The sequence below is a fragment of the Agrobacterium sp. El2ro-1b genome, assembly GCF_048298475.1.
Lineage (GTDB): Bacteria > Pseudomonadota > Alphaproteobacteria > Rhizobiales > Rhizobiaceae > Agrobacterium > Agrobacterium fabrum.
Window position 1 is genome coordinate 2094164 of record NZ_CP103458.1, and the last position, 56642, is coordinate 2150805.

Annotated in this window: 59 protein-coding genes (2 of these 59 running past the window's edge); 24 read left to right on the plus strand and 35 right to left on the minus strand. The window is 60.1% G+C overall.

Annotated elements, in window-relative coordinates; translation table 11 throughout:
- The 7 genes from NYR50_RS10415 to NYR50_RS10445 all read left to right on the plus strand — a co-directional run.
- Positions 1-318: the 3' portion of an ABC transporter ATP-binding protein gene (locus tag NYR50_RS10415; protein WP_174009187.1), read on the plus strand. The gene continues 477 nt to the left of window position 1, outside the view; the window shows 318 of its 795 coding nt (coding positions 478-795); its start codon lies beyond the left edge, outside the window; the stop codon is at positions 316-318.
- 237 nt (positions 319-555) lie between these two features.
- Positions 556-1431, plus strand: a complete 876-nt coding sequence (locus NYR50_RS10420; protein ID WP_418135883.1) for an ABC transporter permease — start codon at positions 556-558, stop codon at positions 1429-1431.
- Positions 1428-2300, plus strand: coding sequence for an ABC transporter permease (locus tag NYR50_RS10425; RefSeq protein ID WP_418135884.1), 873 nt, complete (start codon positions 1428-1430; stop codon positions 2298-2300). The genes NYR50_RS10420 and NYR50_RS10425 overlap by 4 nt, the downstream gene beginning before the upstream one ends.
- 21 nt (positions 2301-2321) lie before the next feature.
- Complete coding sequence (locus NYR50_RS10430) at positions 2322-3314, plus strand: ABC transporter substrate-binding protein (protein WP_418135885.1); 993 nt, start codon at positions 2322-2324, stop codon at positions 3312-3314.
- Positions 3315-3918: 604 nt separating this feature from the next.
- Entirely contained in the window at positions 3919-5112 is a 1194-nt protein-coding gene (locus tag NYR50_RS10435) for an efflux RND transporter periplasmic adaptor subunit (RefSeq protein ID WP_418135886.1), read from the plus strand.
- A 13-nt stretch (positions 5113-5125) separates the two neighbouring features.
- Positions 5126-8446 (plus strand): efflux RND transporter permease subunit, encoded by a 3321-nt coding sequence (locus NYR50_RS10440; RefSeq protein ID WP_418135887.1) that lies wholly within the window; start codon positions 5126-5128, stop codon positions 8444-8446.
- A 454-nt stretch (positions 8447-8900) separates the two neighbouring features.
- Positions 8901-9590 (plus strand): Crp/Fnr family transcriptional regulator, encoded by a 690-nt coding sequence (locus NYR50_RS10445; RefSeq protein WP_174009193.1) that lies wholly within the window; start codon positions 8901-8903, stop codon positions 9588-9590.
- Between the two features lie 72 nt (positions 9591-9662).
- Here NYR50_RS10445 and aidB read toward each other — a convergent pair whose 3' ends face one another.
- From aidB to NYR50_RS10555, 22 genes are all read right to left on the minus strand, one after another.
- A complete protein-coding gene (gene aidB, locus NYR50_RS10450; protein WP_418135888.1) occupies positions 9663-10487 on the minus strand; it encodes an AidB family quorum-quenching N-acyl homoserine lactonase in 825 nt (274 codons plus the stop codon).
- Between the two features lie 3 nt (positions 10488-10490).
- Positions 10491-11102 carry an urease accessory protein UreG gene (gene ureG / locus NYR50_RS10455; protein ID WP_418135889.1) on the minus strand — a complete coding sequence of 204 codons (612 nt, stop codon included), beginning with the start codon at positions 11100-11102 and terminating at the stop codon, positions 10491-10493.
- A gap of 256 nt (positions 11103-11358) precedes the next feature.
- On the minus strand, positions 11359-12030 hold the full coding sequence (locus tag NYR50_RS10460) for an urease accessory protein UreF (protein ID WP_418135890.1): 672 nt from the start codon (positions 12028-12030) through the stop codon (positions 11359-11361).
- Positions 12031-12033: 3 nt separating this feature from the next.
- Positions 12034-12525, minus strand: coding sequence for an urease accessory protein UreE (ureE, locus tag NYR50_RS10465; RefSeq protein WP_173987519.1), 492 nt, complete (start codon positions 12523-12525; stop codon positions 12034-12036).
- A 317-nt stretch (positions 12526-12842) separates the two neighbouring features.
- Positions 12843-13379 (minus strand): peroxiredoxin, encoded by a 537-nt coding sequence (locus NYR50_RS10470; RefSeq protein ID WP_010972294.1) that lies wholly within the window; start codon positions 13377-13379, stop codon positions 12843-12845.
- A gap of 155 nt (positions 13380-13534) precedes the next feature.
- Positions 13535-14200 (minus strand): TIGR02117 family protein, encoded by a 666-nt coding sequence (locus NYR50_RS10475; RefSeq protein ID WP_418135891.1) that lies wholly within the window; start codon positions 14198-14200, stop codon positions 13535-13537.
- An 11-nt stretch (positions 14201-14211) separates the two neighbouring features.
- A complete protein-coding gene (ureC, locus tag NYR50_RS10480; RefSeq protein WP_418135892.1) occupies positions 14212-15921 on the minus strand; it encodes an urease subunit alpha in 1710 nt (569 codons plus the stop codon).
- 4 nt (positions 15922-15925) lie between these two features.
- Complete coding sequence (locus NYR50_RS10485) at positions 15926-16570, minus strand: Urease operon accessory protein (RefSeq protein ID WP_418135893.1); 645 nt, start codon at positions 16568-16570, stop codon at positions 15926-15928.
- A 5-nt stretch (positions 16571-16575) separates the two neighbouring features.
- Positions 16576-16998, minus strand: coding sequence for a lysozyme inhibitor LprI family protein (locus NYR50_RS10490; RefSeq protein ID WP_418135894.1), 423 nt, complete (start codon positions 16996-16998; stop codon positions 16576-16578).
- Positions 16999-17000: 2 nt separating this feature from the next.
- On the minus strand, positions 17001-17357 hold the full coding sequence (locus NYR50_RS10495) for a GFA family protein (RefSeq protein ID WP_418135895.1): 357 nt from the start codon (positions 17355-17357) through the stop codon (positions 17001-17003).
- 1 nt (position 17358) lies between these two features.
- Positions 17359-17664: an urease subunit beta gene (locus tag NYR50_RS10500; RefSeq protein WP_046797816.1), complete on the minus strand. Its 306-nt coding sequence runs from the start codon at positions 17662-17664 to the stop codon at positions 17359-17361.
- Between the two features lie 21 nt (positions 17665-17685).
- A complete protein-coding gene (locus NYR50_RS10505; protein ID WP_418135896.1) occupies positions 17686-17943 on the minus strand; it encodes a DUF1272 domain-containing protein in 258 nt (85 codons plus the stop codon).
- 10 nt (positions 17944-17953) lie between these two features.
- Positions 17954-18256, minus strand: coding sequence for an urease subunit gamma (locus tag NYR50_RS10510; RefSeq protein WP_006315002.1), 303 nt, complete (start codon positions 18254-18256; stop codon positions 17954-17956).
- A 107-nt stretch (positions 18257-18363) separates the two neighbouring features.
- Positions 18364-19218: an urease accessory protein UreD gene (locus NYR50_RS10515; RefSeq protein WP_418135897.1), complete on the minus strand. Its 855-nt coding sequence runs from the start codon at positions 19216-19218 to the stop codon at positions 18364-18366.
- Positions 19122-20378 (minus strand): alpha/beta hydrolase family esterase, encoded by a 1257-nt coding sequence (locus NYR50_RS10520; RefSeq protein WP_418135899.1) that lies wholly within the window; start codon positions 20376-20378, stop codon positions 19122-19124. The genes NYR50_RS10515 and NYR50_RS10520 overlap by 97 nt, the downstream gene beginning before the upstream one ends.
- Before the next feature lie 254 nt (positions 20379-20632).
- Complete coding sequence (urtE, locus tag NYR50_RS10525) at positions 20633-21328, minus strand: urea ABC transporter ATP-binding subunit UrtE (protein WP_418135900.1); 696 nt, start codon at positions 21326-21328, stop codon at positions 20633-20635.
- Between the two features lie 14 nt (positions 21329-21342).
- Positions 21343-21918: a hypothetical protein gene (locus tag NYR50_RS10530; protein WP_418135901.1), complete on the minus strand. Its 576-nt coding sequence runs from the start codon at positions 21916-21918 to the stop codon at positions 21343-21345.
- A gap of 20 nt (positions 21919-21938) precedes the next feature.
- A complete protein-coding gene (gene urtD, locus NYR50_RS10535) occupies positions 21939-22700 on the minus strand; it encodes an urea ABC transporter ATP-binding protein UrtD (RefSeq protein ID WP_418137291.1) in 762 nt (253 codons plus the stop codon).
- A gap of 10 nt (positions 22701-22710) precedes the next feature.
- Positions 22711-23889, minus strand: coding sequence for an urea ABC transporter permease subunit UrtC (gene urtC / locus NYR50_RS10540; protein WP_418135902.1), 1179 nt, complete (start codon positions 23887-23889; stop codon positions 22711-22713).
- The gene (urtB, locus tag NYR50_RS10545; protein ID WP_418135903.1) at positions 23886-25499 is read right to left on the minus strand and encodes an urea ABC transporter permease subunit UrtB; all 1614 of its coding nucleotides are present in this window, start codon (positions 25497-25499) and stop codon (positions 23886-23888) included. Before urtB ends, urtC begins: the two co-directional genes overlap by 4 nt.
- A 297-nt stretch (positions 25500-25796) precedes the next feature.
- A complete protein-coding gene (gene urtA / locus NYR50_RS10550; protein WP_418135904.1) occupies positions 25797-27086 on the minus strand; it encodes an urea ABC transporter substrate-binding protein in 1290 nt (429 codons plus the stop codon).
- Between the two features lie 349 nt (positions 27087-27435).
- On the minus strand, positions 27436-27642 hold the full coding sequence (locus NYR50_RS10555) for a DUF2735 domain-containing protein (RefSeq protein ID WP_006314993.1): 207 nt from the start codon (positions 27640-27642) through the stop codon (positions 27436-27438).
- Positions 27643-28122: 480 nt separating this feature from the next.
- On the opposite strand from NYR50_RS10555, the gene NYR50_RS10560 reads away from it, so the two are divergent.
- The 6 genes from NYR50_RS10560 to NYR50_RS10585 all read left to right on the plus strand — a co-directional run bounded on the left by NYR50_RS10560 (position 28123) and on the right by NYR50_RS10585 (position 35755).
- Positions 28123-29157: a glutamine synthetase beta-grasp domain-containing protein gene (locus NYR50_RS10560; protein WP_010972309.1), complete on the plus strand. Its 1035-nt coding sequence runs from the start codon at positions 28123-28125 to the stop codon at positions 29155-29157.
- A 163-nt stretch (positions 29158-29320) separates the two neighbouring features.
- Positions 29321-30091, plus strand: a complete 771-nt coding sequence (locus NYR50_RS10565; RefSeq protein WP_418135905.1) for an SDR family oxidoreductase — start codon at positions 29321-29323, stop codon at positions 30089-30091.
- A gap of 31 nt (positions 30092-30122) precedes the next feature.
- On the plus strand, positions 30123-33521 hold the full coding sequence (locus tag NYR50_RS10570) for an ATP-binding protein (protein WP_418135906.1): 3399 nt from the start codon (positions 30123-30125) through the stop codon (positions 33519-33521).
- Complete coding sequence (locus tag NYR50_RS10575) at positions 33518-34444, plus strand: response regulator (protein WP_418135907.1); 927 nt, start codon at positions 33518-33520, stop codon at positions 34442-34444. The genes NYR50_RS10570 and NYR50_RS10575 overlap by 4 nt, the downstream gene beginning before the upstream one ends.
- Positions 34445-34711: 267 nt before the next feature.
- Positions 34712-35260, plus strand: a complete 549-nt coding sequence (locus NYR50_RS10580; protein ID WP_418135908.1) for an AAA family ATPase — start codon at positions 34712-34714, stop codon at positions 35258-35260.
- Between the two features lie 84 nt (positions 35261-35344).
- Positions 35345-35755 (plus strand): hypothetical protein, encoded by a 411-nt coding sequence (locus NYR50_RS10585; protein ID WP_418135909.1) that lies wholly within the window; start codon positions 35345-35347, stop codon positions 35753-35755.
- A gap of 164 nt (positions 35756-35919) precedes the next feature.
- Here NYR50_RS10585 and NYR50_RS10590 read toward each other — a convergent pair whose 3' ends face one another.
- From NYR50_RS10590 to NYR50_RS10615, 6 genes are all read right to left on the minus strand, one after another.
- On the minus strand, positions 35920-37038 hold the full coding sequence (locus tag NYR50_RS10590; protein WP_418135910.1) for a branched-chain amino acid ABC transporter substrate-binding protein: 1119 nt from the start codon (positions 37036-37038) through the stop codon (positions 35920-35922).
- A gap of 118 nt (positions 37039-37156) precedes the next feature.
- Positions 37157-37510: a DUF6867 family protein gene (locus NYR50_RS10595; protein WP_006314983.1), complete on the minus strand. Its 354-nt coding sequence runs from the start codon at positions 37508-37510 to the stop codon at positions 37157-37159.
- Between the two features lie 170 nt (positions 37511-37680).
- Positions 37681-38409, minus strand: a complete 729-nt coding sequence (locus NYR50_RS10600; protein WP_418135911.1) for an ABC transporter ATP-binding protein — start codon at positions 38407-38409, stop codon at positions 37681-37683.
- The gene (locus tag NYR50_RS10605; RefSeq protein WP_174009214.1) at positions 38409-39299 is read right to left on the minus strand and encodes an ABC transporter ATP-binding protein; all 891 of its coding nucleotides are present in this window, start codon (positions 39297-39299) and stop codon (positions 38409-38411) included. The genes NYR50_RS10600 and NYR50_RS10605 overlap by 1 nt, the downstream gene beginning before the upstream one ends.
- A complete protein-coding gene (gene livM, locus NYR50_RS10610) occupies positions 39299-40696 on the minus strand; it encodes a high-affinity branched-chain amino acid ABC transporter permease LivM (protein ID WP_006314980.1) in 1398 nt (465 codons plus the stop codon). Before livM ends, NYR50_RS10605 begins: the two co-directional genes overlap by 1 nt.
- 4 nt (positions 40697-40700) lie before the next feature.
- Positions 40701-41603 carry a branched-chain amino acid ABC transporter permease gene (locus tag NYR50_RS10615; protein WP_006314979.1) on the minus strand — a complete coding sequence of 301 codons (903 nt, stop codon included), beginning with the start codon at positions 41601-41603 and terminating at the stop codon, positions 40701-40703.
- 348 nt (positions 41604-41951) lie between these two features.
- Between NYR50_RS10615 and cysQ the strand changes: the two genes are divergently transcribed.
- The 4 genes from cysQ to NYR50_RS10635 all read left to right on the plus strand — a co-directional run bounded on the left by cysQ (position 41952) and on the right by NYR50_RS10635 (position 45100).
- Positions 41952-42746: a 3'(2'),5'-bisphosphate nucleotidase CysQ gene (cysQ, locus tag NYR50_RS10620; protein ID WP_174009225.1), complete on the plus strand. Its 795-nt coding sequence runs from the start codon at positions 41952-41954 to the stop codon at positions 42744-42746.
- A 344-nt stretch (positions 42747-43090) separates the two neighbouring features.
- Complete coding sequence (locus NYR50_RS10625) at positions 43091-44131, plus strand: DUF2793 domain-containing protein (protein WP_418135912.1); 1041 nt, start codon at positions 43091-43093, stop codon at positions 44129-44131.
- Positions 44132-44322: 191 nt separating this feature from the next.
- A complete protein-coding gene (locus NYR50_RS10630; RefSeq protein ID WP_004430042.1) occupies positions 44323-44598 on the plus strand; it encodes a DUF1153 domain-containing protein in 276 nt (91 codons plus the stop codon).
- A gap of 220 nt (positions 44599-44818) precedes the next feature.
- A complete protein-coding gene (locus NYR50_RS10635; protein WP_035216209.1) occupies positions 44819-45100 on the plus strand; it encodes a GNAT family N-acetyltransferase in 282 nt (93 codons plus the stop codon).
- Positions 45101-45340: 240 nt separating this feature from the next.
- On the opposite strand, the gene NYR50_RS10640 is transcribed toward NYR50_RS10635, so the two are convergent.
- Both NYR50_RS10640 and NYR50_RS10645 read right to left on the minus strand, forming a co-directional pair.
- A complete protein-coding gene (locus NYR50_RS10640) occupies positions 45341-45544 on the minus strand; it encodes a DUF1059 domain-containing protein (protein ID WP_418135913.1) in 204 nt (67 codons plus the stop codon).
- Positions 45545-45832: 288 nt separating this feature from the next.
- Positions 45833-46183: a flagellar export protein FliJ gene (locus NYR50_RS10645; RefSeq protein WP_080807312.1), complete on the minus strand. Its 351-nt coding sequence runs from the start codon at positions 46181-46183 to the stop codon at positions 45833-45835.
- Between the two features lie 480 nt (positions 46184-46663).
- On the opposite strand from NYR50_RS10645, the gene ctrA reads away from it, so the two are divergent.
- Together ctrA and NYR50_RS10655 are read left to right on the plus strand one after the other, a co-directional pair.
- Entirely contained in the window at positions 46664-47368 is a 705-nt protein-coding gene (ctrA, locus tag NYR50_RS10650) for a response regulator transcription factor CtrA (RefSeq protein WP_006314973.1), read from the plus strand.
- A gap of 131 nt (positions 47369-47499) precedes the next feature.
- On the plus strand, positions 47500-48015 hold the full coding sequence (locus NYR50_RS10655; RefSeq protein ID WP_418135914.1) for a GNAT family N-acetyltransferase: 516 nt from the start codon (positions 47500-47502) through the stop codon (positions 48013-48015).
- Between the two features lie 49 nt (positions 48016-48064).
- Here the strand turns inward: NYR50_RS10655 and NYR50_RS10660 are convergent, their stop codons facing one another.
- The 3 genes from NYR50_RS10660 to chpT form a co-directional block, all read right to left on the minus strand.
- Positions 48065-49111: an alpha/beta hydrolase family protein gene (locus tag NYR50_RS10660; RefSeq protein ID WP_418135915.1), complete on the minus strand. Its 1047-nt coding sequence runs from the start codon at positions 49109-49111 to the stop codon at positions 48065-48067.
- 123 nt (positions 49112-49234) lie between these two features.
- Positions 49235-49762 carry a GNAT family N-acetyltransferase gene (locus tag NYR50_RS10665; protein ID WP_418135916.1) on the minus strand — a complete coding sequence of 176 codons (528 nt, stop codon included), beginning with the start codon at positions 49760-49762 and terminating at the stop codon, positions 49235-49237.
- 83 nt (positions 49763-49845) lie between these two features.
- Complete coding sequence (gene chpT, locus NYR50_RS10670) at positions 49846-50493, minus strand: histidine phosphotransferase ChpT (RefSeq protein ID WP_111805984.1); 648 nt, start codon at positions 50491-50493, stop codon at positions 49846-49848.
- A gap of 250 nt (positions 50494-50743) precedes the next feature.
- Here chpT and NYR50_RS10675 point away from each other — a divergent pair, with 250 nt between their 5' ends.
- Together NYR50_RS10675 and NYR50_RS10680 are read left to right on the plus strand one after the other, a co-directional pair.
- Positions 50744-51340, plus strand: a complete 597-nt coding sequence (locus NYR50_RS10675; RefSeq protein ID WP_006314968.1) for a DUF1134 domain-containing protein — start codon at positions 50744-50746, stop codon at positions 51338-51340.
- Positions 51341-51619: 279 nt separating this feature from the next.
- The gene (locus NYR50_RS10680; RefSeq protein ID WP_418135917.1) at positions 51620-52855 is read left to right on the plus strand and encodes a hypothetical protein; all 1236 of its coding nucleotides are present in this window, start codon (positions 51620-51622) and stop codon (positions 52853-52855) included.
- Positions 52856-53095: 240 nt separating this feature from the next.
- Here the strand turns inward: NYR50_RS10680 and NYR50_RS10685 are convergent, their stop codons facing one another.
- Positions 53096-53950, minus strand: coding sequence for a TrmH family RNA methyltransferase (locus NYR50_RS10685; protein ID WP_418135918.1), 855 nt, complete (start codon positions 53948-53950; stop codon positions 53096-53098).
- Positions 53940-54332 carry a hypothetical protein gene (locus NYR50_RS10690; RefSeq protein WP_174009232.1) on the minus strand — a complete coding sequence of 131 codons (393 nt, stop codon included), beginning with the start codon at positions 54330-54332 and terminating at the stop codon, positions 53940-53942. Before NYR50_RS10690 ends, NYR50_RS10685 begins: the two co-directional genes overlap by 11 nt.
- 38 nt (positions 54333-54370) lie before the next feature.
- Between NYR50_RS10690 and NYR50_RS10695 the strand changes: the two genes are divergently transcribed.
- From NYR50_RS10695 to rpoH, 3 genes are all read left to right on the plus strand, one after another.
- Positions 54371-55393 (plus strand): RluA family pseudouridine synthase, encoded by a 1023-nt coding sequence (locus tag NYR50_RS10695; RefSeq protein WP_418135919.1) that lies wholly within the window; start codon positions 54371-54373, stop codon positions 55391-55393.
- Between the two features lie 213 nt (positions 55394-55606).
- Positions 55607-56431, plus strand: a complete 825-nt coding sequence (locus tag NYR50_RS10700) for a class I SAM-dependent methyltransferase (RefSeq protein ID WP_418135920.1) — start codon at positions 55607-55609, stop codon at positions 56429-56431.
- Positions 56432-56598: 167 nt separating this feature from the next.
- On the plus strand, positions 56599-56642 hold the beginning of the coding sequence (gene rpoH, locus NYR50_RS10705) for an RNA polymerase sigma factor RpoH (RefSeq protein ID WP_080824422.1). Its footprint extends 859 nt past the window's final position; 44 of the gene's 903 nt are visible here — the first part of the coding sequence; its start codon is at positions 56599-56601; its stop codon lies beyond the right edge, outside the window.

Here is a 56642-nt window from a genome sequence, read left to right on the forward strand (position 1 = left end):
GATGCCGACCTGCTGCTGATGGACGAGCCTTTCGGGGCGCTGGACGAGATCGTCCGCGATCATCTGAACGAGCAGCTGCTGAAACTCTGGGATACGACCGGCAAGACCATCTGCTTTGTCACTCATTCCATACCGGAGGCGGTCTATCTCTCGACCAGGATCGTCGTCATGTCACCGCGACCGGGAAGAGTGACTGACGTGATCGAGTCCACCCTGCCGCGCGAAAGGCCGCTGGAGATCAGGGAGACGCCGGAGTTTCTGGCGATTGCACATCGGGTGCGCGAGGGGTTGAAGGCGGGGCATGGCTATGAGGGGTGAGGTTGGAAAAGACGCCCCTGTGGTAGGCGCTACCCCCCTCTGCCCTGCCGGGCATCTCCCCCACAAGGAGGGAGATCGGCAAGACGCACGACCACCGCTTCAATCTCAAGCGTGGAGATGGGTGAAACCTAACCACGAGTCGATCTCCCCCCTTGTGGGGGAGATGTCCGGCAGGACAGAGGGGGGTAAGCGTCACTCTCAGAGCAAGAGTAAATCCCACCCTCAGAGGGCCAACCCATGACCCTCCTCCGCCACCGCATACTCCCCATCCTCACCGTCCTCCTCGCCATCCTCATCCTTTGGCACCTCGCAGTCATCTATCTCAACATGCCCTTCGCCCGCGACCAGGCCACCCGCGCCGGCCAGACGCCGGGTTTCTTCGAACTCCTGCCGCAGACCTTCGCGCAGGAGCGCCCGGTTCTCCCCGCCCCACACCAGATCGCCGCCGAACTCTGGGACACGACCGTCAACAAGGCCATCACCTCCAAGCGCAGCCTGATCTACCACGCCGGCATCACGCTTTCGGCCACCCTTCTCGGTTTCGCCATCGGCGCTGTTCTCGGCATCCTGCTTGCCGTCGCCATCATCCATAACCGCGCCATGGACCGCTCCGTCATGCCGTGGATCATCGCCAGCCAGACGATCCCCATTCTCGCCATCGCGCCGATGATCATCGTTGTCCTGAACTCCATCGGCATTTCCGGGCTGTTGCCCAAGGCGCTGATTTCCACCTATCTCTCCTTCTTCCCCATCGTCGTCGGCATGGTGAAGGGCCTCAGAAGCCCCGAAACCCTCCAGCTCGATCTGATGCACACCTATAATGCCTCACCGGCGCAGATCTTCTGGAAGCTGCGCTGGCCTGCCGCCCTGCCCTATCTCTTCACCTCGCTGAAGATCGCCATTGCCATCGCTCTGGTCGGCGCCATCGTCGGTGAATTGCCGACAGGCGCCGTCGCGGGTCTCGGTGCGCGGCTTCTCTCCGGCTCCTATTACGGCCAGACGGTGCAGATATGGGCGGCACTGTTCATGGCCGCCGGTGTTGCGGCGCTGCTGGTGTCGATCATCGGCATTGCCCACGCCGCCGTCCTCAAGAGAATGGGAGCACGGCCATGACGAACCCCTCCTGGTTTATCGGCGCGATCCTGTTCTGGCTTGCCGCCTGGGCCTTCAACGAATGGCTGGTGCGTCGCAATTTCACCTCTTCCTCGGCACAGCGCATCGGCCGCATCGCCGTGCCCCTTCTCTTCGGCCTTGCCCTTCTGGCTCTCTGGGAAGGCATCGTGCGTGGTTTTTCCGTTCCGCCCATCCTGCTGCCGGCCCCCAGCGCCATCCTCGCCCGTCTAGTCGGCTCGCTGCCGATCCTCTGGGCGGATTTCCGCCAGACTTTCCTCAAATCGGTGCTGACGGGTTATGTGCTCGGCTGCGGCCTCGGTTTCCTCGTCGCCATCCTCATCGACCGTTCGCCCTTCCTCCAGCGCGGACTTTTGCCCATCGGCAATTTCGTCTCCGCTTTGCCAGTGGTCGGCATCGCGCCGATCATGGTCATGTGGTTCGGTTTCGACTGGCAATCGAAAGTCGCCGTCGTCGTCATCATGACGTTTTTCCCCATGCTGGTGAACACGGTGCAGGGGCTTGCCGCTTCAAGCCACATGGAGCGCGACCTGATGCGCACCTATGCCGCCGGCTGGGGGCAAACATTGCTGAAACTGCGCCTGCCCGCCGCCTGGCCCTTCATCTTCAACGCGCTGAAGATCAATTCAACGCTGGCGCTGATCGGCGCCATCGTCGCGGAGTTTTTCGGCACGCCCATCGTCGGCATGGGTTTCCGCATCTCGGCCGAAATGGGCCGCAGCAATGTCGATATGGTTTGGGCCGAGATCGCCGTGGCGGCGCTCGCAGGCTCCGGCTTTTACGGTCTGGTGGCGCTCATCGAGCGTGCCGTCACCTTCTGGCATCCGTCCGTCCGTGGGGGACGAACGTAAATAACGAAAAAGGGAACAGCGATGAAAATGAAACTTGCATCCATGCTTCTTGCCGGCGCGTCAGTTCTGACCGCATTCGGGGCTCAAGCCGCCGACAAGATCACCCTGCAGCTGAAATGGGTGACCCAGGCGCAATTCGCGGGTTATTACGTCGCCAAGGACAAGGGCTTTTATGAAGCCGAAGGCCTCGATGTCGATATCAAGCCCGGTGGCCCGGATATTGCGCCCGCGCAGGTTCTGGCCGGCGGCGGCGCTGACGTCATCGTCGACTGGATGCCGTCTGCACTGGCGACGCGCGAAAAAGGCGTACCGCTCGTCAACATCGCCCAGCCGTTCAAGTCGTCAGGCATGATGCTGACCTGCCTGAAAGAAACCGGCATTACCAAGCCGGAAGATTTCAAGGGCAAGACACTCGGCGTCTGGTTCTTCGGCAACGAATATCCGTTCCTGTCATGGATGGCGCACCTGAAAATCCCGACCACCGGCGGCGCGGATGGCGTGACCGTTCTGAAACAGGGCTTCAACGTCGATCCGCTGCTGCAGAAGCAGGCCGCCTGCATTTCCACCATGACCTATAATGAATATTGGCAGGTCATCGATGCCGGCATCAAGCCGGAAGAACTCGTCACCTTCAAATATGAAGACGAAGGCGTGGCGACGCTGGAAGACGGACTTTACGTTCTCGAAGACAAGCTGAAAGACGCCAAGTTCAAGGAGGACTTGGTCAAATTCGTCCGCGCTTCCATGAAGGGCTGGAAGTGGGCCGAAGAAAACCCTGATGATGCCGCCGGTATCGTTCTCGAAAACGACGCCTCCGGCGCCCAGACCGAAAAGCACCAGAAGCGCATGATGGGCGAAGTCGCCAAGCTCACCGCCGGTTCGAAGGGCGCACTCGACAAGGCCGATTACGAGCGTACCGTCAAGACGCTGCTGGGCGGCGGCTCCGATCCTGTCATCACCAAGGAACCAACAGGTGCTTATACGACGGAGATTACCGACGCGGCGTTGAAGTAGGTCGAAGTGACGTCCAAGTAATGGAGCGCGCGGGAGGTCCGCGCGTTCTTATTTATGACTCGCATGAAGAGTGCCAATTCTCCCGACGTCATCCTTGGGCCTGTCCCAAGGATCTAACCACGTCAACAAAATCACAACGTTGCAGATCCTCGGGACAAGCCCGAGGATGACGTCGGCGAGGTTGGCTCAACTCGATTTCCCATCTGACGACGCTCTTCTTTTGGGGCTTTGCCAGAATATGCCACTTGTGCAAACTGCGCCGATAGTGCGAAGGCATCAGCACGTCGCCTATTTCATTGGTAACCCATCTGACGAATTGCAACATCTGCGGCTATACAAAAATGTATATCAACCATAGCGGCTATGCGGATTGATTTGTACGACAACAACAATTACAGTCCCGCCCACAAGACTGCCAGATTTGATCTTGTAAAAAAAGCACAAGGCAAAGGTGCTTGAGATTCGCGTTGAGGGGCGTTTGAATCGGGAGGATCGAAAAGGAAGTATTGTGATCCCTTGTTTCACATTCGCCATCGCATGACCTTTTGAGACACGGCCCCGAGCCTAAAGGACATGTGAGCGGATATTGCGCGAGCCAAGACACATGCAGCATAAAGTCACGTTTAACCGCTTTGTTTTCCTTCTTCTTTCCGCAACGGCGCTCCCCTTGTCCGCAGCCGCCGAAGGAGAGGCGCAGGCACCGGTCAAACAGCAGAACCTGCCTTCCATCATCGTTGCGCATGCCGCAAAACGCGATCTCGTGGACCGCATAATCGCGACGGGCACCATCCGCCCGGTCGATGAAATCTATGTCCAGCCGCTGGTCGACGGCCTGTCGATCGATACGCTGAATGTCGATATCGGTGACAGGGTCGAAGCAAATGCGATCCTCGCCGTCCTCTCCTCGGACAGTCTCATCCTTCAGAAAAGCCAGCTTGAGGCCAACAAGGCCAAGGCGCAGGCGGCCGTTGCGCAGGCCAAGGCACAGGTTCTGGAAGCGGAGGCGAGCGCCAATGACGCGAACCGCCAGCGCGACCGCGCCGCAAAGCTCGGCCAGAGCGGCTCCGGCTCCGTCTCGCAGGTGGAGCAGACCCAGGCGCAGGCCGAAGTGGCCGCCGCCAAGCTCAACGCCGCCCGCCAGGCGGTTTCTGCCGGCGAAGCCGACATCAAAGTCGTGGACGCTCAAATTGCCGATATCGATCTGAAGCTGACGCGCACGGGTGTGAAAACCCCGGTTGCCGGCATTGTTTCGGCCAAGAATGCCAAGGTCGGCGCGATTGCCAGCGGCGCCGGCAATCCGCTTTTCACCGTCATCAAGGATGGCGCGATCGAACTCGTCGCCGATCTGTCCGAAACCGATATCCAGAAGGTGAAGATCGGCCAGAAAGCCTATTTGACGGTTGCCGGCGGCGCTGAGAAAATAGAGGGCAAGGTGCGCCTCGTCTCGCCCACCGTCGATCCGACGACGCGCCTCGGTTCCGTGCATGTGGTTCTGCCCGAAAACAGCCCCGCGCGCTCCGGCATGTATGCCAGCGCGGCGATCATCGTTGAAGAGACGAATGCGCTCGCTCTGCCGCTGTCGGCCGTCACCGCCGGACGTGAAGGCTCGACCACCCGGAAAGTGGAAGGCGACGTCGTCAAGCAGGTGAAGATCGAAACCGGCATTGAAGACGGTGGTTATATCGAGATTGTCAGCGGTCTTGCCGCTGGAGACAAGGTTGTCGAGAAGGCTGGGGCATTCGTGCGTGATGGGGACCGGATCAAACCGGTGGAAGCCCAGACAGCTGCGTCCAACTGACTGAGGGATTGAAATGAACTTTTCCGCATGGTCAATCCGTAACCCGATTGCGCCGCTGCTCGGCTTCGCCGTGTTGATGATGCTCGGCCTTCAGGCGTTCAACACGCTGCCGATCACCCGTTTTCCGAACATCGACGTTCCCGTCGTCGCCGTCACCGTGACCCAGAGCGGCGCTTCGCCCTCCGAGCTCGAAATGCAGGTGACGAAGGAGATCGAGGACGCCGTCGCCGCCATCAGCGGCGTTGATGAAATCCAGTCCACCGTGGTCGATGGCCAGTCCACCACCACTGTCGTCTTCCGCATCGAAAAACCGACGGAAGAGGCGGTTCAGGACACCAAGGACGCCATCGACAAGATCCGCAGCGACCTTCCCGCCGATATCGAAGAGCCGATCGTCAGCAAGATCGACGTCGAGGGTCAGGCGATCCAGAGCTTTGCCGTTTCTTCGCCCAACATGACGCTCGAAGAGCTGTCATGGTTCGTGGATGATACGATCAAGCGGGCTTTGCAGGGCAAATCCGGCATCGGCAAGGTCGATCGCTACGGCGGTGCGGACCGGGAAGTGCGTGTGGCGCTCAGCCCCGAAAAGCTCGATGCCTATGGCATCACCGCCAATGAGGTGAACAGCCAGCTGCGCGGCACCAATATCGACCTCGGCTCCGGCCGTGGCCAGGTGGGCGGCAACGAACAGACCATCCGCACCCTCGGCGATACGCGTGATGTCTCGCAGCTTGCCAACACCACCATTTCCCTTTCGAACGGCCGTTTCGTCAAGCTGTCCGAACTCGGCACGATCACGGATACCTATCAGGAGCCGAAGTCCTTCTCGCGCTTCAACGGCAACCCCGCCGTCACCTTCGCCGTGTTCCGCTCCAAGGGCGCAAGCGAGGTTTCCGTGGCGCAGACCGTGTCGGAAAGCCTCGAACAGGTGCGGAAGGATCATCCTGACGTCGACATTCAGAAGGTCGACGATGCCGTCTACTTCACCTACGGCAACTATACGGCCGCACTCGATACGCTGATCGAAGGCGCTGTCCTTGCCGTTATCGTGGTTCTCCTCTTCCTGCGCAACTGGCGCGCAACGCTGATTGCCGCCGTGGCGCTGCCGTTATCCGCGATCCCGACCTTCTGGATCATGGACATCATGGGCTTCTCGCTCAACCTCGTGAGCTTCCTCGCTCTGACGCTCGCCACGGGTATTCTCGTGGATGACGCCATCGTGGAAATCGAGAACATTGCCCGCCACATCAAGATGGGCAAGACGCCCTATCGCGCGGCACTGGAAGCGGCGGATGAAATCGGCCTCGCCGTCATCGCCACCAGCTTCACCATCATCGCGGTCTTCGTGCCCGTCTCGTTCATGCCCGGCATTCCCGGACAATACTTCATCCAGTTTGGCCTCACCGTCGCCTTCTCGGTGTTCTTCTCACTCGCCGTCGCCCGTCTCATCACGCCGTTGATGGCGGCCTATCTGATGCGCGCCGAAGACGCGATGGACGACCACCACGACAATGACGGCCGGTTGATGAAGGCCTATACACGCATGGTCACCGCCACCACCCGCAAATGGTGGGCGCGGTATCTGACGCTGGTCGGCGCGATTGCGTTCCTCGTCGCCTCCGTCATGCTTCTGGCCCAGGTGCCGGGCAGCTTCCTGCCGCCGGATGACGCCTCTCGCGTCACGCTGTCAGTGGAACTGCCGCCCAATGCGACGCTTGACGAAACCGACCGGACGACGACGCAGATTTATCATGCCCTGCGTGACATCAACGGCGTGGAAAGCGTCTTCATCCTCGGCGGTGCCTCGCCGAAGGGCGACCTGGAACTGCGTCGTGCCACCGTCAACGTCATCCTCCAGCATATCGATCACTCGCTGCTGAAAACCCTCGTCAACAAGGGCCTCGGCTCCATTCCGCTCATCGGCCAATATCTTCCGAAGGTGGAGGAAAAGGGCCGCACGCGTCCGCAATGGGATGTGGAGCGGGATATATTCGCACAGGTGCGCGGCATTCCCGATGTCCGCATCATCAAGCTGAATGACCGCGCGGAACGCGAGCTCTCCTTCAACTTCCTCTCGAAGAACGAGAAGGACCTGAGCGACGCCGTCGGTATTCTCGAAAGCCGTCTGCGCGCCTCGCCCATCCTTGCCAATGTCAGCTCGGAAGGTGCTCTGCCCCGTCCCGAACTGCAGATCCGCCCGCGCAAGGATGAAATCGCTCGCCTCGGCATCACGCCGCAGCAGATATCGCAGACCGTGCGTGTCGCCACCATCGGCGATATCGACGCGCAGCTGACGAAAATCTCGCTGGACGACCGGCAGATCCCGATTCGCGTGCAGGCATCGCTCGATACCCGCCGCGATCTCGCCACCATCCGCGCGCTGAAGATCAAGACCGCCTCCGGGTCTCTGGTGCCGCTCTACAGCGTTGCCGATATCGACTATTCCGAAGGTCCAAGCTCGATCAAACGCAACGACCGCAACCGCGTCGTCTCCATCGGCTCGGATGTGCCTTTCGGCACGGCGCTCGATACCTCGACGGCCGAGTTCAAGCGCATCGTGGCAGAGACCAAGCTTCCGGCAAGTGTCCGCCTTGCCGAAAGCGGTGACGCCAAGGTGCAGGGCGAAATGCAGCAGGGCTTCGTCAACGCCATGCTGCTTGGCCTGATGCTGGTGCTGGTGGTGCTCATCCTGCTATTCAAGGATGTCATCCAGCCCTTCACCATCCTGTTCTCGCTGCCGCTTGCCATCGGTGGCGTGGCAGTGGCGCTCATCATCACGCAGAACGCGCTGTCCATGCCCGTCCTCATCGGCATTCTGATGCTGATGGGCATCGTGACAAAAAACGCCATTCTGCTGGTGGATTTCGCCATCGAAATGCGCCGTCACGGCATGGAACGGGTGCATGCCATGGTGGAGGCAGGCCGCAAGCGCGCCCGCCCGATCATCATGACATCCATCGCCATGTCGGCGGGCATGTTGCCTTCCGCACTCGGTGTCGGCGAAGGCGGTTCGTTCCGCGCGCCGATGGCGATTGCTGTCATCGGCGGCATCATCGTCTCGACGGTGCTTTCCCTCATCGTGGTGCCGGCCTTCTTCCTGATCATGGATGACGTGTCACGCCTGCTCGCCCACCTCTTCGGCCGCTTCGTCGGCAAGAAAGAAGTGGAGGAAGAGGCCCTCTCCAACGAGAAACTCTCGGAGATCGCCCACGAAAACAGCCTGGCGCTCTCATCGCTGGAGGCGCGGGTCGCCAGCGTGGAAAAGGGCACCGGCGACAAAGCCAGCGACAAGGGCAGTAATATATTGCGGCTGCCACCGCTTGCTGCGGAGTGAAAGTTGCAAATACGAAGATTGAAACGCCGGAACTTGTACCCGGCGTTTTTTCGTCGCTGTGGTAAAGCACGACATCGCGGCATATTTGTTCTCCCCGCCGGGGAGAAGGTGGCCCGAAGGGTCGGATGAGGGGGCAACTTTGCCGTATCTCACGACCCTCACCCCCTCATCCCGCTGCCGCGGACTTCTCCCCCCTCGGGGAGAAGAAATATGCCGCACCTACTCACTCCATTTTCCCCTGCCGCCCTGATCTTCAACGGCTCGGCCGCATTGCCAATCCTGTTTGATCGAAATCAATTCGCTTTTCAGGTGAACTGCTAGTCTCCCTCGCATCGGGAATTGCCGGTCGAGGAAAAATGCGATGAGTTCTTTGCAGATAGGCGTGAGGGAGAAGGAACTTCCCCGGTTTCGTATCGCTTCGGACAGCCCGGCAAAAGGTTTGAGCGGGAGCCGAATGGACGTGAACAAGACCGTGAAGCTGAGCAACAGAGACAGGAACATTCTGCTTCGTGCACCCCTGATCGGGGTTGCCGACGACGCGGCCGCGCTGAAGATGATGGAGGCGGCGACCATCACCAATGTCAACGCCCGCCACGTCCTCTTCAAGGAAGGCGAAGCGGCGCAGCATTTTTATTGCGTGCTGTCGGGTTATGTCCGCCTCTATCGGCTGGACCGGCATGGGCGCGAGGCGGATGTACGCGTCAGCGGACCCGGCGATACCTTCAACGAATGCCTGATCTTCGGCAGCGATACCTATCGTTACAGCGCGCAGGCGGCTGAAAGCTGCACCGTGGCGCGTTTCGAGCTGGCAAGAATCCGAACCCTGATCGACCAGGAGCCGGCAATCGCCAAGGCCGTCATGCGCTGCCTTTCCAACAGCCTGTTGGCGACCATGGACTGCATTGCCAACGACCGGCTGCAGACGGCACCGCAACGCGTCGCCCATTACCTCATCAACCAGGGCCCGCGCGATGCGACATCCTTTTCGCTGCGGCTGCCTTTCCAGAAAAGCCTGCTTGCCGGCAAGCTCGGCCTTGCGCCGGAAGCTTTGTCGCGCGCCTTCTCGGCATTGAAAAAGTCTGGCGTCACGGTGCGTGGCCGCATCGTGCAGGTCAATGACGTCGCGGCATTGAAGCAAATCTGAAAACACCGGGAGAGGAGGAGGGGCGGGAGGCCAGCCGGCAGCCCGCCCTTCTGCATGTCTGAAAGCGGAAAATCAGCCCGGATGCGGCCCGAAGCGGAAGCCGTCACCCTGCCGCTCGATGTGGAAAAATCCGCCAAGATGACCGCCGGAAACCAGCCAGCCATGATCGGCCGCTTCAGCCAGCGCAGCAAGACGGGTGGCATAGGCAAGCTCGGAATCGATATCGTAAACGAAAGCGATTTCAGGGTCGGCCGCCTGCAATCCGCTGACATGCAGCACATCGCCCCACAATAACAGCCGCGCATCGCCGCTGCCGATCAGATAACCCACGTGTCCCGGCGTATGGCCGGGCATGGCGATCGCCTCGATATCCTCGGCAACCGTTCCCGTGGGGATCGGCCGCAACATGGCACCGCAAATATCGAGCAGCCGCGCGGCAAGATCGAAACCGCCCTGCCGGGCCGGCGGCAATGTCTTGCGGGCATCGGCATTGGTAAAGAAGGCAAGATCGGCCTCGGGCACCCATATTTCCGCATTGGGAAAATAGGGCCGGTCGCCATCGATGAGGCCCAGCGCATGGTCACCGTGAATATGGGTGAGGATGACACGGCTGACATCATCAGGCTGAATACCGGCATCGATCATCGCTGCGCGGGCATGGCCATAGGCGGCGCCCCAGGCCGTGCCACAACCGGCATCGATCAGCCAAACACCATCGGGCCCGGAGAGCGCAAAACAATTGACATCCACATCCACCGTTTCGCCTTCAAGCCCGGCAACAACGGTAGCCAGCGCCTCCGCGCCCTGCCGGTGGATGAGATGGCCGACCGGTGCCTTGTAGACACCATCAACGAACCGGGACACGGCATAGGGGCCGAAACGCAGCGCTGCATTCATGGCTCAGAGACCACCCTGCTCTTTCAGGAAACTGACGATACGATCGACGCCATCGCCCCGTTTCATATCGGTAAAAACGAACGGCATGGCGTTGCGCATCCGCGTCGCATCGCTGTCCATCACGGTCAGATCGGCGCCGACATAAGGCGCAAGGTCCTTCTTGTTGATGACCAGCAGGTCGGAGCGGGTGATGCCCGGCCCGCCCTTGCGCGGAATTTCCTCGCCCTGGCAGACGGAGATCACATAGATGGTGATATCGGCAAGATCAGGCGAAAAGGTCGCGGCAAGATTGTCACCACCGGATTCGATGAAGACAACATCGAGATCGGGAAACCGCGCATTAAGCCCGGCAATCGCCTGCAGATTGATCGTCGCATCTTCGCGGATGGCGGTATGCGGGCAACCGCCTGTCTCGACACCGACGATACGCTCGGATGGCAACGCCTGCATGCGCACCAGCGCCTCGGCATCTTCCTTGGTATAGATATCATTGGTGACGACAGCGACGGAATAATCGGCGCTCATCGCCTTACAGAGCTTTTCCGTCAGCGCCGTCTTGCCGGAACCCACCGGCCCGCCAATGCCGACACGCAGCGGACCATTACCCGATTTCATCACTCTGTTCCCTTCACTCTGCTTTGGTATCTTTCACCGTAAAGCCTTGGACCAACGCTTCAAGAGCAAGCAAGAACCATGCCGCAAGTTTCTTCTCCCCGTCGGGGAGAAGGTGGCCCGAAGGGTCGGATGAGGGGGGCAGCGTCAGCGATAGACCGAGAGCTCGCCCCCTCATCCCGCTGCCGCGGACTTCTCCCCGGCGGGGAGAAGAAACGCGTGGCAGCCGCTCGCTCCATCGATTGTAATGCTGCCTCCCTCAGGAGCGGAAAAGCCGCGTGCCCTGTGTTTCATGACGCATCGCCGCCGTATCAGCGATAACAGTGGCGCTGCCGAGGTCATCGAGCGTGGATAACGCCGCCCGCGCCGCAATCTCCGCGATCACCGCCTCGCTTGCGGCCAGAATGGCGACTCCATCCTTTTGCCCCGCGACGCCAAGACGGATGCCGGCCGAAACGATCTGTGAAACGCCGGCATGCAGAAAGGCGGCAAGCGTCTCGCGCAGCGGAACTCCATGTCCGGCCGCCACAGCGCCTATGGCAACGGGATAGGGAGCCTCCTTCGGCAATAGCTCCAGAACCGCATGCGGCCATGCGCCGGCAGCGGCAATGAAGGCATCGCCGAGAAGCACGGTCTCACGATAACGTTCCGCCGAGCCGGCCAGCGCGCGGCCGAGATCAGCCGTTTCGCTGAGTGCCGTGGCATCCTGCGAGCTTCGCCAGGCGTGCGCCAGAAACACCGCATCGTTCCACAGGCTGCCATGGCGCAGCAGCGTTTCCACCCAGTCACCCAACCCGGCGGCATCGCGCACGCGCCCATCCTCGACCGCCTTTTCCAGCCCGCCGGAATAGGAAAAGCCGCCAACCGGAAAGGCCGGAGACAGCCAGGCCATCAGCAGCAGCAGCGCGGCAACGCCGCTTTCCGCGCTCACGCCTCAGCCGTGGTCATGATGGTGGTGGCCATGCCCGTGATCATGACCATGGGAATGGCCGCCATGGGCGTGATAGGCGCCGCGTGCCGGCTGGAAAGGTTCTTCCACATCCCGCACAGTGGCGCCGAGACCTTCCAGCATGGCGCGAATGACGTGGTCGCGCAGGATGAGAATGCGCTCCTCCTCGATCTGCGCCGAAAGGTGCCGGTTGCCCAGATGCCAGGCAAGCTCGATCAGGTGAAGCCGATCCTTCGCCTTGATTTCGAACAGCTTTTCATCCGCCGCGCGAACCTCGATCAGATCACCGTTTTCCACCACCAGCAGATCGCCATGGGCAAACAGCACGGCTTCCTTCAGGTCCAGCATCACCATCTCGTCGTTCTGCAAATGCAGCAGCTTACGGCGCAGATGCCGCTGGTCATGCGCCAGCGTGACATAACCGGAGGGCTCGTCGCCGGGGGTTCCGGCGGGGTGGTAGGAGGTGACGCGCAGCATGGGATGATCCGTTTCAGAAACAGTCTTGGGAAGACGATTTTTGACGGATAGCGGGGGTGATTTCAAGGCGGATGCGTATTCTCGCTGCATATAAAAATCCGGCAGAGTACCGGAAAGGGTACGTATTATGACGAACGCTCCCTCTAACGCGACGTCATCTTCGGGCTTGTCCCGAGGATCCAACCACCTATCGTAAAATCGGTCCGTCGCAGATGCTCGGGACAGGCCCGAGCATGACGGAGGAGAGGCTTTCGGCCTTAGCGGCCAAAGGTGACCCGGCATCGCTGCCGGGCCTTCAGAAAGTCATGAAACCGAAATCAGGCCGCAGCGCGGCTTTTCAGGTTTTCCAGAATGTTCTGCGGCGAGGAAACGCCGTAAGGGTCGGATTCGCAATTGTCGGAATAACCCTCTTCCTCGAACCACTGCTCGACCAGACCGTCATTGATGACGGCGGCGTAACGCCAGGAGCGCATGCCGAAACCGAGATTGTCCTTGGCGACCAGCATGCCCATCTTGCGGGTGAACTCACCCGAACCATCCGGAATGACCTTGACGTTTTCAAGGTTCTGGCCCTTGGCCCAGGCATTCATGACGAAGGCATCGTTGACCGACAGGCAATAGATTTCATCGACGCCGAGCGCGCGGAATTCGCCCGCTAGCTTTTCGAAATCGGGCAGCTGATAGGTCGAGCAGGTCGGCGTGAACGCGCCGGGCAGCGAAAACAGGACGACCTTTTTGCCCTTGAAATAATCGTCGGAGGTCATGTCCTGCCAACGGAAAGGGTTCGGGCCGCCAACGGCCTCGTCGCGAACGCGCGTGCGGAAAGTTACGGCGGGCACTTTTTTGCCGAGCATGTCTTGTCTCCTGTTCTGGCATTTTACGCGGATCGCTTGGGATCGATCCACGCGGAATTCTTTAGCAGTTTCCTTAACGCAAGATGCGCTGCGGTGCAGCATAAAAAAAGGATTTCAGCCGGCAAATACACGAAATGGCCACACGGAATTGGGGATCAATTGTGCAGGTCTATCGACCAGCGCAACAGCGGCGGCAAGGGCGTCCACCAGCCGGTTTGAATGCCCGCGTTCCGCAACATCGCGGCTGACCATGTATTGCATCCGGCGACCGCATTGAACCAGCCATTCGCCTCGAAAAACGCATCCGTCAGGCCATAACCGGCACCGGGGACCGGCCTGACACCGCCGTCGTCTCCGGCAAAACTCGCCCGGATACCCGCGACGAGGCGCTGATAACCCGCTTCAGAAATGCGAAGCCGTTTCACCCCGGCGAGATCGGCGGGAAAATCCCCTGTCACATCCACATGCATGACGGAGCGGTCGAGCGTGAAAGAACGCAGCACCGGCATCGGTTTCAGATCTGCCCAGGTGGGCGTCTGAATGTAAAACGACCGGCCACCCCAGCCGAACACCAGATTGGCAGCTGCGGGATGGTTGACGGCAATACCGCCTTCTTGCAACTCGGAAAACACCCGCCGTAGATCGTCATCGACCGGCAGGGCGATGTCGGTGTGGATCGGATTGGACAACAGCAGGATTTCGCGATTTTTCACACCATTTGCATCATCGGCGAAAAAGGGGCGCGGTACCACGGTGCCGAGCACGAGAAGCAGGACGATCAACAGCACGCCGCCGCCGATCCATCTGAGGACAGTTTTCAACGCGACGCCCGTTAAAACAGGAAATAGCGCTGCGCCATCGGCAGGACGGTGGCCGGTTCGCAGGTCAGCAACTCGCCATCCGCCCGCACTTCATAGGTCTCGGGATCAACCTCGATATGCGGGGTGAGCGAATTGTGGATCATCGACGCCTTGGAAATGCCGCCGCGCACATTCTTCACCGCCAGCAGCTTCTTGGCAACGCCGAGGCGCTGCGCAAGGCCGCCATCCAGCGACGCCTGCGACACGAAAGTGACCGAGGAATTGGTGCGCAGCTTGCCGTAAGCCGCAAACATCGGCCGGTAATGCATCGGCTGCGGTGTGGGAATGGAGGCATTCGGATCGCCCATCGGGGCTGCCGCAATCGAACCGCCAAGCAGCACCATTTCCGGCTTCACGCCGAAAAAGGCCGGGTTCCACAACACGAGATCCGCACGCTTGCCAACTTCGACGGAGCCGATCTCATGGCTGACACCCTGGGCGATGGCCGGGTTGATCGTATATTTGGCGATGTAGCGGCGGACACGGAAATTATCGTTTTCGCCGGTCTCTTCCTTCAAGCGGCCGCGCTGGCGCTTCATCTTGTCGGCCGTCTGCCAGGTGCGGATCGCGACCTCGCCGACACGGCCCATGGCCTGGCTGTCGGAAGAGATAATCGAAAACGCGCCGATATCGTGGAGAATATCCTCCGCCGCGATGGTTTCCTTGCGGATGCGGCTTTCGGCAAAGGCGATATCCTCAGGAATGGACGGCGACAGGTGGTGGCACACCATCAGCATGTCCAGATGCTCGGCCAGCGTATTGACGGTATAGGGCCGCGTCGGGTTGGTGGAAGAGGGAATGACGTTCGGGTTGCCGCAGACCTTGATGATGTCAGGCGCATGCCCGCCGCCTGCACCTTCAGTGTGGAAGGCATGGATAGTGCGGCCCCGGATGGCGGCGACGGTGTCTTCCACGAAACCGCTTTCATTCAGCGTATCGGTGTGGATCATCACCTGCACATCATATTCGTCGGCCACCGTCAGGCAATTGTCGATGGCGGCAGGTGTCGTGCCCCAGTCCTCATGCAGCTTCAGCGAGGAAGCGCCGGCAAGGATCATCTCTTCCAGAGGTGCCGGCAGCGAGGCATTGCCCTTGCCAGCCAGTGCCAGATTCATCGGGAAGGCGTCGAAACTTTCGATCATGCGCTCGATGTGCCATGCGCCGGTGCAGGTGGTGGCGAGCGTGCCATGCGCCGGACCGGAACCGCCGCCGAGCATGCAGGTCACACCGCTCATCAGCGCTTCCTCGATCTGCTGCGGGCAGATGTAATGGATATGCGCGTCCATGCCGCCAGCCGTCAGAATCTTGCCTTCACCGGCGATTGCCTCCGTCGACGGTCCGACGATGATCGTCACGCCCGGCTGCGTATCCGGGTTGCCGGCCTTGCCGATGGCGTGGATACGGCCATTCTTCAGGCCCACATCCGCCTTGTAGATACCGCTATGGTCGACGATCACGACATTGGTAATGACGGTATCGACAGCCCCTTCCGCCCGCGTCGCCTGGCTCTGGCCCATACCGTCGCGAATGACCTTGCCGCCGCCGAATTTCACTTCCTCGCCATAAGTCGTATGGTCCTTCTCGATCTCGATGAAGAGTTCGGTATCGGCAAGCCGCACCTTGTCGCCCACGGTCGGGCCGAACATGCCGGCATAGGCGGCGCGGGAAATCTTGTAAGGCATGGGTTCAGGCTCCTTGGGATGCGGAGAAAATCGATGTGGGAGAAATTCGTGCCAGCCGGCCCTCGTTTGAGAGGGTATCGACCAGTTGTTGTTCGGCAGCAAAGGGATGGCCGCTCCAGCCCTGGTGGCTGAAACCGGCAATCGCCACCTCATCACCATCACCGCTCACACTCTCGAGAACATGGGCAATGGCAACAAGGCCGGTGCTGGGGCAGACATAGGGCGCTGGCGCATGAGCCGCGAGTGCCTTATCGAGGCGTTCATGCACGTCGCGTGGAATGACGATATGGCTTTTGCTGGTTTCTGCGGCGATTGCCGCAAAACCGGCGGTATAATCGACGCAGAAATCGGTCAGCTCCGGCCAGCGCGCGCGGATGCCCGGCTCCATTTCTGAAAACTTGGCGGGATCGCGCACCGACCATAGGGCGGAGGCCTGCCGCACACCGTCGTTTTCGCGCCAGTCACGGCCTTGCGTCATCTCGTGGCCCGGCCGCCCGGTATTGCAGACGGCCACCACATCCGTGCGGCTGCCGCCAGCACCCAGCGACCGGCAATCATTGAAACGGATGACGATGTCGGAAAGATCGATGAAACCAGCCATACCCGGCGGCAGTTCCCCGTTTCCGACAATCATGATCCGCCGCCCCATGCCGTTCAGAAACCTTCCGAGAGTTGGCGCAGTTCGTCCGCCCGCTTGCCGCTCATCTCGGCGAGGCAGGACGAAATCAGCATCGGTTCCATCGAGCCGCCGCGGGCCTGAAAGCCGGCAAACGCGCAATTGGCATCCCGAAACGCCACCCATGCGCGCTGGGCAGTCACCAGAGCGTCAGTCGCACCCTTGCCGTCTGCATCCGCCGCCTTGTCGCGCTCGGTGAGCAGCTTGCGCAGCTTCTGATATTCGACGTTGAGCTGTTTGTCGGCCTTTTCATAATCCTTGCCGGCGCAGATGGTCATATCCGCCTGCGTCTGCGGCGCCTTGCAATCCGGCTCAGTCTGCGCTGCCGCCGGCATCGACAAGCCGGTGGTGAGGATAAGCAGCACCGCTGCTACGAAAAGGCTTTTTCGGTTCTTCGTCATATTCAGGCCGCCGCGCCGTCAAAAGCCTGCGGCTTCAGCGCCCGCGGATCGACGCCATCAAGACAATTGGCGTTCACCGCCACCATCGGCGTCCCGTCAGGCCCATCGGCATAAGCAAAGCTTTCGATGCCGCAGGTGGAGCAGAAAAAATGATGGATCTTGTGTTTGTTGAAGAGATATTCGCTCAGCTTGTCCTCGCCGGAACGCAGGGTAAACTTCTCACGCGGCGCAAAGGCGAGCGTGGAGCCCAGACGCTTGCAGCGCGAACAATTGCAGATGACGGTATGGTCGAGATCGACATCGACCTCGAAGCTGACGTCGCCGCATTGGCAGCTTCCATGATAATGCGCACTGGCCATCTCATAACCTCCCCATGACCTGTTGACGAAAACCATAAACCTCGCGCTTGCCGGACAGCGGCACCAGCGTTACTTCCCGCTTCTGGCCGGGTTCGAAACGAACCGCCGTGCCTGCTGGGATATCGAGACGCATGCCGCGCGCCTTGTCGCGCTCGAAAATAAGCCCGGCATTGGTCTCGAAGAAATGATAATGACTGCCCACCTGCACCGGCCGGTCGCCCGAATTGGCCACCTCGATCGTCACCGTCGGCTGGCCGGCATTGAGTTCGATGGTGCCTTCTGCGGCAATAATTTCGCCTGGCTTCATGGTGCTCCCCTTATTTCTGTATCAGGCGGCGGTCGCGGCCGCGCAGCCTTCGGCCTTCAGCACACGCTTCGTTGACGCCGGATTGTTGACGAGTTTTGCCGCCGGGCGGACCGGCCTGCGAACCAGCTCTCCGCCGCAATTCGGGCAGGCGCCTTGAAGCACATCGGTCGAACAATCAACGCAGAAGGTGCATTCAAACGAGCAGATCATCGCATCCCGGCTATCGGGCGCAAGATCCCGGTCGCAACATTCGCAATTGGGCCGAAGCTCCAGCGCCATGCCTTCCCCCTCAACGGATCGGTTCGTGAACGGTCACCAGCTTGGTGCCATCAGGAAACGTCGCTTCCACCTGCACATCATGGATCATTTCGGCAATGCCTTCCATCACCTGATCGCGTGAAATCACATGCGCGCCGGCTTCCATCAGGTCGGCAACGGCGCGGCCATCGCGGGCGCCCTCGACGACGAAATCGCTAATCAGCGCAATCGCTTCGGGATAGTTGAGCTTCACGCCGCGCTCCAGCCGGCGGCGCGCCACCATGGCGGCCATGGAAATCAGCAGCTTGTCTTTTTCTCTTGGGCTAAGGTTCATCGTCGTCCCACAGCTTGGCATCTGCTCCGCAAAGCAGGTTTGCAGGAGATCAGATCCGACATTTGACAGACCCCGATGGATGCCTGTCACAAGGCAACCGTGGGGGTTTACAGATTCCAGACTTTCGGCACTGGCGCGCCGTTTCGCAAGAGCGAAATGATCGGAAAAAGCAATTTTCTCAGCGAGAAGCCGTCCGCCGCCGACACCCGCACGACAAGCTTGCCCTGCCATTCGCTGGCCCCGCCGCTTTCACCGGCAATAGCCCGGATTTTAGGCAGAAGCGCCTCCGAGAGAGGCCCGATGTAAAGCAGCGTGGCGAAGGCCACCTGCCCGGCAAGCACCGCCGGTCTCGCGGTCAGCTCCGCCACCTCGCCCTCAAGCAGCAATTCTTCCGCATGCACCAGCTTGCCCCCGTGGCGAATGCGCCAGCGGTCACGGAAAAGCCCATGCACCATCGCCTCGTCCATGGCCTTTCGGCCAAGCAGCACGGCTTCGACGGCGATGAATTCGGAGGATTGGTCGAGATCGGCTTCCAGCCGGCGGGTGAGCGATGCCCGATCGAAGAGGATGGTTTCCTGTGGCAACCAGTGCAGCTTCGCGCCCGGCCCGGCGGAAACGCGGGCGGTGACCGTGGCTGTGCCTGATGATGCCTTATAGACCTTTTCGCAGGCCTGCGTTGTCACGACAAGCGAGGTGCCGGCACCGGCTGTGGCCTGCCATTCGATCTCGTCTCCGCCGGTCAACCCGCCGGAGGAATTGATGAGAATGGCCTCGGCTTCGTTTGAAAACGTATCCGGCAGCCGAATTTTGGCGCAGCCTTCCTGAAATAGCTCGTCCAGCCGGCTGCGCCCTTCAACCGCCTTGGTTACAATGCGTCCTCTGCCACGGGCGCGCTGCTGCCGGACAGGTTGTTGAGCGTCTTCACAACCGGAAGCGCCGATGGCTTGCTGTTCTGGCTGCACGCAGTCTCCGAAGCGGTTGCGGAAGCGGAATTGGCCTTGGTGCCGCAATCCTTCTTGACGACGGCGTCCACCACCATCTGTCCTTCCGTGTTGCGGAAGAAATCCCACATTCTTTCGGCCGCATCAACCGTGCGCGTCACTTCGCCTGTGGGCATCTTGCGCTCCACGGCCGGTTCGGCCTTCGGCGTCTGCTCGCCGCCCGGCTTGCGGGTGACGACGGCGCTCGCGGCCAGCACTTCGGCCTTCATGGTGGCGCGCGGCCAGGCATGGTCCCAGTTCTCGATGACATAGGACTGAATGCGCGCGCCAGCCTTGCAGACGTCATAGGAATTGACAGTAAAACTCTCACCCGGCTTGGTTTTTGCGCCGCCCTTGCAGCCGTCCATCTCAGCCCAGCGCTTCAGCGCCGTCTCGCCGCTATATTGCCAATAGGACTTGCCGCCACCCTGATAGGGATTAGCTGGGTCTTTCAGACCGGCAAATGCAATGATCGACATCGGCCGCGCCGGTTTGCAGCTTGCCGCATCGGGACCCCACTTGCCTTCGGTCTCCAGCGGATAACCGGCGCGGAGCGAAGCGACGAAACCGGCAGCATTAAAATCCGGGTTGCCGCTGCAGATGAATTGCGACAGCATGCGCCCGCCGCCGGAATAACCGGAACCGTAAAAGCGCTCCTCATCCACGCAGAACTTGCCCTTCACCATGGTGATGGCATCGTGGATGAAACCGACCTCATCCAGCCCGCCCGGACGTTTGGTGACACCGGGAACGTTCCAGGCATGGGTGCCGGGCAATTCGCCATTGAGGCTGCCGGCCAGCGCCACGACCACAAGGCCATCACGCTCGGCCAGCTTGTCCCAGCCGCTGCGGTTCAGCTGCCCATGCGGGTTGCTGTTGGAGCCATGGAAATCGAAGACGACAGGCAGCGGCTTTTTTCCATCATAGGCCGATGGAACAAAATAGACGCCGTCGCGTTTCTGGCCGTTAGAGAGAATGGAAAAATCATGCCGGCCCGGCTCCATGCCAGGCCCGGGAAGCTGACCGCAGGTCGATGCCGACGCTGCGACTCCGGCGCTCGCGCACATCGCAAGGCCGAGAACCAGGGTGCGGGCGGAGCGGAAGAACCGGGCAGCCCGGCCAGTTGCAAAGTCTTGATGCATTGACACGCCTTTATTGGCATTATGTCTCCGACAATACGTCGGAGGTGCATGGAATGTAAGGGATCAACTGTCGCGGCGTGCGAATAGACTTTTCCTGTGTCTCGCATGCAGCATATGCGCTGCCAATATCACAGGCTTTTATTCAACGAAATGCTAAAATTGCGCATAAAAGCCATGCAGAGGCGCATAGGCTTTCAAAATATTAATCGGCCGTTTGCACGCCGTGATCGGCGCGCAGCGCTTTTACTCTCCGATTATACTGTCAGATGACGCCGCGCCTCGGGCGTATCCAGCGTCTCGGCCAGCCCTTCATGCACGATTTCACCGCGGTCCATGATGTAAACATAGTCAGCAAGCTCGCGGCAGAAATCCAGATATTGCTCGACCAGCAGGATCGCCATGCCGGTGGAATCGCGCAGATATTTGATCGCGCGTCCGATATCCTTGATGATCGACGGCTGGATGCCCTCGGTCGGCTCATCGAGAACGAGGATCTTCGGCCGCGTCACCAGCGCCCGGCCAATCGCAAGCTGCTGCTGCTGGCCGCCAGAGAGGTCACCACCGCGCCGCGACAGCATGGTTTGCAGCACCGGAAACAGGCTGAAAATATCATCGGGAATGAACCGTTCCTTGCGCGGCAGCGGCGCATAACCGCTTTCGAGGTTCTCCTGCACGCTGAGCAACGGAAATATTTCCCGTCCCTGCGGCACATAACCGACACCGCGTTTGGCCCGGTGATAGGGCGCCAGCCCGTCAAGCGGCGCTCCTTCAAAGTTGATCGCCCCGCCACTGGTGGCATGCTGACCGGTGACGGCACGTAAGAGCGAGCTTTTGCCGACGCCGTTACGGCCGAGGACGCAGGTGATCTTGCCCATCTCCGCTTTCAGCGACACGCCGCGCAGGGCTTGCGCCGCACCGTAGTGGAGGTTGATGTTTTCGACTGTCAGCATTTCATCCACCTGTTCTAATTCAGTAATGTTCGTCGCAAAGCCTGCAGAGCAAGGTCCTGCCCGGAGGTCTTGTCACCCCCCACCCGGCTGACATCTTCGGCGATATCGATCAGTTGACGTCTTTCATCGAAATCGAGCGCATTTGCCCATAAATCGCGAAACCTGCGGATAGGGTCTTCAGGATTAACGACGTTTCTGGACGCCCATTCCCCAAAGACGATCACTTCCTCCATGTCAGCCGGCGGGATGATGCCTTTCATCCTGTCTCGGACGACATTTTTCGCCATCTCGAGATACATCGGCTTTTCGTTCGCAAGGCACATGAAAAATGCCACCGCAGCAATGGCAGGATCACGGATAGAGGCAATCGGAGCAACTTCGGCCTTCTTGCGAAACGATCTGCGCTTATAAGCGCCGCGCATTTTCTCGACGGTATCGATGATCTCGCTACCCGCCTCACGCACCATCTTCAACCGCCAATACCAGACAGCCGCAGCACCGATTGCCATAACCAGAATTCCAATCAACGCCATCAGATCAACTCCAGATTTTAAATTTTTCAACTTAAATCCGGTTATTATTACAGGCACAAGTAGAGGCTCCGCTCTTTCTAGCGCCCCAGATAATTCTCGATCACCTTCGGATCACTCGACACGAAATCGATCGACCCTTCCGCCAGCACCGAGCCTTCTGCAAGACACGTCACCTTCACCCCCAGCTCGCGGATGAAGCCCATGTCGTGCTCCACCACCACCACCGAACGGGTCTTTGCGATTTCCTTAAGCAGCACGGCGGTTTCGGCTGTCTCCGCATCCGTCATGCCCGCCACCGGCTCGTCCACCAAAAGCAGCTTCGGCTCCTGCGCCAGAAGCATGCCGATCTCAAGCCATTGTTTCTGACCGTGCGAGAGGTTGGCGGCGAGATCGCCGCGACGGTGGCCAAGCCGCACGGTGGCGAGGATGTCCTCGATGCGTGCCTTGTCTTCCTCCGTCAGCCGGTAGAACAGCGTGGCGAAGACACCGCGCTTGCGGTTCAGCGCCAGTTCCAGATTGTCCCAGACAGTGTGGCTTTCGAACACCGTCGGCTTCTGGAATTTCCGGCCGATGCCGAGCTGAGCGATGTCAGCCTCGTCCTTCTTCGTGAGATCGATGCTGTCTTCAAACAGCACCGTGCCCGTATCCGGCCGCGTCTTGCCGGTGATGATGTCCATCATCGTCGTCTTGCCCGCGCCATTCGGGCCGATGATGGCGCGAAGCTCGCCCGGCTCGACCACGAAGGAGAGGGAGTTCAGCGCTCTGAATCCATCGAAGGAGACGGAGACGCCATCGAGATAAAGCAGGCTTTTCGTTCTGTTTTCGGAAACCGTGTTCATGGGCATGGGCTTACTCCGCCGCCTGTTGCGCTGCCGTTGCCGCACTGTCGTTGCCCGGCTGCTTGGTCCCCGCCGCCGCCCGCGCGACACGCTTCTCGCGCCGCCCGGCCAGATAATGCTGGATTGTGCCGACGATGCCCTTGGGGAAGAACAGCGTCACCGCGATGAACAGCCCACCCAGCGCAAACAACCAGAATTCAGGGAAAGCGCCGGTGAAATAGCTCTTGCCGCCATTGACCAGCAGCGCGCCGATGATCGGCCCGATCAGCGTGCCGCGCCCTCCGACTGCCGTCCACACCACCACCTCGATGGAGTTGGCGGGAGAAAATTCGCCGGGGTTGATGATGCCCACCTGCGGCACGAACAGCGCACCGGCAATACCCGCCATCATCGCCGAGACAACGAAGGTGAAAAGCTTGATGTTTTCCACCCGGAAACCGAGGAAACGCACCCGGCTTTCGGCGTCCCGCACGCCCACCAGCACCTTGCCGAATTTGGAATTGACGATACCGGATGCAATCAGCAGTGAAAGCGCCAGCATCACCGCCGTCACCGCAAACAGCACGGCGCGGGTGCCATCCGCCTGCACGGAAAAGCCAAGGATATCCTTGAAATCGGTGAGGCCGTTATTGCCGCCGAAACCCATGTCGTTGCGGAAGAAGGCAAGCAGCAGGGCGTAGGTCATGGCCTGGGTGATGATGGAGAGGTAAACGCCGTTGACGCGCGAGCGGAAGGCGAACCAGCCGAACACGAAGGCCAGCAGCCCCGGTACGACAAGCACCATCAGCGCCGCAAACCAGAACATGTCGAAGCCCTGCCAGAACCACGGCAGTTCCTTCCAGTTGAGGAACACCATGAAGTCAGGCAGCACGGGATGGCCATAAACGCCGCGCGTGCCGATCTGCCGCATCAGATACATGCCCATGGCATAACCGCCAAGCGCGAAGAAGGCGGCGTGGCCAAGCGAAAGAATGCCGCAATAACCCCAGACGAGATCAAGCGCCAGCGCCAGCAGCGCATAGGCCAGATATTTGCCCAGCATCGACATGATATAGGTCGGGATGCGGAACGCGCTGCCCTCCGGCAAAAGCAGGTTGGAGGCGGGCACCAGGACGGCGATGGCCAGAATGATGCCGATGGCGATGGAAATGCGGCGATCGAGCGCGCGCAGGAGGAAGCCGGTAATCATGCTTCGATCGCCCTTCCCTTGAGTGCGAAGAGACCACGCGGCCGCTTCTGGATGAACAGGATGATGAGGACGAGCACGAGGATCTTGCCAAGCACCGCGCCCACCGTCGGCTCGAGGAACTTGTTGAGCACGCCGAGCGACAGGGCTCCCACCAGCGTTCCCCAGAGATTGCCGACGCCGCCGAACACCACCACCATGAAACTATCGATGATGTAGCTCTGGCCGAGATTGGGCGAGACATTGTCGATCTGCGACAGCGCAACGCCCGCAAGACCGGCAACGCCCGAACCGAGCGCAAAGGTGAAGGCGTCCACCCAAGGGGTGCGGATACCCATGGACGAGGCCATGCGGCGGTTCTGGGTCACGGCACGCATCTGCAATCCGAAGGCGGAACGCTTCAGAAGCACCAGCAGCGCGAAGAACACCGAAAGCGAGAAGCAGACGATCCACACCCGGTTCCAGGTGAAATTGAGATAACCAACGCTGAAGGAGCCGGACATCCAGCCGGGGCTGCCAACCTCCCGGTTGGTGGGGCCGAAAATGGAGCGCACGCCCTGTTGCAACATCAGCGAGATGCCCCAGGTGGCAAGCAACGTTTCCAGCGGTCGTCCGTAGAGGAAGCGGATGACGCCGCGCTCCATCATAAGGCCGACAAAACCTGTCACCAGAAAGGCGACTGGCAAGGCAATCGCCAACGACCAGTCGAACAGGCCGGGGAAATGGGAACGGATCACTTCCTGCACCATGAAGGTGGAGTAAGCGCCGATCATCACCATCTCGCCATGCGCCATGTTGATGATGCCCATCACGCCGAAGGTGATGGCAAGGCCGATGGCGGCGAGCAGCAGCACGGAACCGAGCGACAGGCCGTACCAGATGTTCTGCGCATAATCCCAGAAGGCCAGCGCGCTTTCGATGCTGGAAATCGCCTCGTCCACATCGGGCTTCAAGCTTGGATCGACGGATGGCGTCGCCGCCATCAGAATGCTGATCGCATCGCGTCCGCCAAGCGCCTTGATGGTGGCGATCGCTTCTTTCTTCACCTCGAGGGGGCGGTCGGAGGAGAGCAGCGAGACAGCCCGCGCCTCCTCCATCCGGGTCCGCACCTCTTTGTCGGTTTCCTTTGATATGGCCGCTTCCAGCAATTCCAGATTTTCGGCGCTCGGGGCTTTCAGAACCGCATCGGCGGCGGAAAGCCGCACCGAGCGTTCCGGGCTGAGCAGCGTCAAGCCGCCCATCGCGGCACGGATGACGCGGCGAAGAGTGTTGTTGACCCGGATCTTCGTGACAGCAGCCTTGGGCGCCTCACCCGCGCTTTCGCCGGTCAGCGGATCGATGAGCGTGAAATTGGAACCCGACGGCTTCGTCATGAAAACCAGATTGTCGGACTTGCGCACGTAAAGATCGCCCGAAGCGAAGGCCTCCAGCGCCGGAACCACCCGTGCGTCGCCCGTTGCGGCGATCTGGCCGATCAGCGTTTCGGCCTGCTTGAAGTCAGCCGTGCCGAGCTGGTCGATCAGCGCCTTCGGATCGCTTTGCGCGACGGCGTGGGCTGCGATCCCCAGGGTGAACCAGAGGAAGATGGCTCCGAGAAAAGATCGGATCGTCATGTCGGGGTCCTTGGAGCGGTTTGCGATGGGGCGTTTATTGTGGCGCTGCTGGAATATGCGGCCCACCCCCCTCTGCCCTGCCGGGCATCTCCCCCACAAGGAGGGAGATCGACCCGTGGAGAGGTCTCGCCATCTCGAAGCTCGAGAGTGAAGTGGCGGCAGTGCGCCTTGCCGATCTCCCCACCTGTGGGGGAGATGCCCGGCAGGGCAGAGGGGGGCATGCTTGTTCAGTTTGGAATGAAAAAAACCAAATAAGTCCTCCGCCCCTCCTGCGAGGGGCGGCACCAACCCCGCTAATCAGCTACCCTTACCGCCGCACTTGCCCGTCGCCACATTGAAGTTCCCGCACGACATCGGCTTCCGCCAATCCGAAATCAGATCCTTCGAGTCCGGCAGGTAATCCGACCATTCGTCGCCCACAACCTGCGGCGTCTGCTGCACGATCTCGAACTGCCCATCGGCCTGGATTTCGCCGATCAGCACCGGCTTGGTGATGTGGTGGTTCGGCATCACGGTGGAGTAACCGCCCGAAAGGTTCGGCACGGAGACGCCGATAATCGAGTCGAGCACCTTGTCCGTATCGGTGGTGCCGGCGGATTCGACAGCCTTTACCCAGGCGTTGAAACCGATATAGGCGGCTTCCATCGGGTCGTTGGTCACGCGCTTGTCGTTCTTGGTGAAGGCATGCCAGGTCTTGATGAATTCGGCATTCACAGGTGCATCGACGGACTGGAAGTAATTCCAGGCCGCAAGGTGGCCGACCAGCGGTGCTGTGTCGAGACCAGCAAGTTCCTCCTCACCCACCGAGAAGGCGACGACCGGGATATCCTCGGCCTTGACGCCCTGGTTGGCCAGTTCCTTGTAGAACGGCACGTTGGCGTCACCATTGATGGTGGACACCACGGCGGTCTTCTTGCCGGCCGAGCCGAATTTCTTGATGTCGGAGACGATCGTCTGCCAGTCGGAGTGACCGAACGGCGTGTAGTTGATCATGATGTCCTCTTCCTTGACGCCCTTCGACATCAGGTAGGCCTTCAGGATCTTGTTTGTGGTCTGCGGATAGACATAGTCCGTGCCGGCCAGAACCCAGCGCTCCACACCTTCGGTGCTGGCGAGATAATCGACAGCCGGAATGGCCTGCTGGTTCGGTGCGGCACCGGTGTAGAAGATGTTGCGCGAGGATTCTTCACCCTCGTACTGAACCGGATAGAACAGGATCGAGTTCAGCTCTTCGAAAACAGGCAGAACGGATTTACGCGAGGACGACGTCCAGCAGCCGAAAACGGCGGCGACCTTGTCCTGCGAAATCAGCTGGCGGGCCTTTTCGGCAAATAGCGGCCAGTCGGAGGCCGGATCGACGACCACGGCTTCGAGCTTCTTGCCGAGAACGCCGCCCTTCTTGTTCTGCTCGTCGATGAGCATCAGCATGGCATCCTTCAGCGTTGTCTCTGAAATCGCCATGGTGCCGGACAGCGAATGCAGCACGCCAACCTTGATGGTGTCGTCTGCGGCAAAAGCGCCATGGAAGGCGGTGGTGGACAGGATAGCGCCAAGCAGCGCAGCACTAAGCGTCTTGCGGAACATCATCGGAAGAACCCCTCTCCTTGTTGGCCTCTCGTGGAGGCTCAGCGGCATCTGCGGCCGCTGCTGGGAGGGACTATCGATCTCGCGGATGCGAAACCGTATACGTCAATTGACGTAGGCGGGGTGGCGAAAGCGGCAGGAGGAGGTGTGGGGTGAGACACGAGAGCATATGTGGAGCGAGACATCTCCACTTGTTTCTCCTCCCCGAGGGGGAGAAGTCCGCGGCAGCGGGATGAGGGGATAACGGTCGAGATATACGGAGAGCTCGCCCCCTCATCCGACCCTTCGGGCCACCTTCTCCCCCGCGGGGAGAAGAAATGCGCGGCACCGCCTCATATAAGGAATACGACCATCAAGAATGCGGCTTGCCGTCCCGCTCTTCGTCACGGATCGCGTCGTCATGATACCAGGAGCCGAAATCCACGTGCGGCTCCTTTGCCTCACGCTCAAGCTCGCTCAGCCCGCTATTGCGGAACTTGGAAACGCCCGCACGCCCGCCAACCGGGAATTGAAAGATCGTTGCCGTCTCGCGATGAAAGCCAGTTGCCATATCGACCATCTCACTTTGTTTGCATCGAAACATTTAGGTCTGGAGCAAACCCGCAAAGACTGGATTCGCTCCGCTTGATTAAAAAAAAATCACGTTGCGAAAAATATAGGCATTAAACGGTCAATCAGCAAGAAAAACCATTCCGAAAGCGCCAGTTTTTGGGGCAAATGCCAATCCGTCGCGCGCAATCGAAATCATTGCATCGCAGCAGGGCATTTCAGCTGAGGATGCCGGCTATCTATCAGGATTCAATGATGAAACATGAGGGGTGAATTTGCCTGCCGCAGTGCAACAGAAGCGGGCATCGCCAATATTGCAGCCCTTGCGCGCCAAGGCCCCTGAAAGATTTTTCGAAAAAATCGGCTGATATCGCCAATCTGGCACGCGGCATGCATCTAAGGGGTCAGCCCTTGAACGCGAATGTGCTTCCGGTGGCAAAAGCCACGGCAAGCCTCAAGGCTTCGCATTGTTACCTATGAGAGGTTCGTAATGACTAAGTTCAAACTCGAGTACATCTGGCTGGACGGATACAAGCCGGTCGCAAATCTGCGCGGCAAGACACAGATCAAGGAATTCGATGAATTCCCCACACTCGAGCAGCTGCCGCTTTGGGGTTTTGATGGCTCCTCCACCCAGCAGGCCGAAGGCCACTCGTCGGATTGCGTGCTGAAGCCCGTTGCGATCTACCCGGATCCGGCCCGCACCAACGGCGCGCTCGTCATGTGCGAAGTCATGATGCCCGATGGCGTCACCCCGCATGCATCGAACAGCCGCGCCACGATCCTCGAAGACGAAGATGCATGGTTCGGTTTCGAACAGGAATATTTCTTCTACCAGGACGGCCGCCCGCTCGGCTTCCCGGAACAGGGTTACCCCGCTCCGCAGGGTCCGTATTACACCGGCGTCGGCTTCAAGAACGTCGGTTCTGTTGCCCGCGAAATCGTTGAAGAGCACCTCGATCTCTGCCTCGAAGCCGGCATCAACCATGAAGGCATCAACGCCGAAGTGGCCAAGGGTCAGTGGGAATTCCAGGTATTCGGCAAGGGCTCCAAGCGCGCCGCCGACCAGATCTGGATCGCCCGTTACCTGCTGCTGCGTCTTTGCGAACAGTACGGCATCGACGTTGAATTCCATTGCAAGCCGCTCGGCGATACCGACTGGAACGGCTCCGGCATGCATTGCAACTTCTCGACCAAGTTCATGCGCGAAGTTGGCGGCAAGGACTATTTCGAAGCCCTCATGGCCGCTTTCGCCAAGAACTGGCAGGAGCACATCGACGTTTACGGTCCGGACAACCATCTGCGCCTGACCGGCAAGCACGAAACCGCTCCGTGGAACAAGTTCTCCTATGGCGTGGCAGACCGTGGCGCCTCGATCCGCGTTCCGCACTCCTTCGTCAACAACGGTTACCGTGGTTACCTCGAAGACCGTCGTCCGAACTCGCAGGGCTGCCCTTACCAGATCGCTTCCGTCGTTCTGAAGACGATCGCTGAAGTGCCGCTCGCAAAGTCGGCTGCTGCCTGATAACTTAAGGCATGGCGTCGCCCGCAACCGGGCGACGCCATTTTTATGTCCACCGAACGGACAGGCCCGACAGGCGACCTTTTCGCCCTCTGCCCCGCCCGTCATATTCTTCCTTAGGCGCAAACTCGACGAAGTTGCAGCACGTCAAGCAAGAAGGTGAGCGATGGGCATTCTCCAGAAATTCTCTCTTCAAAACCGCACCGCCATCATCACCGGCAGCGGTCGTGGCCTCGGTTTCGAAATCGCCAAAGCCTTCGCCGAGGCGGGCGCCCATGTGTGGCTGACCGGCCGCAACGCCGAGACGCTGCAACAGGCGGTCGACACGCTGCGCAAGGCGGGCGGAAAGGCCGATTATGCCGCCTTCGATATTGCCGACACGGCTGCAGGCAGCGCCCTTGTCCGCCGCATCATGGATGAGGCCGGCCATCTCGATATTCTCGTCAACAATGTCGGCGCGCGCGACCGCCGCCCGCTTGCCGAATTTACCGACGACGACGTGCTGGAGCTGATCCGCACCGACCTAACCTCCTCCATCTCGCTGTCGCGCGATGCCGCAGAGGCGATGAACACCAACGGCTACGGCCGCATCATCACCATCACTTCCATTCTCGGCCATATCGTCCGGCCGGGCGATGCGATCTATCCCGTCGCCAAACAGGGGCTAACAGGGCTGATGCGGGCGATTGCCGTGGAATATGGCGCGCGCGGCATCACCAGCAACGCCATCGCGCCCGGCATGTTCGCGACAGAAACCAATGCCGCCCTTGCCGAAAATCCTGACATGCTGGCCTTTGCCAAGCTGCGCGTGCCGCTGGAGCGTTGGGGCAGGCCGGATGAAATCGCCGGAGCTGCCCTGTTTCTCGCCAGCGACGCGGCCTCCTTCGTCAACGGCCACATATTGACGGTGGACGGCGGCATGTCGGTGCGGCTGTGAGAAGCCCGTTGCGGAAAGGCGCTCGATAGCCATGGCCGCACGGCAACGCATCATCCCCGTCAGGCGCGAATATAACCGCTGGGTCGCCAACCAGACGCTGGAAGATTATGCGCTGCGCTTCACCGCCAAAAGCGCCCGGCAATTTTCCTCCAACCGCATTTCCCACACGGCCATCGGCGCGATTTCCTTTCTGGCGCTGGAAGCCATCGGCGGCGCCATCACGCTCTCCTACGGCACCACCAACGCCTTTTACGCCATCATCGTCGCGGCCGTCGCCATGCTCGCCGTCGGCCTGCCGATCAGCCGCTACGCCATCCGCCACGGCGTCGATATCGATCTTTTGACGCGCGGCGCAAGCTTCGGTTATATCGGCTCCACCATCACCTCGCTGATCTATGCCGCCTTCACCTTCATGCTCTTCGCCATCGAGGCGTCCATCATGTCCGGCGCGCTGGAACTGGCGCTCGGCATACCGCTCTGGATCGGCTACATCATCTCCGCCGTCATGGTCATTCCGCTCGTCACCCATGGCGTGCGGCTGATCAGCCGTTTCCAGATCATCACCCAGCCCTTCTGGATCGTGCTGAACATCCTGCCCTTCATCTTCATCGCCTTGATGGACTGGGAAAAATACGATCTGTGGCGGGCCTTCTCCGGCATTCACCATGCCTCCGGTCCACCGGGCACGGTGGCTGACTTCAATCTGGTCGAATTCGGCGCGGCGTCTGCTGTCATCCTGGCGTTGATGTCGCAGATCGGCGAGCAGGTGGATTTCCTGCGCTTTCTGCCCGCCGAAGGCCAGAGCCGGTTGCGCCACCGCATCGCCGTGTTTCTGGCAGGTGCCGGCTGGGTGGTCGTCGGCGTGCCGAAGCTGCTCGCCGGCTCCTTCCTCGTGGTCCTCACCTTCAGCTCCGGCGTCTCTGTGGACCGCGCCGCCGATCCGGCGCAGATGTATCTCACCGCCTTCGGTTACATGATCCCCAACGAGACGGCGGCCATGCTGCTGATGGTCGCCTTCGTGGTCGTCTCGCAGCTGAAGATCAACGTGATGAACGCCTATGCGGGTTCGCTCGCCTGGTCGAATTTCTTCTCGCGCCTCACCCACAGCCACCCCGGGCGCGTCGTCTGGCTGGTCTTCAATGTGGCGATCGCGCTGCTTCTGATGGAGCTCGGCATCTACCGCCTGCTGGAAGAAACGCTCGGCATCTTCTCCATCATCGCCATGGCATGGCTCTGCACCATCTCGGCCGATCTCTTCATCAACAAACCGCTTGGCCTTGCCCCGCCCGGCATCGAATTCAAGCGCGCCCATCTCTACGATATCAACCCCGTCGGCGTCGGCTCCATGGCGCTTTCAGCCACCATTGCGCTCATGGCGCATTTCGGCACCTTCGGCCCGCTCGCTGCCTCGCTGGCACCCTATCTGACGCTCATCGTCGCCTTCATCGCCTCCCCCGCCCTCGCCTTTGCAACCAAGGGCAAGTTCTATCTCGCCCGCAAGCCGCGCCAGAAATGGCGGCAGGAAAGCAGCATCACCTGCTCGATCTGCGAACACCCTTTCGAGCCGGAAGATATGGCGTGGTGCCCGGCCTATGCCGCGCCGATCTGTTCGCTCTGCTGCTCGCTGGACAGCCGTTGTCACGACATGTGCAAGCCCAAGGCGAAGCTGAACTATCAGGTGGCAAGCGTCGCAAAAACCTTCCTGCCCCGGCAACTGGTGGCAAAGCTCGCCACCCGACTCGGACGGTACGGCATGGCGTCAGCCATCGCCGTCACCGCGATCGGCGGCATATTGGCGCTGATCGCCCATCAGGTCGGCACCGCCTCGCCGGCGACGGCTGACGTGGTGAACCGCACCATCCTCATCGTGTTTTTCGTCTTTGCCGTCATTGCCGGCATCGTCTGCTGGTTCCTTGTGCTTGCCCATGACAGCCGGGTGGTGGCGGAAGAGGAATCCTCGCGCCAGAACACGCTGCTGCTGAAAGAAATCGCCGCCCACAAGAAGACCGATGCCGCCCTTCAGGACGCCAAGGAAACGGCTGAGGCTGCCAACCGTGCCAAGAGCCGTTATGTCGTCGGCCTCAGCCATGAACTGCGCACGCCGCTGAACGCCGTTCTTGGTTACGCCCAGATTCTCGAGCGCGACGAGACCATTCCCGCCCCCCGGCAATCGGCCATCAAGGTCATCCGCCGCTCCGCCGATCATCTGTCGGGCCTGATCGACGGGCTTCTCGATATCTCCAAGATCGAGGCCGGCCGTCTGCAGGTCTATTCCAACGAGATCAATATCAAGGACTTCCTCGATCAGGTCGTTGATATGTTCCGCCCGCAGGCGCAGGCCAAGGGGCTGGAATTCCGCCACGAGCGCACCGCCGCTCTGCCGCAATATGTCCGCACCGACGAAAAGCGGCTACGCCAGATCCTCGTCAACCTGCTCTCCAACGCCATAAAGTTCACCGATGAGGGCAGCGTTACCTTCGATGTCGCCTATCGCAGCCAGGTGGCAAGTTTCACCGTGTCCGATACCGGCCGCGGCATTGCCGAAAAAGACCTCGCCCGCATTTACGAACCCTTCCAGCGCGGCGAGGCCGAAAGCGTGCGGCCAATGCCGGGTCTCGGCCTCGGGCTTACCATCACCAGGCTTCTGACCAACACGCTCGGCGGCGAAATTTCCGTCTCCAGCGAAAAAGACGAAGGCTCCACCTTCCGCGTCCGCCTGATGCTTTCCGCCGTCCACCGGCCAAGCACCGCCCCTGCGCCGGAAAAGACCATCCGCTCCTATTCCGGCCCACGCCGCACCATCGTCGTGGTGGACGACAACGAGGACCACCGCGAGCTGATGCGGCAGGTGCTCTCGCCACTGGATTTCGTGGTGCTGACCGCCCAGAGCGGACCGGAATGCCTGACGCTGATCGAAGGCGTGAAACCCGATCTTTTCCTCATCGATATTTCCATGCCCGGCATGACCGGCTGGCAGCTTGTGACAAAACTTCGCGAGGCGGGCCAGACCGCCCCGCTCATCATGCTCTCAGCCAATATCGGCGATGGCGCCGTCGCGGGCGCCGGCGAAGATAACCACAACGACGCCATCGCCAAGCCGGTGGATATCCGCCACCTTTGCGACAGGCTTGCGGTGCATCTCGGCCTGAAATGGATTTACGAGACGGATATGCCGCCACCAGCCGCGCCACAGCCCGCACCGCAGATCATCCATCCCGGCGCTATCCATATCCAGGATTTGCAGCGGCTCGGCGAAATCGGCTACATACGCGGCATAGAGGCGAAACTTGCCGATCTCGCCCGCAACACGGACAATCTGCCCTTCACGCAGGAGCTCGGCACCTATGTGCAGGCCTTCGATCTCACGGGTTATGCCGATTTTCTCAAGCGTTTTGCGGATAACAACAACATAGGGGACGGCAAGGCATGAGCGGTCAGGCAGCGGCTCCAAGAGATATCGTCCTGCTGGTGGATGACAGCCCGGAAGCGCTGGGGTTCCTCACCGATGCGCTGGAACAGTCAGGTTTTTCAGCGCTGATCGCCACCTCGGGACAGGCCGCCCTCAACATTGCCGAACGCATCACCCCCGATATCATCCTGCTCGATGCCGTCATGCCAGCCATGGACGGTTTCGAGACCTGCCGCCGGCTGAAGGCCAATGCGGCGGTGGCGCAGGTACCTGTCATCTTCATGACCGGGCTGACGGAAACCGAACATGTGGTGCGGGCGCTGGAGTCCGGCGGCGTCGACTATCTGACGAAGCCGATCAACATCGATGAGCTGCGCGCCCGCATCCGCGTACATCTCTCCAATGCCCGCTCCGCCCAGAGCGCCCGCGTGGCGCTCGATGCCGCCGGCCGCCACCTGCTCGCCGTGCGCGCCAATGGCGCGATCCATTGGTCCACCCCACAGGCAACGCGGTTGGTCAATGCCGCCACCGGCCGCGATGACGGGCTGGAGATCGTCGTCGCCCATATTTCCGGCTGGCTGAAGGAGCGCGCGACGGTGGATGCCGCCCGCGACACGCCGCTGACGATCACGCAAGCCGGGCGGCCCGCTTTGCAACTCTCCTTCCTCGGCGCCATGGGGCCGGACGAATATCTCTTCCGTCTGACTGCCGCCAATGAGAAATCCGACGACAATCTGCTCAAGGACCACTTCGCCCTGACGACGCGCGAATCCGAAGTGCTGTTATGGATCGCCAAGGGCAAATCCAACCGCGACATCGGCGAAATCCTCGGCCTTTCCGCCAGAACCGTGAACAAACATCTGGAACAGATATATGTGAAGCTCGGCGTGGAAAACCGTGCTTCGGCGGCCGTCAAGGCGGCGCATGTTCTGCATCAGGGGTGAATTCCAACGCCTTATGTACTAGGCTGCTGCTGACATCCTTCCGAGCACTCGCTTTCAGGCGAGCCCGCGCCACTTGTTTCTTCTCCCCGAGGGGGAGAAGTCCGCGGCAGCGGGATAAGGGGGCGACGGTAGATATATCCGGAGAGCTAGCCCCCTCATCCGACCCTTCGGGCCACCTTCTCCCCGGCGGGGAGAAGAAACAAGCGGCCACCTATTCCCCCTCAATTCCCCCGCTCCACCTGATCCCCAACACAGGAATAAACACCCATGAACCGTTTCATCATCCTTTCCGGCTGCTCCGGCGGCGGCAAATCCACCCTGCTTGCCGAACTTGCCCGGCGCGGTTTTGCCACCGTGGAAGAGCCGGGCCGCCGCATCGTCATCGAGGAAACCCGCGATGGCGGCGTGGCCCTGCCTTGGATCGACATGCAGGCTTTCGCCCGCCGGGCCATCGCCATGGCCCTCGAAGACCGGCAGGTGACCCCAAAGGATGGCCTCGTCTTCTTCGACCGCGGCCTGATCGACGCCGCCTCAGCACTTCACCATATAAGCGGCGATCACTTCATCGATACGCTGCGCCATGCGCACCGCTATAATTCTCTGGTCTTCCTCACCCCACCCTGGCCGGAAATCTACCACGGCGATGATGAGCGCAAACACGGTTTCGATGCGGCGGTTGAGGAATATGAGCGCCTGGTTCGGGACTATGCCCGGCTGGACTATGAAACAGTGATAGTGCCGAAGCTGAGCGTTGGCAAGCGCGCAGACTTCCTGCTTGAAAAGCTTGTCGAGCAAACCTTGCCTGGAAATATTTGACTTTACCGCATCGCCAGAATTAGGATAACTATTATAAAATCGCCGAATTACTAAAACTATATTACAATAATAATTGGATTTAGCATGGCGTATATAAGAATTTTATCAACAATACTTATATTTATCACTATTCTTGGTTCCGCCTTCTCTTTTGAGAAAAATAACGCCATTTCAGGAACTTGGCGACAGGTGCGATCCAACTCCGGAGAGTGCGGAAAGTGCTCGATCACCATCCAGCAAATGGACGATACTTTTGAGGTCGTCTCGAATAATGGTTGGCGCGCTACCGTGAAACCGACAGAGCCGTTTTCAGACAGGGAGTTGCCTTCATTTCTGGGTTCCGGAGTGTGGCGGCGCGACCAAAACGGCAGAAGCAGTGAAACCGTCCTCAAAGCCGTGTTCGTTTACGACAAACGCCATCTCCATCTCACAATGATCCTCAAGGCAGCCTCCGGGGAGGCGCAAAAAATCGACGTTAGTTACCGAAGAAATTAATATAGCTTCCTTGCGCCCATGCCGAATTTTGGTAACGGGCTGTTCCGATCGACATGAAAAATCCCCGGCACAGAGTGCCGAGGATCGTATCGATACGAGGACCGCACCGTTCAGCTCTCAGCCCGGCATCGCTGCCGGGCTTCGATAGTGTATCGCTGAAAGGCTTAGCTGCCCTGCTGGATGTAGGTGAACTTGCCGTCCGGACCCTTCTTCCATTCGTACATGACGTAGCCGGGAAGCTTCGGGTCGCCCTTCTCGTCGAAGGAGATTTCGCCGAGTGCGGTCGGGAAGGAGCCTTTCTTCAGGGCTTCGGCAACCTTTTCCGGCTCGATGGAACCGGCGGCCTTCGCGGCGCCCGCAATCGCCTGCATCGCGGCATAGGAGTAGAGCGTGTAGGCTTCCGGGTTGAAGCCGGCGGCCTTGAACTTCTCTACCAGTTCCTTGTTTTCCGGGCGCAGTGTCGGATCGGGGCCGAAGGTGTTCAGCGTGCCTTCGACGGCGTCGCCGGCGATGGAGGCAAGTTCGTTCGAGACGATACCGTCGCCCGAAACGAGCTTGGCCTTCAGACCCTGGTCAGCCGCCTGGCGGATGATCAGGCCGGCTTCGGTGTGCAGGCCGCCCCAGTAGATGATGGAAACGCCGGCTTCCTTCATCTTCGAGATCAGCGCGGAGAAGTCCTTGTCGCCGACGTTGACGCCTTCATACATGACCTCGGTTACGCCGGCAGCATTGGCAGCCTTTTTGGTTTCATCGGCAAGACCCTGACCATAAGGCGTCTTGTCGTGAATGATGGCGACCTTGGCGTCCTTGAAATGATCGGCCAGGTACTTGCCGGCGATGCCGCCCTGCTGGTCGTCACGGCCGCAGGTGCGGAAGGTGTTCCACAGGCCACGCTCGGTAAAGACCGGGTTGGTCGCAGCGGGCGTGATTTCGAGAATGCCGTTTTCGGCGTAAACTTCCGATGCCGGAATGGAAACACCCGAGTTGAAGTGACCGACAACGAATTTCACGCCGTCAGCAACGAATTTGTTGGCGACCGAAATACCCTGCTTGGGGTCGGATACGTCGTCGCCCAGCACGATCTTGATCTGCTCGCCATTGATACCGCCGGCGGCATTGATGTCTTTCGCAGCCTGTTCGGCACCCTTCTGGATCTGAGCGCCGAAAGCAGCGTTCGGGCCGGTCAGCGGTGCGCCGACAGCGATCACGACATCGGCCCAGGCCGAACCGCCAAACGCGACCATGGCGGTCAGCGCAACAGCGGAAAGAAGAGACTTCTTCATTACTTTAACTCCCAGTTCCTTGGATGGGTTGATTGCAAGGACCTGTTCGATACCCACCTTAACCGAACAGAAACCGTTCCACTCTGACGAGCATTGTGCAGCCGGAAAAATCCGCCTGTCAATCTTTCTTCTTGTAGGAAAATGCCGACGTCCGGTCGTAGAGCCAATAGTAGTTATTGACCATCTGGCTTGTCCGGCGCATGCGGAAACCGATGCTGGAAAAGACCAGAAGAAGAACGACGTCAAACACGTAATAGAAGCCGTTGATGAACGGCCCGTTGAAGAGCGCGTAATGCAGAAACCGCATGACGAGCCCCAATGCCAGCGTATAGATCACCACACGCGTATAATCGCCCCAGCCATCGGCGACGGATTTGCCCGTGCGCCACGCCGTCCAGAACCCCAAGAGAACAACCAGTGCGCGCAGAACGTAACGCACGCCGTTATCGGTTTCGAAAAAAAGGCCCTGCATCTCTTTCCCCATCAGTGCCGGGCTGGAACGCCCTGGCCCTGCCTTGTCTGTCGTCCCGTCGTTTTCCCGCCGGGCATTTTATTGTTTGCGTCCCGCCGTCGGCACCAGGGCCGCGGCAGGTTGCGGTTTGCAGTCTTGCGCCGCAAAATTTCCGGCGCAAGTAAAATCTTTCAGTGCCGCCCGCCTTCCAGATAGGCGGCGCGCACCTGCGGATCGGCGAGCAGTTCTCTGCCCGAACCGCTCATCGTCACCTTGCCGTTGACCATCACATAAGCGCGGTCGGAAAGCTTGAGGGCGGCAAAGGCGTTCTGCTCCACCAGGAAGACGGTCAGCCCCTCTTCCTTGTTCAGCTTCTTGATCGCCTCGAAGATGCCCTTGACGATCAGCGGCGCGAGACCGAGCGACGGCTCGTCGAGCAGAAGCAGCTTCGGCCGTGCCATCAGCGCGCGGCCGATGGAGAGCATCTGCTGTTCGCCGCCGGAAAGCGTGCCGCCGCGCTGGCTCTGGCGCTCTTTCAGGCGCGGGAACATCACGAAGATCTTCTCGACGTCTTCCTTGAAATATTTCAGATTGTCGAGATTGGCGCCCATCTGCAGATTTTCCAGCACCGTCATGCGCGGAAAAATCCGGCGGCCTTCGGGCGACTGGGCGATGCGCTTGCGGGCAATGAGATGCGTCGGCAGCTGGGTAATGTCCTCACCGTCGAAGATCACTTGGCCGGTACGCGCCTGCGGGCTGCCGCAGATGGTCATCATCAGCGTCGATTTGCCGGCGCCGTTGGCGCCGATCAGGCTGACAATTTCACCCTTGTTGACTTCGACATCGACACCGGCCAGAGCGCGGATATTGCCATAATAGGTTTCGACACCCTGAACTTTGAGAAGCGTTTCACCGGACATCAGGCCGCTCCTCCGTCGAGTTCTTCCGCAATCACGTCTTCCACTTCATCATCCTCGACACCAAGATAGGCGGCGATGACCTTCGGGTCGTTCTTCACATGGTCCGGCGTGCCGTCGGAAATCTTCTGGCCATATTCCAGAACCACGACATGGTCGGAAATCTGCATCACAACGGACATGTCATGCTCGATCAGGAGCAACGACGTGCCTTCGTCGCGTATGCTGCGCAACAGCGTGTTGAGCGCCAGCGATTCCTTCGGGTTGAGGCCGGCGGCCGGCTCATCGAGGCACAGAAGTTCAGGCCCTGTGCACATGGCGCGAGCGATTTCCAGACGGCGCTGCGCGCCATAGGGCAGATCACCGGCCGGGTCGTCGGCGCGGTCGATCAGATCGGCCTTTTCCAGCCAGTACTTGGCTTTCTCGATCGAGCTAGCGACCGCTCTTTTGTAGGCAGGGAGACCGAGAAGACCGAGAATGGTGTAACCCGAGGCCTTCATCAGCGCATTGTGCTGCGCCACCAGCAGGTTTTCCAGAACAGTCAGGCCTGAAAACAGCCGGATGTTCTGGAAGGTGCGTGCCACCTTCGCCTTCTTGGTGATCTCGAAATCCGGCAGGCGCTCGAGAAGATGCGCCTCGCCGTTTTGCTGGCGCATGGTGATCATGCCCATCGTCGGCTTGTAGAAGCCGGTGATGCAGTTGAAAACCGTGGTCTTTCCAGCGCCGTTCGGGCCGATCAGCGCGGTGATCTCACCGCGCTTCGCCTCGAAGGAGAAGTCGTTGATGGCCATCAGGCCGCCAAACTTCATCGAGAGATGTTCGACCTTGAGGATCGTGTCGCCAGTGGTATTGCCGGTCGTATTGGATGTCATGTTCATCGTTCCGGAAGCCATCAACCGTGACCTTCCTTGGTAAAGCTGCCGGACACGGCCTTGCGCTCCCTAAGGAAGGCCGTGGGTTCACGCGAGCCGACGAAGCCGCGCGGCTTGAACAGCATGACGATGACCATGGCGAGGCCGAAGAGCAGCATGCGGTAAAGTTCCGGCGTGAAATCGGGCCCGAAGACATGCTTCAGGAACTCCATTTCGCGCAGAAGCTCGGTGCCGCCGACCATGACGAGCGCCGCAATGGCGATACCCGTCAGCGAGCCCATGCCGCCGAGAACGACGATGGCGAGAATGACGGCAGATTCGAGGAACACGAAGCTTTCCGGCGACACGAAACCCTGACGCGCAGCGAAGAACGAACCGGCAAAACCGCCGAACATCGCGCCCGTCGCAAAGGCGGTGAGCTTGGTGATGACGGTATCGATGCCGAGCGAACGGCAGGCGATTTCATCTTCACGCAACGCTTCCCATGCGCGGCCGATCGGCATGCGGCGCAACTTGATGGTGACGTAAGCCGTCAGCATGCACAGAAGCAGGATCACGTAGAACAGGAAAATCTTGTAATAGGCCGACGACATCGACAGGCCAAAGACCTTGGCGAAGTTGTTGGGCGCGCCGACATCGAAGGACCAGATGCCGAAGACGGACGCCTTGGCGATGCCGGAAATACCAAAGGTGCCCTTGGTGACGGCCGTCCAATTCAACAGCACGAGACGGATGATTTCACCGAAGGCAAGCGTGACGATCGCCAGATAGTCGCCGCGAAGACGAAGCACCGGGAAACCGAGGATGACGCCCCAGAAGCCGGCAAGAATACCGGCAACCGGCAGAAGCACCCAGAAGGACAGGCCGAACTGGCTGGAAAGCAGCGCGTAGGAATAAGCGCCCACCGCATAAAAGGCCACATAACCGAGATCGAGCAGGCCAGCGAGACCGACGACGATATTGAGGCCCCAGGCCAGCATCACGTAGATCAGGATCTGGATGCCGAAATTGTCGACGAATTTCAGCGAACCCTGAAAACCGAAAAGCTGCACGGCAATCACGGGATAAAGCAGCAGCAGAACCAGCGCGAACTTCAGGAAGTGCTTATGGAAAAAGCCTTTTTCTTCGGAGATTTCCAGCACGCCGCTTTTGGCCTTGGAGAGCTTGCGCCGATCCAGCGACGGCTTGATGAAACCGACCACAAGAAAGCGGCCAACGGCGGCGACAGCGACGAAGATCGCCAGCAGCCCCCAGCGGGTGCCCCAGATCAGCTGGTTGTTGATATCCTGATAGGTGATGATGCCGATATAGAGAATGAACATGCCGAACGAGATGACGCCGGCAATCAGGCCCTCCTTCACGGCCGTCGCCATCAGGCTCGGGCTGGAAGCGGCATTTTCGGAAGCGATATTGGTCATGGGATCACACCTTCTCGACTTCCGGACGACCCAGAATACCGGTCGGCTTGAAGATCAGCACGAATGCCAGGATGCCGAATGCCGCAACATCCTTGTAGGCAATGGAGAAATAGGCCGACCACAGCGATTCGATGAGACCGATCAGCAGGCCACCGAGAACAGCGCCCGGAAGCGAGCCGATACCGCCGAGGACGGCCGCGGTGAAGGCCTTGACGCCGGGAACGAAGCCGTCGCTGAACGAGGCAACACCGTAATACATCAGATACATGGTGCCCGCGACCGCAGCCAGCGCCGCACCCATGATGAAGGTAATGGAAATCGTCTTGTCGACATCAACCCCCAGAAGGGCGGCCATCTTGCGGTCCTGCTCGGTGGCGCGCTGCGCCCGGCCGAGCGGGGTCTTGTTGACGATATACCAGAAGGCGAAAAGCAGTACCGAGGTAACGACCATGATGATCAGCTGCTTCAGCGACACGGTGATGGCGCCGAAATGATAGCTTTCCGTCACCATGGAGGGGATCGGCTTGTTGCGCGGGCCCTGGGTGACCTGAATGAAGTTGGACAGCGCGATCGACATGCCGATGGCAGTGATCAGCGGCGCAAGGCGGAAGGAACCTCTGAGCGGGCGGTAGGCGACGCGCTCGATCACCCAGTTCCACAGGCCGGTCATCAGCATGGCGACGATCATCATCAAAAGCAGAAGAAGCGCCACCGGAATGCCGGCGAAAAACGATGTTGCGATCAGAAATACGATCAGCGCGGCAAAGCCGCCAAGCATGAAAATATCGCCATGGGCGAAGTTGATCATGCCGATGATGCCGTAAACCATCGTGTAGCCGATAGCGATGAGGCCATAGATCGATCCAAGAGTCAGCCCGTTGATGAGCTGCTGGATAAAATACTCCATGTCTTTCCCCCGGGTATGGCCTCAAATGGGCCACGCCTCGTTATGTTAATTATAGGGAAGCCATTAAAAGCTGACCCCACTACCAAAATGCATATCGTGTTCGCTAAAAATGTGAAGTCAAAAACGGGCAATCCTGCACAAAATTTGGAATTTCCACATGGACTGCCGCTTTCCCGGTCAAAAGAGCCATGATTTTGGCAGGAAGTGCTGAAAAAATGGCGGTCGATACCTATTTTAACATTGTCCAATGCCTTTATTTGACGGGCAGCGGACAAAGGAGTAGCGAAGATCGAAATGGCAAAACCCCGTTACGGGATGCCCCCGTCGCCGGATGGCTGTGGCAGAGAGATGATCGACATATTGACGACAGCGGCGCTGGACGCCGGACAGGCGATCATGGCGGTTCACCGTGCGGGCCCGCATGTGTCCTACAAGGATGACTGCTCGCCGGTGACCGAAGCCGATCAGCGCGCCGAGACGATCATTCTCGCGGCGCTGGCTGCGCATTTCCCTCAAATCCCCGTGGTTGCCGAAGAGGCCGTGTCGAACGGCATCCTGCCGGAAACCGGGGCGGAGTTCTTTCTGGTCGATCCGCTTGACGGCACGAAGGAATTCATTTCCGGCAAGGACGATTTCACCGTCAATATAGCGCTCATCCGCAATGGCGTGCCGGTGGCCGGCGTTGTCTACGCCCCCTGTCGCGGCCAGGCATGGACGGGCAAGGACAACGCCGCCGAAAAGCTCGCAATATCAGGCGACGGCGCGATCCTGTCGCGCCACCCGATCCGCGCCCGCCGACGCGGCGCTTCGCCTGTGGCGCTGATCAGCCGCTCGCATTGCACGGCAAAGACGGAAGCCTTCGTGGCCGAACACGGGCTGAAGGACTGTATCTCGGTCGGTTCATCACTGAAATTCTGCATGCTGGCGGAGGGTGCCGCCGATATCTATCCCCGCTTCAGCCGCACCATGATGTGGGACACCGCCGCCGGCGACGCCGTACTGCGTGCCGCAGGCGGCCGCACACTCGATTGCGACGGACAGCTTCTTGCCTATGAAGTCAGGGGCGATGGCGAGGATGCGCTGGCCAATCCGGATTTTATTGCCGAAGGGGCGATGGCGGTAGTGGCAGATCACGCGGGGTAATACTCGCTTTGCCGTCTGCTGCGGCTCTTTGCGACGCGTGGCATTTGTTGAGCTTCAGAGTATGCCGCTTACCCCCCTCTGCCCTGCCGGGCATCTCCCCCTCAAGGGGGGAGAGCGGCAAGGCGCGCTTTCACCACTCCATCCTCAGACATCGCCGCGAGTCGATCTCCCCCCTTGTGGGGGAGATGTCCGGCAGGACAGAGGGGGGTAAGCGGCAAACGCCGAAGCCCCAAGACACGCCTATTCCAGCGCCCCAAAAAATAATCCCTTCCCCCTTCATCCCCACCCCCCGCCACCGCATCACAATGCCCCGCGAACCAACGCAACCACGCGGAAGGCACATCATGACGGAACAGACGGCAAGACTTCGGCTTCCCTATATCCTGCCCTCGCAGGCCCAGAAACACGTCACCCACAATGAAGCCCTGCAAAGGCTCGATGCGATCGTGCAACTCGTCATCAGGGCCACAGTCACCGCACCGCCCGAAAATGCAGCGGAAGGAGAGTGCTTCCTCCTCTCGGCCGATGCCACGGGCGACTGGGTCGGCAAGGGCGGCAGGCTCGCTTTCCGGCAGGATGGCGCGTGGCTTTCAATCACCCCTCAGCCCGGCTGGACGGCATGGTTTGTGACCGAGGCCAGATACCGGGTGCTGCAGGACGGGAACTGGCGCGACATGCCGCTGCCAACCAGCGGCCGGCTGGAAAGGCTGGGTATCGGCACGGATGCCGATGCGAACAATCGCATGGCGCTCGCCTCCCCCGCCAGCCTCTTCACCCATGCACAGGATGACGGCAGCCACCGCCTGACGGTCAACAAGGCGGGCAAAGCCGATACTGCCTCGCTGCTGTTCCAGTCGGGCTGGAGCGGCCGGGCGGAACTGGGCCTTGCCGGCAGCGACGGCTTTTCCATCAAGACCAGCCGGGATGGCACATCCTGGCACACGGCGATTTTATGCAGCGGCGATGGCCGGGTCTCGATGCCGAACCGCCCGCTTGCCGTCGCCGGCCTGCCGGCGGGCACGACGAAACCTGCCAACGGCTCCGCCGCCGGTTTTTCCGTGCTCACCATCGCCGAGGGCGGTTTTGCGCTTGGTGATGCGGTGAGCGGCGGCGGGCGGGACCTCGTCATTCCCGCCAAGGGACTTTATCTCGCCATGCTGTCACTGGCTGTCGTCACCTCCTCCGGCCACCGGGTGACGCTCGGCGTCAATGGCGCTGCGGCAAATTTCAGCATCGCCGGCAATGCCTCAAGCGCCGGCACCACGCAGTCGGCAACCGCGCTTCTTCTCCTCGATGCCGGCGACCGCCTGCGGCTGCACCATGAGGGAACGGTGGAATTGACCCAGGGAGGCGGGAAAACGTGCCTGTCGCTTGCGGCATTGTGAGGAAAACAACCGATGAGCGAGAAAAATTGCGATTTTTGGAAAAATTTTTTCCCGGCAAAATAAGGCGACTCGAACAAATCAGGCGAAACCGTTCAAATTCTTAATAAATTGTCACGACCTGCTTAGGCAATTTTTAAAGGTACGGGGCTAAAGTTCCCGTCATATGGTCTTGAGTTTGTATAGAGTGTCCAATGACCGAAATGATACGCCCACGAGTTAAATATGTCATCGGCCCCGATGGCAGCCCTCTGACGATTGCGGATCTTCCGCCTGCCAATACCCGTCGCTGGGTCATTCGCAGAAAGGCGGAGGTGGTTGCAGCGGTACGCGGAGGACTATTGAGCCTCGAGGAAGCCTGCGAGCGTTATACGCTTACCGTCGAAGAATTCCTGTCCTGGCAGTCCTCGATCTCCGATCATGGCCTTGCCGGCCTGCGCACCACGCGCATCCAGCAATATCGCCACTAAACCAGTGCGCTGGCGCGGCGACGCGCCCAAACCGAACTTCCAAAACGCCCCGTCGTATCGACGGGGCTTTCGGTTTGATTTTGGATTTCCCCTGAAAATTGCCCGACACAGCCGGTGACTGTCACCGGTTTGTGTCCACTGCGTTCGCTATCCCGCTGTTTCAATTCAGGCGCAAGCCGTTACATTGGAAAAAACGAACAGTAATGCGAAGGCAGAGATCATGGATATCAAGACAACCGAAACCGGATCGCGCGGTGAATATTCGGCAACCATCGACGGCCACAAGGCCGAGATGACCTATTCGCGCACCTCCCCTTCCCTCATCATCATCGACCATACCGGCGTGCCCGATGCGCTGCGCGGCAAGGGTGTCGGCCAGGCGCTCGCCGCCCATGCCATCGATGAAGCGCGGAAGGGCGGCTGGAAGATCATTCCGCTCTGCCCCTTCTTCAAGGCCCAGACCCTGCGCCATGCCGACTGGGCGGATGTTATCCAGGGGTAAGGGCGCTTCATTCTGTAAAAGGGCAGAATATTCGCAAACGTCGCGGCATATTTCTTCTCCCCGAGGGGGAGAAGGTGGCCCGAAGGGCTGGATGAGGGGGCTAGCTCTCCGAGTATCTCTACCCTCATCCCGCTGCCGCGGACTTCTCCCCGGCGGGGAGAAGGAACAAGCGGCATACGACCGGTCTCTCGCAGCCCCTTCCCATATTGTGCCATTCATCAATACGCGTCGAGCCTCCCGTCACGCCACCTTCAGCGGCGGCGTCCCGGCATGCATGCTCCGGCGCACTTCCTCACGGAATTCGAGCGTATCCTGCGCGCCGTGCACCGCAACGGCGTGCTGCACGGCCGCTTCCAGAAGCTCTTCCTGAGAATCGGCGGAGATGGCGATCGTGCATTTGCTGTCACTGGGGAATTCACGGCAATCGATAAATTGGCGGGCCATTTTTTCCTCCCTGCATTGCCGCCCGCACCCGCACGGGGCGCGTGCGCGTAAAAGCCTCCGGCTCATGGTCGGAACCCCCTCAAATTACGCCTTTCCCCGACCCCGGACAATCGAAATCGGGGTCGCCTCCCGGCGGGAGACACCGGCTACGCAGCAAAGCAAAAAGGCCGCCCTTGCGGAGCGGCCTTTTTAGAAAAAATGCATGGGCGTCCTGTCATTGAAAGCCGCCTCCTGATCCACCGGCAGCCGTCAATGACGACGATCGTTCATCTGGTGTCGCGCCAATCCTCAGGCGCGGGCGCGGATCGCTCCGTCGCGGTTTTCCAGCGCCGCGGCCTTTTCATATTCGGCCTGCACCTCTTCCAGCGAAGCTTCCGCCGCTTCCTGCTGGGCCTTCAGTTCCCGGATCGAGACCTGAAGATTATCCGCCCGCTGGCGCGCGGCCTTGGCAAAGGTCGGATAGGCGAAATGCGTCGGATCGCTAATGCCCGACTTGCTTTCCTCCAGCGAGATCTGATGCACCAGTTCCTTTGCCATTCGCTCGAATTCGGACATCATCTGCTGCAACTGGTTAAGCTGCCGACGTTTTTCGTTGACCTGAAATTCCTTCAGGCGAACCAGGCTGTCACGCGACTTCATACGCAATACTCCATGGATAGCGAGACCCGGATCAAAAAGGCACTATGCCCCCTGATCGGCCCGTTTAACCCGCCCGTTCAACCGGCCGGGTTAACCCGTTGTGCCGGAATGATTCCTAAAAGTTACCCGACGTTAATAAAAAACCGCCGTCGTTAACCTTTCGTTTACGGGCATCGTTAATGATAAACACGATCATTTAAGGGTCGGTAAATGCCAGGTCCAAAAAAATGGGCCAGACGATGTAAGAGTCGATTGAATCACTTAGCGGGAAATCCTCACGTTAAGCTTCAATTTTGGCGATGGTGGATTCACGTGCAAAAACAGCGAAATGCCTTGTTTGCTTAATAAATTCGATACACCTTGCCAAAGGCAATTAGAATTTGTTAACCATTTGGTGGCAGCCTGCAAATCAGGCAACGTCTGGATCCGCATCGCGCGAGGCAATGATTTACCGGTTCGCGGGCGGCAAAGGGGATAATTATGCGGGTTCTACTGATTGAAGACGACAGCGCAACAGCGCAGAGCATTGAACTGATGCTCAAGTCGGAAAGCTTTAACGTCTACACGACCGACCTCGGTGAGGAAGGCGTCGACCTTGGCAAGCTTTACGACTACGACATTATTCTTCTCGACCTCAACCTGCCCGACATGTCGGGTTACGAGGTTCTGAGAACGCTTCGCCTCTCCAAGGTCAAGACGCCGATCCTCATCCTGTCCGGCATGGCCGGCATCGAGGACAAGGTGCGCGGCCTCGGCTTCGGCGCAGACGATTACATGACGAAGCCGTTCCACAAGGATGAGCTTGTTGCCCGTATTCACGCCATCGTCCGCCGTTCCAAGGGCCATGCGCAGTCGGTCATCTCCACCGGTGAGCTGATCGTCAATCTCGATGCCAAGACGGTTGAAGTGGGCGGTCAGCGCGTTCACCTGACCGGCAAGGAATATCAGATGCTCGAGCTGCTTTCGCTGCGCAAGGGCACGACGCTGACCAAGGAAATGTTCCTGAACCACCTTTATGGCGGCATGGACGAGCCGGAACTGAAGATCATCGACGTCTTCATCTGCAAGCTGCGCAAGAAGCTGGCAAATGCCGCCGGCGGTGCAAACTACATCGAAACCGTCTGGGGCCGCGGCTATGTTCTGCGCGAGCCGGATGGCGCTGCGGAATTCCTCGAAACCGCCTGATCCAATAGGGTACAGGGCAGTTTTTAAAAGACCCGCTGGCGACAGCGGGTTTTTTGTTGCTCATTCCTATACCTGTCACAGGAATGAGCAAGAGAAAGACCCAGCCACGCATCGCCAAAGGACGCCGGTCTATGAACCACGCAATCCCAACCCTCCGGACCGAACGCCTGATATTACGCCCACTGGCCATGGCGGACTTCCCCGCCTATCGGGATTTCATGGCGTCACCGCGCTCCACCGGCGTCGGCGGCCCCTATGACCTGCCGTCGACATGGGGTGTATTCTGCCACGATCTGGCCAACTGGCACTTCTTCGGCCATGGCGCCTTGATGATCGACCTTGGCGAGACGGGTGAATGTATCGGCCAGATCGGCATCAATCACGGCCCGCTCTTTCCCGAAAAGGAACTCGGGTGGCTGCTTTACGAGGGTCATGAAGGCCGGGGTTATGCAGCAGAAGCCGCAGTTGCACTGCGCGACTGGGCTTTCGAGACCCTGAACCTGCCGACACTGGTCAGCTACGTCTCGCCGCAAAACCGAAAATCGGCGGCCGTCGCCGAACGAATCGGCGGCACTCTCGATCCGTCGGCTCCACGCTCCGACCCCGAGGACCTCGTTTATCGTTATCACCAGGTCAAGACCGCCTGAAAGTCGTAAGGTTTCGGGGCCGCCACAGCCCCGAAGCGCTTCAAAAGTCTTAACGCATTTCCGCTTTCAGGAAGCCAAGGATTGCGTCGGCAATCTCTGCATGAAGGGCAGCACGGTCCCTGCCGCCGCCATCGCGGCAGACGAACCCTTCGCCCGGCGAAAGCTCCTCCACGATTTTTTCGCCGTTCGGCTTGCAGATCTGCATGAAGCTGAAATGGCTGGCATCCGGTATTTCCCGGTAAATGCGCGTCGCCTTGGGCAGATACCCGGCAATATAGTCCGAATCGGCCTTGATGGCGGCGATCTCCGGGGTCTCCACGCCTGCGGCCAGAACCAGAACCGGCACCTTCACCTGCTGCAGCGTCTCCGGCAGAAAACCGGCAGCCGGCCCGAGATCGAGCGCAATCACGGCACGGATGCGGGCATCGCGCCAATCCATCGCCAGACGCGGATCGGCCTTGCCGCCACCGACAATGCCAACCTTGCCCAGCAACCGCGGCGCCTTGCAGTGCGGCGGCAGCTTCTCCGTGTTGCAATCCTTCAGCGCAAGATCGGCGCTGTAACGGGCGCCTGCCAGCTCCATCGCGGTCCAGCCACCGAGAGAATGGCCGATCACGGCGATTCGCTGGCTATCGATCCTGCCCGCAAGATCATCAAGATCAAGCAATGCCGTCAGCGTTCGGCTGATGTCGCGCGGTCGCTCCCATAACGGAACGATCTCGGTCGCATTGGCCTCGGTAAATGATTCGCCGTTATGGTCAGGGGCAGCCACCACATAACCCTGCTGGACAAGCTCGCCGGCAATCCAGTTGAGATTACGCCAGCTTCCGCCGAAACCGTGCGATAGCAGGACAAGAGGGCGAGACCCCGCAAGCAATGGCGCACCCGGCTGCACTTCAAGGCCATAAAAGGCAGCGTTTTTTCCCACGGTCTCGGTTTTGCCCAAGGGTGCGGACGGATACCACAGGGATATGGTGAGCGCACGCCCGCCGGCATCAACAGGCAATTCCGTCTGTTTGAAACCGATGGCGCCGTCCGCCATCGCGGCACGAAGGGTGGAAAGGACGACGATTACCGTCAGAAGAAAGAGACGCATGAGAGGCTCCAGGAGTTGACATGGCCAACCCTTGCCTCAAACCGCCATTTACCGAGACCTTGAACAGGTTTCAGCACGTTCTGAAACCTGTTCAAGGTCTCCTGCGCCGCCGCCCCTGTCGCCTTATTTCCCGCTCACACGCTCGAAAAGCCGGACGGGATTGTTGCGGAACATCATCTCGCGAAACGGATGAAAGCCGAATCGGGTCGCGATCGCCAGCGACGGCGTGTTCAGCGCATCGATCATGCAGACGGTCCGCTGCGACGTCCCGCTCTCGTCGAACCAGCGCGTCGCGGTCTCAACCGCTTCGGTTGCGACACCCCTGCCCGTCAGTTGCCCGTCGATCTTCCACATCGCCTCGGGCACCCCGTCGAAATCCCCACCATTGCCGCGACGCATATGGGCAAAGCCCACCTCACCGACGATGCGCCCCGTGGCAAGCTCTTCCACCACGAAGGGGCCGAAACCGAAAACGGACCAATGGCCGATGAAACGCAACAGGCGCGCGAAGGCGAGTTCCGGGTCCAGCGGCGCAATCGACGTCACCCCCTCGATCGGCCGGACAGCCGCCGCCCAGAAGGCGCAATAAAGCGCTTCGTCCGAAATGGCATGCGGCCGCAGGACAAGGCGGGCGGTTGCCAGACGCGTCATGAACATGCTCCCAAAACAAAGAAGACCGGCGCGTCGGTTGACGCGATCCGGCCTCTCACAAATTCACATCGGCAACTTCATCGTCACTCGGCAACCGTCTTTGCGGTAAAGACGATGCGGTCGTCATGCACCTTGTATTCCACGGTCATATTGGCCTCTTCGGCCAGCAGCAGCGTGTAATAGGGCTGTACGGAATGGGCATCGACCGCCTCTTCCAGCCGGCCTTCGTAAATTTCCACGAACTTGGCCGGAACGCGCATCATCCGACCCTTGACGGCGATTTCGAACCTGGCGTCGCCGTCAGGGTTTTCCAGGAGCACATCCACATTGCCGCCGCGCGGGATGGCGCCATAAGCGACGAGGAAAAGGTTGAGCAGAAGTTTGACACGATTTTTCGGCACGATGGCGCGCGGACCGCTCCAGCTCACTTCCGCTTTCTTTTCGGCGGCAGCGAAATCCTGTGCGGCCTTTTCGGCCTCGCCGGTGTCGATCGAAGCACCGGCCGAGCCGGAAGCGCCGAAGGCGAGGCGGGCGAACTTAAGCCGCACGGATGCGTTAAGCGCTGACGTGCGGATGAGATCGAGCGCGTCGTCATCCGTGCCGCCCTCGTCCAGAAGTTCGAGGCCGTTATTGATGGCGCCGACAGGAGAAATCACATCATGGCACACACGGCTGCACAAAAGAGCCGCCAGATCGGGACCGGACAGCGTGATATTGAGTTTGCTCGTCATAAAATTCTCTCCTGCGCAAGGGAGGCGCGGACGGTGTGGAAATTGTTAAGCCATAATGACACCATATTTGGTAAACCGATTGTTAATAGGATGGTTTCAAAATGCCAAATGCCTTAACAGGCCACACTGGAGCCCCGTGTATCTGTCAGGATGCACGAAACATGCTGTAGAATTTTGACTCTACGCATCGGCCCCGCGAAAATCGATTCGGTTTTTCGGGCTGCTGCGTTAACGAAACAGACGGACGGACATGACGATGCGCCTTACGAAAACCCGCACCATTGCACGCCTCGGACTGGGAAAGATTGTCGCGCTCCTTGCGAGCCTGTTGATGTGGGTCACCCCGGCCTTTGCCCAGACCAGCGATCAATATTCTATCCAGGAAGTCGTGGATGCAGGCCACGGATTCTTCGGTGAAACCACCGGCGGCCTCGCCAAGGTGGTGGAGCGCGCCTTCCAGCAATACGGTCTTCCGAACGGTTACATTCTCGGCCAGGAGGGCTCCGGCGCCTTCGTTGCCGGCCTCACCTATGGTGAAGGCACGCTTTACACCAAGAATGCCGGCCAGCACCCCGTCTTCTGGCAGGGCCCGTCGCTCGGCCTCGATTATGGCGGCCAGGGTACCCGCGCCATGATGCTGGTCTACAACCTGCCCTCGGTCGACGCGCTTTATCGCCGTTACGGCGGCGTCAGCGGCTCCGCCTTCATCGTCGCCGGCGTCGGCATGACCTATCTGAAAAGCAGCGATGTGACGCTCGCCCCCATCCGCACCGGCATCGGCGCGCGCCTCGGCATCAATGTCGGTTACCTGAAGCTCACCCAGCAGCCGACCTGGAACCCCTTCTGATAAGGCAAGACGATTGCAGTTTGTTTCTTCTCCCCGCCGGGGAGAAGGTGGCCCGAAGGGTCGGATGAGGGGGCAACGTTGCCGCATCTTACGACCCTTGCCCCCTCATCCCGCTGCCGCGGACTTCTCCCCGGCGGGGAGAAGAAATGAGCGGTGACCTCCCTGCCCTGTCGAATTGCCTAAGGGAAACCCCTCCCCACGGTTGCAATAATAGCGTAACGTGCTTTCGCGCCCCTCTTTCCGAATGCGCGCGTATCTGAGTTTCGGAGACTGTCCCGCGTGATCGAATATGCCATTCTCTTCGGATTGGGTTTTCTCACCGCAACCCTGCTGGCCCTGTTGATCGCACCCGCGATCCACCGCCGCATCGTCGCCTATACGGAAAACCGCATCCGCGCGACGATGCCCATCAGCCCGCAGGAAGTGCGCGCCCAAAAGGACATGGCGCGCGCGCTTTACGCCGCCGAAAACGCCAAGGTCCGCCAGGAACTGGATACCGAACGGGAAAAAAATACTTCGCTGCGCCTCGCCAACGAGGCAGCGTCCAGCGACGCCTATCGCCTGGGTGAGCAGAACCGCAGCTTCTCCCTGAAGATCGAGGAATTGACGCTGGAGATCGGCGAATTGCGTGCCGCCCTCGATGCCAGCGAAGAACGCGCCGATACTATTGCGGCCAATCTCCTGCAGCAGGAACAGGCCGCCAACGAGCGCGCCGCCCAGATGTCCGATCTCACCGCCCGCCTCACCAATCTGACGCGCGAGCTGGATGATTCGAAAATTACCGCCGCCACCCGCGATCTGGAGGCCGAGCAGGCGAAACAGACTGCCTCCCGTTTCCGCAAGGAAGGCGAGACCGCGACCCGCGAATTGCAGGATGTCGCCGCCCGCAATAAGGAAGCGATGACGGCGGTTGCGCGCGAAAGCCGCAAGGTTACCCGGCTGGAGGAACAGCTCGCCACGCTGATGGCGAAAAATGCCGATCTCGACACGATGCTGACCCTGCGCAACCAGGACGTCGCCCGCCTGAAAGAGCAGCTTGCCGCAACCGGCGGCCGCAGCAACGACATGATCATTCGCCTGCCGAACCCTGCCGTGCCGGTGGAAAAAGTGGTCAACCCGCCGCAACCGGCCGCCCCTGCCGCAGCCGCCATGCCTGAAACAGCACCGGTTGTCGAAGACGACGTGACAGAGGCGGCGACCGCGGAAGACACCGCAGTCTCCCCCGTGGTTGAGCCAGCGGCACCGGCGCCGGAAGGTCTGGAACAGGAAATCGAAGATATCCGCAATCAAGGCACGGCGCTGACCGAACGCCTGCTGAATGTGCGCGGCACCGGCAATGACGAACCGATCCGCCGCGAAATCGCAAGGATCGCCGCCGAGATGATCGCGCTGACGGCCGCCCGGGAGGGTGAGACGTCGCCTATTCCGGGGTTGCTGGCCAAGGCGTCCGCTTCGTCAGGGCGGGAGAGCCTTGCGACGCGGGCTAAGGTGGTGATGGAGAAGCGGAAACGCTAATTCGGTGGGTGGGGGATAGTTCGCCTCAGTGGGTGCGGCTTTACCCCCCTCTGCCCTGCCGGGCATCTCCCCCACAAGGAGGGAGATCGGCAAGAGGCGCTACCACCACTTCATTCTCAGATGTCGAGATAGGCGAGACCTAACGACGAGTCGATCTCCCCCCTTGAGGGGGAGATGCCCGGCAGGGCAGAGGGGGGTAAGCGGCATACGCCAAGGAGGCCCTCGCGCACAGGCGTCAACTCACACCCGCCCCATCACCCCCGCCATCTGATAAAGCGCCAGCCCCGAAGCCGTCCCCGCATTCAAACTATCAAGCTGCGGCGACTGCGCAATCCGCGCCGTCTGAAAACGCGACAGCACCGATTGCGGCAGCCCCTCGCCTTCCGTACCAATTACCAGCGCCATCCGCTCGGAGCGGGGAAGGTCGCGGATTTCTGTCTTGCCATCCGGCGACAGGCCCCAGATCGCAAATCCCTCCTCGGAAAGCCGCTCCAGCATCTCCACCGCCCCACCGCCGCGATGATAGGGCACCGACAGCACCGAGCCGACGGAAACCCTGAGCGCCTTGCGATAAAGCGGATCGCAGCACGTCTCGTCCAGCAGCACCGCATCGGCATAAAACGCCGCCGCATTGCGGAACATCGCACCGAGATTATCGTGGTTGGAAATGCCACAGCCCACCAGCACCAGCGACGACGCGGGAAGTGCCGCGGTCATCTGGTCCAGCCCGTCATCGCGCACCCGTCGCCCGAGCGCCAGAATGCCGCGATGCAGGTGAAAACCGACGATACCGTCCAGCACCGGCGCTTCGGCCACATAAACGGGCACGTCGTCAGGGAAATCGGCAAGAATATCCGCAACGCCGGCAAGCCGGTTCTTGAGGATCAGGATACTTTCCGCCGCAAAGGCCCCGCCCGCTTTATGAGCGGCGGCCAGCATGCGCAGCACCACCGTGCCTTCGGCAATGAAGCGGCCCTGCCGGCCGGTGAGATCACGCTCGCGAATATCGCGAAAGGCAGCGATGCGCGGATCGGCGGGGTCGTCGACCGGGATCAGCACCCGCCCGTCCAGCATGTTATTGGCCTCACTGGCCATCAACAGTCACATCGGCAAGGAACCGGCCGGCCGCGACGTTGAAGACCAGCGCCTTGCGGGTGCCGTTGGCAAGCCGGCCGTAAAACAGCATGTCGCCGCCGGAATAGCTGACATTGTCGATCGTAAAGCCCTGCGGCAGGCTGGCGGTGACGGCAACCGGTCCGTTACCGGTCGGAACCGCAAGGTTCGGCGCTTCGCTTTGCGTCTGAACCGTTTTCGCCGGCCCCATCGCCTTGTAGACAACCGCACCGAAGACGGCCATAAGGCTGATAAACATCACGGAGCCCGACACGATCTGCAAACGGATCATCTTGCGGCGAACTTTTTCCATGGCCGGATCAAGCGGCTTGTCTTCCTGTTCGTCTGGCTCGATCTGCGTCATCGGGTTCCCTGAAATGCTGATGGATCGGAAAAATAAGAATGAACGACCCCTTTAAACAAGGCGGAGACGCAAGGAAAGTCCTGATTGCCGGGGAAGACGCCGAAGGCCGCATCGATGTGTGGCTGGTGGGCGAAGTCGGCAGCGATCTGTCGCGCAGCCGCCTGAAGGCGCTGATCGAGCAGGGTGCGGTTCTCCTGAACGGCCAGCCCGTGACCGAACCGAAAAAGAAGGTGCATCCGGGCGATCGCGTCGAGATCGTCATGCCGGAGCCGGAAGACCCCGTGCCGCAGGGCGAGGACATCCCGCTCGACGTGGAATATGAGGATGAAGACCTGATCGTGCTCGTAAAGCCAGCCGGTCTCGTCGTGCATCCGGGTGCCGGCAACTGGACGGGAACGCTGGTCAACGCCCTCATCCACCATTGCGGCGACAGCCTTTCCGGCATTGGCGGCGTCAAGCGGCCGGGCATCGTGCACCGGCTGGACAAGGAAACCTCGGGCGTCATGGTGGTGGCGAAGAACGACAATGCCCACCGTCACCTCGCCGCACAATTTGCCGACCATGGCCGCACCGGGCCGCTGGAACGCGCCTACAAGGCCGTCGTCTGGGGCCGCCCGCGCACGTTGCGCGGCACGGTTGACGCAGCGCTCGGGCGCGGCACTGACCGCACCAAGCGCGCCGTCAAGAATGAGGATTCGTTCGATGCCCGCGAGGCGATCACCCATTACGAGGTGATGGAACGTTTCCACGAAAAGCCTGACGCCTCCTGCCTCGCTTCCATGGTCGAATGCCGCCTCGAAACCGGCCGCACGCACCAGATTCGCGTGCACATGGCCCATATCGGTCATCCGCTGATCGGCGATCCCGAATATGGCGCAGCCTTCCGCACCAAGGCGAACCTGCTGGAAGAACCGGCCAGAAGCACCGTCAACCGTTTCCCGAGGCAGGCGTTGCATGCCTATCTTCTGGCCTTCGAACACCCCCGCACCGGCGAGGTGATGGAGTTCGAAACAGATATGCCTGAAGACATGGAAGAGCTGCTGACTGCCCTGCGCAGCTGAAAACTTGGCTGGCGCAGCCAAAAAACTGCGCCATGCATTTCGCCGGAAGCCACGGATAATAAAAAAAGATTAGCGGAAAGCGATATTCCGCAGTCGGTCCTTTTTGTAGACCGCCCCAATTTCGCTTCAATCCTCGCACCTCCTCGGCCACGGAAAGCTTGCAATCGTGCCTCAGCCTGAACGGACCCGGCATGATGACGGGATTTATCACCTATGAATATCGAAGACCGCCGGTTTATATTCCAGGAGCTGCGCAGCGTCGAAGGTTATATCGACCCGCCCGATGCGCTTGTGTTCAAGGCGCTGCTGCAGGCGCAGACAAGAGATGGCCTCGGCGGCGGCATGGCGGAAATCGGCGTTTATTATGGCCGTTCCTATTTCCTGCTGCGCAAATTCGCACAGCCACAGGAAAAGGTGCTGGGTGTCGATCTTTTCGATCTTGATCCGCCCGAAGATGGCAGCCTCGACCAATATGAGCGCCTGATGGAAAACGGCCGCCGGCTGGGGTTTCCCATGGATGTGGACCTCATCATCAAGGGCGACAGCACACGGCTGGCGCCCGCCGAGATCACCTCGCGCATCGGCCCGGTGCGCTTCTTCAGCATCGATGGCGGCCACCATCTGCATCATGTGCTGGCGGATGCGAAGTTGGCGATGGAGGTAATCGCGCCACACGGCGTCATCGTCTTCGACGATACCTTCAATCCCGCCTGGCCGGAGGTGACGGTTGGCGTCGCCGATTTTCTACGCACCCACGGCCACAGCCTCGTCTGTTTCTGCATGACGAAATACAAGACCTATGTCTGCCGCCGTGAATTTTACGCCACCTACGCAGCCGCAATCACCACCGATCCCGACCTGCAGGCGCTCGGCCATGTCGAGACGCAGTTCCTCGGCTCGAAGGTGGTTCGCCTGCACAATCCCATGCGCCGGCGGGTGATGTATGAGCTGATGGTGCGCTCCGGTCTCGGTGGATTTTCGGAACGAATCTACCGTTCGAAAGTTAAACAGGTCAAAGAAGGGGTCGCCTCGCCATAACGCATGTGTGAACGCAGCGTTCGCTTGAAACGCGGCGGGCGCGTACATATCTGTCGCATGGGTTCGTGCGGGGTCGGTAACGACCCGCAGCTTACGGTGTGCCTCGGGCGGGTGATTTTCCACGCCAAAGAGGGTACCGTTCCAGACCATAGATAAGGGGGTGCTTTATGGCCCGCAATAGTTTGCCTACGATTACAGCCGGCGAAGCCGG

Coding starts and splice junctions, on each gene's coding strand:
- NYR50_RS10420 (WP_418135883.1), top strand. CDS start 556: ATGACCCTCCTCCGCCACCGCATACTCCCCATCCTCACCGTCCTCCTC.
- NYR50_RS10425 (WP_418135884.1), top strand. CDS start 1,428: ATGACGAACCCCTCCTGGTTTATCGGCGCGATCCTGTTCTGGCTTGCC.
- NYR50_RS10430 (WP_418135885.1), top strand. CDS start 2,322: ATGAAAATGAAACTTGCATCCATGCTTCTTGCCGGCGCGTCAGTTCTG.
- NYR50_RS10435 (WP_418135886.1), top strand. CDS start 3,919: ATGCAGCATAAAGTCACGTTTAACCGCTTTGTTTTCCTTCTTCTTTCC.
- NYR50_RS10440 (WP_418135887.1), top strand. CDS start 5,126: ATGAACTTTTCCGCATGGTCAATCCGTAACCCGATTGCGCCGCTGCTC.
- NYR50_RS10445 (WP_174009193.1), top strand. CDS start 8,901: ATGGACGTGAACAAGACCGTGAAGCTGAGCAACAGAGACAGGAACATT.
- aidB (WP_418135888.1), bottom strand. CDS start 10,487: ATGAATGCAGCGCTGCGTTTCGGCCCCTATGCCGTGTCCCGGTTCGTT.
- ureG (WP_418135889.1), bottom strand. CDS start 11,102: ATGAAATCGGGTAATGGTCCGCTGCGTGTCGGCATTGGCGGGCCGGTG.
- ureE (WP_173987519.1), bottom strand. CDS start 12,525: ATGCTGCGCGTCACCTCCTACCACCCCGCCGGAACCCCCGGCGACGAG.
- NYR50_RS10470 (WP_010972294.1), bottom strand. CDS start 13,379: ATGCTCGGCAAAAAAGTGCCCGCCGTAACTTTCCGCACGCGCGTTCGC.
- ureC (WP_418135892.1), bottom strand. CDS start 15,921: ATGCCTTACAAGATTTCCCGCGCCGCCTATGCCGGCATGTTCGGCCCG.
- NYR50_RS10485 (WP_418135893.1), bottom strand. CDS start 16,570: ATGGGGCGGCGGATCATGATTGTCGGAAACGGGGAACTGCCGCCGGGT.
- NYR50_RS10490 (WP_418135894.1), bottom strand. CDS start 16,998: ATGACGAAGAACCGAAAAAGCCTTTTCGTAGCAGCGGTGCTGCTTATC.
- NYR50_RS10495 (WP_418135895.1), bottom strand. CDS start 17,357: ATGGCCAGTGCGCATTATCATGGAAGCTGCCAATGCGGCGACGTCAGC.
- NYR50_RS10500 (WP_046797816.1), bottom strand. CDS start 17,664: ATGAAGCCAGGCGAAATTATTGCCGCAGAAGGCACCATCGAACTCAAT.
- NYR50_RS10505 (WP_418135896.1), bottom strand. CDS start 17,943: ATGGCGCTGGAGCTTCGGCCCAATTGCGAATGTTGCGACCGGGATCTT.
- NYR50_RS10510 (WP_006315002.1), bottom strand. CDS start 18,256: ATGAACCTTAGCCCAAGAGAAAAAGACAAGCTGCTGATTTCCATGGCC.
- NYR50_RS10520 (WP_418135899.1), bottom strand. CDS start 20,378: ATGCATCAAGACTTTGCAACTGGCCGGGCTGCCCGGTTCTTCCGCTCC.
- urtE (WP_418135900.1), bottom strand. CDS start 21,328: ATGCTGACAGTCGAAAACATCAACCTCCACTACGGTGCGGCGCAAGCC.
- urtD (WP_418137291.1), bottom strand. CDS start 22,700: ATGAACACGGTTTCCGAAAACAGAACGAAAAGCCTGCTTTATCTCGAT.
- urtC (WP_418135902.1), bottom strand. CDS start 23,889: ATGATTACCGGCTTCCTCCTGCGCGCGCTCGATCGCCGCATTTCCATC.
- urtB (WP_418135903.1), bottom strand. CDS start 25,499: ATGACGATCCGATCTTTTCTCGGAGCCATCTTCCTCTGGTTCACCCTG.
- urtA (WP_418135904.1), bottom strand. CDS start 27,086: ATGATGTTCCGCAAGACGCTTAGTGCTGCGCTGCTTGGCGCTATCCTG.
- NYR50_RS10555 (WP_006314993.1), bottom strand. CDS start 27,642: ATGGTCGATATGGCAACTGGCTTTCATCGCGAGACGGCAACGATCTTT.
- NYR50_RS10560 (WP_010972309.1), top strand. CDS start 28,123: ATGACTAAGTTCAAACTCGAGTACATCTGGCTGGACGGATACAAGCCG.
- NYR50_RS10565 (WP_418135905.1), top strand. CDS start 29,321: ATGGGCATTCTCCAGAAATTCTCTCTTCAAAACCGCACCGCCATCATC.
- NYR50_RS10570 (WP_418135906.1), top strand. CDS start 30,123: ATGGCCGCACGGCAACGCATCATCCCCGTCAGGCGCGAATATAACCGC.
- NYR50_RS10575 (WP_418135907.1), top strand. CDS start 33,518: ATGAGCGGTCAGGCAGCGGCTCCAAGAGATATCGTCCTGCTGGTGGAT.
- NYR50_RS10580 (WP_418135908.1), top strand. CDS start 34,712: ATGAACCGTTTCATCATCCTTTCCGGCTGCTCCGGCGGCGGCAAATCC.
- NYR50_RS10585 (WP_418135909.1), top strand. CDS start 35,345: ATGGCGTATATAAGAATTTTATCAACAATACTTATATTTATCACTATT.
- NYR50_RS10590 (WP_418135910.1), bottom strand. CDS start 37,038: ATGAAGAAGTCTCTTCTTTCCGCTGTTGCGCTGACCGCCATGGTCGCG.
- NYR50_RS10595 (WP_006314983.1), bottom strand. CDS start 37,510: ATGCAGGGCCTTTTTTTCGAAACCGATAACGGCGTGCGTTACGTTCTG.
- NYR50_RS10600 (WP_418135911.1), bottom strand. CDS start 38,409: ATGTCCGGTGAAACGCTTCTCAAAGTTCAGGGTGTCGAAACCTATTAT.
- NYR50_RS10605 (WP_174009214.1), bottom strand. CDS start 39,299: ATGGCTTCCGGAACGATGAACATGACATCCAATACGACCGGCAATACC.
- livM (WP_006314980.1), bottom strand. CDS start 40,696: ATGACCAATATCGCTTCCGAAAATGCCGCTTCCAGCCCGAGCCTGATG.
- NYR50_RS10615 (WP_006314979.1), bottom strand. CDS start 41,603: ATGGAGTATTTTATCCAGCAGCTCATCAACGGGCTGACTCTTGGATCG.
- cysQ (WP_174009225.1), top strand. CDS start 41,952: ATGATCGACATATTGACGACAGCGGCGCTGGACGCCGGACAGGCGATC.
- NYR50_RS10625 (WP_418135912.1), top strand. CDS start 43,091: ATGACGGAACAGACGGCAAGACTTCGGCTTCCCTATATCCTGCCCTCG.
- NYR50_RS10630 (WP_004430042.1), top strand. CDS start 44,323: ATGACCGAAATGATACGCCCACGAGTTAAATATGTCATCGGCCCCGAT.
- NYR50_RS10635 (WP_035216209.1), top strand. CDS start 44,819: ATGGATATCAAGACAACCGAAACCGGATCGCGCGGTGAATATTCGGCA.
- NYR50_RS10640 (WP_418135913.1), bottom strand. CDS start 45,544: ATGGCCCGCCAATTTATCGATTGCCGTGAATTCCCCAGTGACAGCAAA.
- NYR50_RS10645 (WP_080807312.1), bottom strand. CDS start 46,183: ATGAAGTCGCGTGACAGCCTGGTTCGCCTGAAGGAATTTCAGGTCAAC.
- ctrA (WP_006314973.1), top strand. CDS start 46,664: ATGCGGGTTCTACTGATTGAAGACGACAGCGCAACAGCGCAGAGCATT.
- NYR50_RS10655 (WP_418135914.1), top strand. CDS start 47,500: ATGAACCACGCAATCCCAACCCTCCGGACCGAACGCCTGATATTACGC.
- NYR50_RS10660 (WP_418135915.1), bottom strand. CDS start 49,111: ATGCGTCTCTTTCTTCTGACGGTAATCGTCGTCCTTTCCACCCTTCGT.
- NYR50_RS10665 (WP_418135916.1), bottom strand. CDS start 49,762: ATGACGCGTCTGGCAACCGCCCGCCTTGTCCTGCGGCCGCATGCCATT.
- chpT (WP_111805984.1), bottom strand. CDS start 50,493: ATGACGAGCAAACTCAATATCACGCTGTCCGGTCCCGATCTGGCGGCT.
- NYR50_RS10675 (WP_006314968.1), top strand. CDS start 50,744: ATGACGATGCGCCTTACGAAAACCCGCACCATTGCACGCCTCGGACTG.
- NYR50_RS10685 (WP_418135918.1), bottom strand. CDS start 53,950: ATGGCCAGTGAGGCCAATAACATGCTGGACGGGCGGGTGCTGATCCCG.
- NYR50_RS10690 (WP_174009232.1), bottom strand. CDS start 54,332: ATGACGCAGATCGAGCCAGACGAACAGGAAGACAAGCCGCTTGATCCG.
- NYR50_RS10695 (WP_418135919.1), top strand. CDS start 54,371: ATGAACGACCCCTTTAAACAAGGCGGAGACGCAAGGAAAGTCCTGATT.
- NYR50_RS10700 (WP_418135920.1), top strand. CDS start 55,607: ATGAATATCGAAGACCGCCGGTTTATATTCCAGGAGCTGCGCAGCGTC.